Source organism: Microcoleus sp. AT3-D2 (assembly GCF_036705715.1).
Lineage (GTDB): Bacteria > Cyanobacteriota > Cyanobacteriia > Cyanobacteriales > Microcoleaceae > Microcoleus.
Genome location: NZ_JAUBVE010000053.1, coordinates 1 through 48,542 on the forward strand (window position 1 = coordinate 1; position 48,542 = coordinate 48,542).

Consider the following 48,542-nt stretch of genomic DNA (forward strand, 5'->3'; position numbering starts at 1 on the left):
ATGGCACAGGCACAACGGCTCGCGGGCTATGGTCTAGACGTTTTGAAGAAGCTGTTTAGAATGAAATAGCCCTGCTTGATAAGTAAAGCCTGCTACAAATACAATACCGTAGGAAATTAGCAGCGAAGCGGCGATAATTGCTAATTGCCTAGGTGGCGAAATACCTGCCGCTAGCATGGGAATCTCGTCAGTTGGGGCGATGTTGAAAGCAATGATCATTGCGCCGATTAAAGTAGCGCCGATATCTGCTAGAGTTGCATTAATGGTAGGTTCCTGTTCGCTGTCTGAACTTTGATAGCGATCGCCGCTCAAGAAACCGTTGGCCAGAGCTACTCCCAACGCAAACGGCAGGCCTTCAAAGATGATTTTCCCCAAAGTTTCTTGCAGCGGAGTCTGCGGGGTAATTTCCCTGAGCAAAAACAGGACAAAAGCGGCGCAGACAATGCCAATGGCGATCGCTTCTACGGTATCGATTGCAGCATCTAGCCAGCGGATCTCTTGAGTTTTGCGAAAACCTTCAGTGCGAGTCAGCAAGAAAACGACGATAAAAGTAGTTGCGATCGCGATCGACATTGCCGCTGGTGTAGTATACGAACCGATCCACCAAACCTCCATCGTATAAAGCAGCGGAATTCCGAACAAAAAGCCGCCAGATGCACCTCGAATGATGTCGTTGAGTTCCTTTGACCACTGATTTTTACGTCTTTTTGATTTTTTCATGTTTGATTGAAAACGCACCTCAAAAAAGGCAATCTCTAATTTTACCAAGAAACTGGGTCTAAAGCCCCGTCCTTATAGGACGGCTTTAATTTCCCTCCTAATTGTAAATGTTTGTTAAACAAACCTATCAAGAAGGATGATATTCATAAACGTGGTAAACTAATTGCATGATAGTTTTAGAGTTTAATTTAAAAGGCAAAGCGGAGCAATATCGAATCATTGACGACATGATTCGGACGGCTAAATTTGTCCGAAATAAAACTCTTAGACATTGGATAGACAATCAAGGAATTAAGTTAGTAGACCTGTACAAACAATGCGCCGTTATGGCGAAAGAGTTTGAATGGGCAGGCAAGCTTAACTCGACGGCACGTCAAGCTTCGGCGGAACGTACCATTTTTGCTATCCAGCGTTTCTTTGCTAATTGTAAAGCTAAGGAACCAGGAAAAAAGGGATTTCCACAGTTTAAAAAGCACACTCGTTCGGTTGAATACAAACAATCCGGTTGGTCACTTTCTACCGACAAAAGATGTTTGACACTTAAAGACGGATTTGCTGCTGGGAAATTCAAGTTAATTGGTAGTCGGGATTTGCATTTCTATGCACCCGACGAAATTAAAAGAATCAGAATTGTGCGTCGTGCCGATGGATACTATGCACAATTCTGCATTAATGTGGATCGAAAAGAGGAACTTGTTCCGACTGGTAAAGCTATTGGACTAGACGTTGGGCTAAACCACTTCTATACTGATAGTGACGGTGAAACAGTTTCCAATCCTCGGTATCTCCGCAAAAGCGAAAAAGATTTGAAGAGGTTACAGAAGCGAGTCTCTCGGAGAAAGAAAGGTTCTAAAAACCGGAAAAAAGCGCTCGACAAGTTGGGAAGAAAACACCTGAAGGTTAGTAGACAGCGTCAAGACTTCGCTATTAAGACAGCGTTGTGCGCGATAAAATCTAACGATTTTGTAGCCTACGAAGACCTTCAGGTGCGGAATATGGTTAAAAACCACAAGCTTGCTAAATCAATTAGCGATGCAGCGTGGTCACAATTTGCTCAGTGGTTGGAGTATTTTGGAAAAGTGTACGGCAAAACAGTTATTGCCGTTCCGCCACAATACACATCTCAAAATTGTTCAAATTGTGGCAGCATTGTTAAGAAAACCCTATCAACTCGAACCCATATTTGCGGTTGCGGAACGATATTAGATCGCGACCATAATGCCGCAAGAAATATTTTGGCAAAGGGTTTGAAGCAGGCAGGAATGGGTTTAAATACGGTGGGGCACACCGGAATTCACGCTGGAGGACAGACCGATCTCTACTCGCTGGTGGCGACATCAACGAGCAAATCGACTGGTCGATCCTAGAATCCCCTCGCCTTCAGGCAGGGGAGTGTCAAATATTTCAAGTGTTATCTTAGATAGCATCTGCACTCAACTTTGTGCATAAGCTATTAAAAATTCCTCTCTAGAAATTCCCGCCTGAGTACAAATTGCTCTCAGTGTCCCTGATTTTATTTGATCGTGGTTAGGCATTACTAACGGAGTCTCCGTGCCATCCTGATTCTCTGGCACCATGAAAATATGTTCGCGTTCTCTAATAATCATCCGAAAACCCAACAACTGAAATGTTCTGATGACTCATCTTTTAGAAGCATCGACAGGAAACTTTGACATTAAATAGCCACCTGGGCCTCTACTAAAAAAGTCTCGATCGCAGGTGATTCGTTTTCCATTGTTTCTTTGCCAAATACTTCGATGTAGCAGCGAATAGCTGACTTGACATCAGCTAAGGCTTCCTCATAGGTGTCACCTTCACCAACTACGGCACTTTTGATACCAAGGGGATAGGCTACATAACCGTCGGGATGTTTTTCAATGATGATTCTAAATTGTTTCATCTTCGCCTCTTTATTTTTAAACTAACTTAATTCACCAAAGCCGCGCGATCGCATAAGCATCAAAAATAGCATCAACGCTCAAAATCGGTATCTGTTGGGCAATAGATTGTGCAATTATCAGCCTGTCAAATGGATCGCGGTGATCCAAAGGCAGTGAAGCCACAACCTCAATGTGCTGGATATTAATCTCTAGTAGTCCGATATTGCTAACAGTGAGTTGCTGTCTGACAAACTCCATAAAAGGCAGACTAAAGTTTAGCCTGCCTATGCTGTGCTTAATCGCCATTTCCCAGATACTAGCTATACTGACTAGCTTCTCGTTATTTTCATCCTCAATTAGCAGTTTGACCTGGGCGCTAAGTCTAGGGTTGTCCGTGACATACCAAATGAAAGTATGAGTGTCCAACAACAACCTCATTCCATATACTCCTTAAACTCTTCTAGCGGTTCGTCAAAATCATCGGACATCCAAACCATTCCTTTAGCACTCCCAGCTTTGGATGGCCAGCGCTTCTTATTAACTGGCGGTATTCCTACCAATTTTACAACAGGCTGGTTATCTTGAGTTATCGCAATTTCTTCGCCTCTTATCGCCGCTTCGATTAATTCCAGAAGCTTTTATTTTGCCTCAAGGATGTCTACTTGATACATAACTCGTGCCTCCGCATACAGTTGGAAATTTGAGATTTGAGATTGGCCGTGACTAATGAAGCTTGCAATCCTGTATTTTCATCCAATGAAAGACCAGATTTGTTTGACTCTATCTCGCACTTTCACCAAATCATCAGGGGTTAATATTCCCAGTCTCCTTTCAACTAAACTTTTTTGTAATGTGTTCAGTTTATGTAAGCGAACCGCTGAAGGTCGCTTTAATCCTGCTTGTTGCCATTCCTGAATTTCGACATCAAAGGTTGTACGAGGGATTTGACTGGTTATCTTGGCAACAATCATATCTTCATCTCCTGTGTCCAACAGTACCAAACCAGGACGGCGTTTAGTTTCGGCTGTACCCGCAAACAAGAATGCGACTATAACTAATTCTCCAAACAGATAATTAGTCATTGCTCAATCCTCATCGTAAATTGCATCTTCTTCGCTGCAATCAGCAAAGAATTGTTCGGCGGCAAGACGATGCCAATCTCTTTTTTCCTCTACTTCATCGGCTTCTGAGTTTGTTTGTTCATTCACCAAAATTATCACTCTTACATCTTGGTTGACTGCCAAGTATTTTAAAATGTCATCGGTCAAGTTAATTTTTCCTTCAGATGTAACTTTTGCTGGAAATTCGTAGGCTTTCATCATGTGAATTTTAGATTTGTGTTTACCCAGTTATATCAATTCCGGTTACACCGTCAGGTGATGTTGACAGTGAACAGTGAACAGTGAACAGTGAACTCGAATTTACTATTCCGATGCTAACGGATTTGATATTATTGCTACTTTAACATAATCTCAATTAGACAAATCTTCCTCCAAATCAACAGACTGCAACTGAGCCGGTGTAGCCGGAATCGCCGCAATAATTGCATCGATTACCTTAGCCACCGGAATAATCTCCATTCCTAACTCTGGCACCGGTTGATTCTTAGGAATAATCGCCCTTTTGAAACCCAATTTCGCCGCCTCCCTTAGCCGCAATTCTAATTGGGAAACCGGCCGCACCTGTCCTCCCAAACCAACTTCTCCAAGCAAAACAGTGCGCGCATCAACCACCCGATCGCGAAAACTGGCCACAACGGCGATCGCAACTGCCAAATCCGCCGCCGGTTCATCCACTTTCAACCCGCCCACCGTCGCCAAAATCACATCTAATTTAGATAAAGGAATCCCCACCCTTTTCTCCAAAACAGCTAAAATTTGCTGCAATCTAGCATTGTCCACACCAGTAGTAGTACGGCGCGGCGAACCGAAACTTGCAGGGCTGACTAACGCCTGAATTTCCACTAAAATCGGTCGAGTTCCTTCGCAAGTAACAGTCGTCGAAGTACCGGGAGAAAATTCATCTCTATTTCCTAAAAACAACTCCGACGGATTATCTACTTCTCGCAAACCGTGGGCTACCATTTCAAAAACGCCGATTTCGTGAGTCGCGCCAAAACGGTTTTTCATCGATCGCAAAAGTCGATGAGAAGCAAAACGATCGCCCTCAAAATACAGTACAGTATCTACCAAATGTTCCAAAACCCTCGGCCCCGCCAAAGCTCCATCTTTCGTAACGTGACCGACAATAAATAAAGTAATATTTTCCCTTTTCGCAACCTGCATCAAAGCCGAAGTACATTCCCGCACCTGAGCCACCGAACCCGGAGCCGATGTTAAACTAGCAAAATAAATAGTTTGGATGCTGTCAATCACCGCCACATTCGGTTTCAGCGCTTCCAACTCCCGCAAAACAACTTCTAAATCCGTCTCTGGAAGCAAATAGAAATTCTCCGCTGAATTGTCCTCCGAATCTTTTTTAGCTTCCCCGTTGCTGCCAGATTTATGCCCGCCGTTGCTTGACAACTCAACCGGATTAGCCACGCCCAAACGCTGCGATCGCAACTTCACCTGCTGGCCGGACTCTTCCGCACTGACATACAGTATCCGATCCTTGCGGGCCAACATATTCGCCACCTGCAACAGCAGCGTCGATTTCCCGATTCCCGGTTCCCCCCCAATCAACACCAGCGAGCCCGGAACAATCCCGCCTCCCAAAACTCGATCGAGCTCCCCGTAACCAGAAGGCCAGCGAGACTGAGTTTGGTCAGCAATCTGCGATAATCTGAAAGATACCCTTGGTTGACCCTTCGACTTATCAGGGGGCGAACCGCCCACTGTCTTAGTTGTCACCCCAGTTAAACCAGCCCGCGGCACACCAGCAGTAGGTTGTTCTAACTGCTCGTCAAAAGAATCCCACTTCTGACAGCTAGGACACCTGCCAAAATATTGTGGTGAATCATACCCGCATTCCCGACAAATATATTGTATTCGAGGCTTAGGCATTGTTTACTATGATAAATAGTCACCCTAACATTTAGAAAAGTCTGAGTTAAAGCAATTATCAAGCTTTCAGACCGCTCCACACACATGATTCAATTTGTGTCTTCTATGATAGGGTACAAAAAATTAACATTATCTGAAATGTAACTTAAGGAGTGCTCGGTAACTTGGAAAACCATAAAGAAAAAATTCTGGTAGTCGATGACGAAGCCAGTATCCGCCGCATTCTGGAGACTCGCCTTTCCATGATTGGCTACGATGTCGTCACCGCTGCTGACGGCGAAGAAGCTCTCGAAACATTTCGCAACACCGAACCCGACTTAGTGGTTTTGGACGTGATGATGCCGAAGCTAGACGGTTACGGCGTCTGTCAGGAGTTGCGTAAAGAGTCAGACGTGCCTATCATCATGCTAACTGCTTTGGGAGACGTAGCCGATCGCATCACCGGTTTAGAATTGGGCGCCGACGATTACGTCGTCAAACCTTTCTCTCCCAAAGAACTCGAAGCCCGCATCCGTTCGGTACTGCGGAGGGTTGACAAAAACGGAGCATCGGGGATTCCCAGCTCCGGAGTCATCCACGTCACCAATATTAGGATTGACACCAACAAGCGCCAAGTTTACAAAGGCGACGAACGAATTCGCCTCACGGGCATGGAATTCAGCCTGTTAGAACTGCTTGTCAGCCGTTCTGGAGAGCCTTTTTCGCGATCGGAAATTTTGCAGGAAGTTTGGGGATACACGCCAGAACGCCACGTAGACACCCGCGTAGTTGACGTTCACATCTCCCGGCTTAGGGCAAAGTTGGAAGACGACCCCAGCAATCCCGAATTAATTCTCACCGCCCGCGGCACCGGCTATCTCTTCCAGCGAATTGTCGAAATTGGAGAAGTAGGATAAAGTCAGTTGGCAGTTGGCAGTTGGCAGTTGACGGTTGACGGTTGACAACCAACAGTCAACAGTGAACAGTCAACAGTGAACAGCCAACAGTGAACAGCCAACTGACAAATGACTAAATCTGATCCCAATAAAGTTTTGCGGCAATTGCCGTTAGTTGCAGGAGGGTTAGCAGGTACGCTGCTAATGGTCAACCGCTTGCTGACAGAGCAAATTACAGATTCTCAAGCTCGATCGGACGCTTTGGGAGTAATTATCAGCGCTTTGCTGATTTTAACAGGTTTGCTGTGGCAGCAGGTGCAAGCGCGATCGCCGGATTCCGTAAAACTTATCGGCGAAGAAGGTTTTGAATTTGCGCCGGATTTGCCGGAGGCTGTGAAAATAGAATTAGCCTGGGCGTCACGTTTGCTGTTGACAAATACCGCCACAAGGTCGATCGTAATTGTGTATCAGGGAAAAGTCCTATTGCGACGCGGTATTTTAGGCATCAATCCCGAAGTCAAACCAGGGCCGATTTTGCAGCGAGTGCTCGACAAAAACAAACCAATTTATTTAGTAAATCTCAATATTTATCCCGGCAAAATTGAATTTGACTATTTGCCAGAAAATACTCAAGGAGTCATCTGTCAGCCGATCGGCACCCAAGGTGTTTTAATCTTAGGTGCTAACGCGCCCCGCAGCTATACAAAACAAGATGAAAACTGGGTTGAAGGCATTGCCGACAAACTAGAAAATACCATCAATCAATTTTAGATTTTAGATTTTAGATTTTAGATCTAAGATTGCACAATGCCAGCCCTCTCAAGGTGCGATCGTCTTCGAGGGCTGCGCTAACGACGAATTTGTCTCATTCTAGGTGTTGGCTATCGGCAATAAACAAGATTTATTACCGATTTCTTTTGAAAAAAAAAAGAGCTAGCGCTCCCCCCAACAAAATTTGCAGGGTTTGAGGGTCTTCTTCACCACTCCTGAGCAGGCTGCGTGCACAGGGCGCATCTTAGTCCTCAACAACGCTCTCCGGGTGCGCTAGGCGCACCTTACTAGCTCAAAACTCAAAACTTACCGAGCCCAGTCAGTACCGCGCCACAGCGTAAAAAACAAAACACTAGAAATCAGCGCGCCCAGCAGCCACTTAATAGCATTTTTAAATAACCCCAAGCGCTGACTAGACTGAACCGCAGCGCTTTGCGTTTTCAACCGATCCTTAGCCGGAGTAATTCTCGAAAGAATTTGCTCTTTCAATTGCTGTGGGTTTTGCGTATCCGCTTGTACCCCCAAACGGGTAAGTTCCCCGGCCAAATTCCTTAAATCTTCAGGACTACCCTTATTCAGCCGTTCTTCCACCTGCTGCAACTGAGCTAATTGTTGGTTTGCTTGAGTAGTAATTTGCTGGTTGTTTTGGTTGTTGACGTAGATAGCGCCAAAAATTCCCAAAGGTAGCATCAACAGAAAAACCAGGGCTAGCAGCAGACAAACCCAAGACAAAACCTTTAAAAAAAGGTCTTCCAAACCTCTGCGATCGTACCCTTCTCCAAAAAATATCAGGGCCATTGCCAGTAAAGGAACTGGCACCCGTTCCACTACAGCCCCAATCGTTTGCAATTCCCAGAGGCGATTGCCAAAATTTGCTGGTATAAGAACTGCAATCGTATCTAATACAGACAAAATTAATAGACCGTAGCCAATCCAACGCAGTCTGTAGATAGAAAAACCTTGTTCGCCTTGTAAGTCATTCATAAAATAATCAGAGTTGTTGTTAAGAAAAATCTTTCTTGACCCGCCCAAGAACGGATACAAACCCCCGACAACAGTCGTGGAGAGTCAAACATTTTAGACTCTTGTTCCAGCTTCCAGATTCACCTGTGGAGTAAATATAAAAGCTAAAAGCTAAAAGCTAAAATCGACTGAATCGAGTCAAGGATCGGGGAATCGCGGCTGCCACCACTCATACCAAGAAATCCAAGCATTCTCTAGAATTTTTTTGGCATCTTCTGGAGTTGTTTGATCCAAAGGCACAGACATCTGAGTCCACAAACAGCGCCTGTCTTGAATATTTCCCCTACCCAACAACCAAAACAGAATACGGTCTGGCTGCCAATCGCGAGTATTTCGATTATATCTAAACTGTTGGGAAGTTACTGTAGCACTGCCACGAGGATTGATACACGAACTCAAATACAGTCGCTTTTTCTGTTGCAAAATTCCGTGAAACCCCACGCCTTGAGTGTTTGCCAATGCTAGTTTACCAGGAGACGACTTGAGAACTGTATGTCCCTTCATCATACCTTCCACATCTCCAATGGTGTTTACCGCATACCGCATCTCTATTTCTAGAGCCATGCTATTTTTTTGATATTCATATTTCCTGGCAGCTTTGAATTCTGAATTGTCGCTAAGTTCCAGAGGCGCGCTCTTGTTTAGTTTCCAATCGGCTAGAGGCACCGACTCGGGAAACTCAAACGGGGTTGCCACATTCTTGCCGTCCGATGGATAGAAAACCAATTTTCCGGCAACCAACAAAACGCCTCCAAAAGTAACAGCCAACAGGGAAAGCCTAAGTGGTTTCCAAGAGGTAATAGCCATTAGCAATTCTGTCCTTCCTGATTTGGGGGTTGGTCTTTCAAAATCGCAAACCAGCAGAATAACCCGAAAATAAATACAGCTATCATAGAAAATATTACCGAACCATTTCCTTCGTGCCAGTATTTAAATGCTTCGGGTTGAGATAGCGATACCAGCACGGCCAGGAGACCAACTCGCGTGGCATTCACTACAAATGCAGTAATTATTGCCACGAATGGCAATACCATTTTCTGACCCCTAGTGGTAGGAAACATCAGTAAGAAAACCAGAGCTAGTCCTAACAATTGTAGCATCGCATTTACCCCGGAACAGCCGTGATTCACTTCCACGCTTCCCTTTTCCAGGATTAGAAAAACCCCTTTCCGCGACACTTCAAATCCTACATAGTGCAGGATGAAAGCTGAAAATTTAGCTGTTAATTTGGGGACATCAACGAATACTCCGATCAATCCGGGAGGAATAGCTGTATACGCAAGAATTAGAAGTTCCTGCCAATATTGTTTCAGTCCTTTTGTGCCGGAAGCCAGCAATGCGAGACTGATTCCAGACAAAAAAGGCGTTGCTCTGATAAAAAAGTCGTATCCCGATATCGACGAACTTTTGAGCAATATTAAAGCAATTAACGATGTCCCAAAGAAGCTGGCGAAAACTCCGCTTTCAAAAGTTAAGGATTCGTGCCTTTCCCAAATGAGAAAGGCTACGACTCCCCAAAACAGTAACATTGTACCGAACAGGTCTGTGTCGTTTGTTCTGGAAGTTAGAGTTAGGTGTAGGGCAATCAAACCGGAGGCGATGCCTAACAGCCAGTATTTAGGTTCTTGGATGTGCTTGAGCCAGTTTATTTCGGTCATTGCTGCTTTTTGTTTTTCCTAAAAGCTCTAAAATGCTTAATGTTGTAACTCTATTAAAATTATCAGCTACAAACACTTAAATTTATGCGTTTGGGATGATTTTTCACTAAATCTTCACAAAGATTGACAAGAGCAAATATGTGTGATATCTACCTTCACCTAATTAAATCTGAAGTTAGGAGCAAAGACAAAAGAAAACAGCTTTTTTAACTCGGATCGATCGCACTCAACTAAAAATTTTCCTTTCTCTAACCGGGTTTTTGCGCCGGGAGTTTAAATGTAAAGCTTGAAGGCAAGACTGAAACCTTTCTGGACGCACTCTTGAGCTGGAAAACCAGTTTTTTACTGGTTCTGGTTTGTGGTAGCCCGTGCGTCCAGGAGTAGATTAGTTAGAGTAGACTTTCCGGTAGTAAGTTTGGTATTCCTCCGAAAGCAGGGGTTCCCACCACTCCCGATGGGCTAAGTACCATTCTACAGTCTGTCGCAAACCTTCTTCAACTGTTACTGAGGGAGTCCAACCTAACTCTGTTTTAATTTTGCTGGCATCAATAGCATAACGCCGATCGTGCCCGGCTCTGTCTTTGACAAATGCGATCAATTGTTCGCAAGGACGGGCGGGTAAATCCTCAGCTAATTCATCCATTAGCTGACACAGCATTTTTACTAAATCGAGATTTTTTACCTCATTGTTGCCGCCAACATTGTAGGTTTCCCCAGGCTGACCACGGTGAATAACGGCATCTAAAGCGCGGCAGTGGTCGAGAACGTACAGCCAATCTCGCACGTTTTGACCGTCGCCGTATACTGGCAGCGGTTTGCCCAATAACATATTGATGCACATTAATGGAATGAGCTTTTCTGGAAAGTGATAGGGGCCGTAATTGTTGGAACAGTTGGTGATAATTGTCGGGACGCCGTAGGTGTGGAAATAGGCGCGGGCGAGGTGGTCGCTGCCAGCTTTGGAGGCTGAGTAGGGACTGTTGGGCGAGTAGGCAGTTGTTTCTGTGAAGGCTGGGTCGTCGGGGCCGAGACTGCCGTAAACTTCGTCGGTAGAAACGTGGAGAAAGCGCATTTCTGCTTTGAGAGAGAGCTCATCAATTGCTTCTAAATGCTTGCGGAAGGCTTCTAACAGTGTGAAGGTTCCGACAACGTTTGTTTGAACAAAGGCGGCAGGCCCGATAATTGACCTGTCAACGTGGGATTCTGCGGCAAAGTGCGCGACTGTGGTGATGTTTTCTTCTTTGAGCAAGGTATCGACTAGGGTACGATCGCAAATATCCCCCTGCACAAACCGAAAATTTTCGCCTCCTTCCAAAGTTGCCAGGGTTTGTCGGTTTCCGGCGTAGGTTAAAGCGTCGAGTACCACTACTCGATCGCCCGGATAGCTGCTGCACCAGTGATGCACAAAATTCGAGCCGATAAATCCAGCCCCGCCCGTCACCAACAATCGGCGAGGGGCTCGCTCAATGCCTTGAGTCGCGTTGTCTGTCATAAAAATAAGAGTTATTCCAATAACTAAGCCTTTACAAAAGTAGCCTTAAAAGTAGTTTGTCACCAAGTGTTTGCGGCTCTGTAATTAAATTTTCTACTGTCTCACCTCAGATTTTCTAATTTGGGCGCGATCACAGTATTGGTTCACAAAACTTGAACTTCTACCGTTCTGTTAGCCCAAACGCTTACAGAGCAACCATTCTAGATATTTAGGCGGGCAATTTTAAATTTGAATTGGGTGAGGCTATAGCTGACTTTTGCGATCGCTCCGCGATATGGGCGGCGCGCAGAGTTGATACATTTGTAAAGAGCTGTTACCATTAATTTTTTAATTATCCTTTACAATCTCCAGAGCACCATGAAAAAGTTTCAAGTGTTAGCTGGCATTGCTTCCGTCGTCGCGATCGCAAGCAGCATAGCCATAGGTGACGCTGCATCTGCTTTCCCCTGTTCCTACAGCAAATCTGGGGCAGCGAAATCTGGTTCTGCAACAACCCTCCTAGGTTCTGGCGGCTCGGAGCGCATGAATCCGTGGAAATCCTACAAAACAGCAGCTCTCGGTTTCCTCGGTTTGGCTGGGCTTGGGGGTGCAGGTGCGGCCTACATGAGCTACCGCGCCGGCAAGCGCGCTTCTGCTGCTTGCGCTGCGATGACCGATAATTTTGAAGTTTTTGAAGAGTCGATCGATCTGATCGCAGATGCAGGTGTTTCTGGACACATGGAAGTTCCGGCCTTGCTCGATTTGGCGGCGGCGGGTGCTGTAGCTGAGTCAGCAGATGCGGTTGCAGCCGTTCGCGAACACCCAGAAGCTCCAGGCGGTGAGCTGGATTTGCCAGTTTCGCCAGTTGCCGAGTTGAGTTCTGAAATTGCGATCGAACAAGTCCAAAGCGCGATCGTCAAATAGTTATCTCAAACCAAAGTATTCGCTTAGCGCACCTCCAATCTTGCAAGATTGGAGGTTTTTTGAGTGGAAATTATCTATAGCAAAACCATTTGATTTGTAAACAATGGATTCAATCATCACAAACGTTTCAGGTGGTTCTACATTCACGACTCAAATAGACTTGCTATACCCTACAATTTCTTGTCATGGCGATCGCGAAGCACTGCAAACAATAGACCGATGAATCGATCGTACACAATATCATATTCCGGCTTAGCAAACGAGCGCTGAATTAATATCAATTAAAAAAACTCTTGCTACAATCATCAATCTCATACCAATTATTAAAAGTCGCTGCTCCAAGTCAGGAGAAGGCTGTGCGGTTTCCCTAGTGTATTTGAACTGTATTTTATCCGATTCAAAACTGCTATAAAATTAGATGAGTCAAAGCGAGACAGTAGGCTGCCGAGGCGCTCGCTAAAAATACTCTTCAGATCAATCTGAGGGTAGACGGCAAGAGTTCAAATCCCCTGCTATGGTGGGAAATATAGCCCTACAGATTACAACTATAGGTTATTATGAATGCTTGGCGCGATCGATTCAATCAATTTACAGGTCAAACTAGATTGGCAGTTTGCCGGGTGTTCGTTCACCTAACAGGCGAAGAAGTTGCACCGCTATTAGGAGTTCTCAACCGCACCGCCAGACAAGCAATTGATGCCGATGGCGACATAGTAGTTTTAGGAGAAGGTCTTGTAGAAATTTGCAATCACCTGTTGCAGTACGACAACTACTGGCAATCAGCCGCCAATGAAGGCGATGTTTTTTGGAATGAAGGCGAAGCGGGCGATTATGTGGATGAACTTTTCATTGATTCAGCCGATCGCTATCTCAGCGAGCCTCAATACAGCACATCTGTTTATGATAAAAATTCCCCCTTGTCTTTGCCGGTAACTAGAAATATCGTCGTGATGCTGACAGTTGCGTATGAAGGCGAAGTTCCTGCCCTAGAAACTGACCTTGCTGACATCAGCGCGCTGAAAGTCGGTTTAAAAGCACTGATTAATTTACATTACCAAGAAAGGCTCCGAGCTGTGCAAGTTCACTTTTCTCCCGCACAGTTGGGAGACGAACTTACCAACGACCAAGTGTTGGTCAATTTCCCAGAACTTATTCCCCTTTAAGGAAGGAGTAATTAGTTATTAGTTATTAGTTATTAGTTATTAGTTATTTGCGGTGCCCAGAGCGGAGTCGAAGGGTTATTTGCTACCAATGCGCGATGCCCGATGCCCAATGCCCAATTACCAATTACTATTTATGATGCTGCGAAAACTGACAATTTATTTAATGGCTTTAACTTTTTTGTGGACGGCAACCGGCTGCGGTTCACCTCGCACACAAACTTCTACAAATCCTGCTGGAAATCCAAATATTAACACAGTGCGTCCTGCACCAAATAATAACTTGAGTCAAGGTCAATATCCCGTACAGCAAGCTACCTACGACGATGCTGATGGCGAATACAGTTTAATGTTGCTGAATACTCCCCCCGGCAGTCCCCCAGTTTACCGCACTAGGGATTTGCAAATGGCTCGCTTAACAGATGAAGAAATATCGGCAGGCAAGAAAAGTTATCTCAATCTGGATAACAATCAAGCGGTTTTGCATTTGACAGAAGATTTTAAAATTGAGTACGTTCACAACGTTACCCAAACTGTTCCTAATCCTCAAACAGGTCAGCCACAAACCGTAGTAGTGCGGCAGCAATCTGGCTTCTGGGCACCGTTTGCTGGAGCTGTGGCCGGTCAGGCGATCGGCAGTTTGTTATTTAGACCGCGATATTATATGCCGCCAGTCTATCAGCCGGGGATTATGACAGGATATGGTGGCTATGGTAATACTTACAGCCAAGCTGTTCAGCAGTATCAAACTCGGTATCGAACTCCGCCTCCGGCTGTGAGAAACCGTCAAGTTTTAAGGACGACCGGCCGCTTGCGATCGCCCACATATAACCAGCCCGTAAGACCCTCAGCACGGCCAAATGGCAATCGATCAACCGGTTCGGGTTACGGTGGCAGCACTTTGAGGCGATCGCGGCAGCCTCGTCAAAATCAAAACAAGCGGCAGCCGAGTTTTGGTAGTGGCAGGAATTCTCGTCAACCGCGTCGGAGTCGCTCTTTCGGGGGCAGAAGGCGCTGAGTTGAAGAGTACAAAAATCAGCAACTGAGATCGGTAAAAGTTGATTTTATCTATCCTCCCGATGCCACGCCGCCGCAAGTATTGACAGTGAGAACTTTGGAATAGTTGATTTAGCCTTCTCTGTTTCCCCCAGACCCAAAAAATATGTGATTTAATTTCTACATTGGTATGTAGGTGACAATATGTCTTCTTCACAACCCCCGTCAGGGGAAAGAAACCCTCTAGGATTGGATGAATTGATTGCTATCTTGGTTGCCTTCGGCACGATGGGAGCAATTTTATTTTGGGTAACAGGTAAAAATCCCGATCGATTGAATGCCAGAAATTGGCAATTTCCAGCCGTTTTCTCTCAACCTGCGGTTACGCCCGCGAGTCCGGGAATATTAACACCCGAATCGCCAAGTTCGGATTTGCGATCGCCCGCTACAACCCCCGTTCCCTCAAAACCGGATGTCGCACCTGTGGCACCTTTAGGCCCGGTTTTACCGCAAACTCCTCCGGTGGGTGTAATCGTTGTTCCTGCCAAGCCAATTGCGCGATCGATTCCCAATCCAGCAATTACCAAACCGAAAGCGGATAAACCCAAAGCCGATAAACCCAAAGTTGGGCCCGTTATACTCTCGGATGTTCCAGACAAATATTGGGCGCGTCCGTTCATTGTAGCTTTAGTCGATCGCAAAATCTTTACTGATTTCACCGACAGCAAATTTCGTCCCGACGAACCGATGACGCGAGCCGAACTAGCGCGCTTGATTCAGCGAATGTCCGACGACAAAAAGCCGATCCGAAAATCGATTGATTTTAAAGACGTAAAAGAGAAGAGTCCTGTCGCTCCGGCGATCGACCACACCGTCAAAACTGGATATCTTAAAGGATACCCAAACAATGAGTTCCGTCCCGACAAAAATATTCCCCGCGTGGAAGTCATCGCAGCATTGGCGAGCGGTTTGAGCCTGAAACCATCAACAAAAACAACCAAAACTTTACAAGTTTATACAGACAGGGCAAAAGTGCCGAAATGGGCAGTTAACAAAGTAGCATCAGCCACGGAAGCTGGCATTGTTGTCAACCACCCGAAGCGCGCACTTTTGCAGCCTAATAGAACAGCAACTCGAGCTGAAGTAGCAGCCATGATTTACCAAGCTATGGCCAAAAAAGGTCAAGTGCCTGCTAAGTCTTCTGAGTATGTTGTGAAGCCTGTAAAGTTGTCCAAGTAATATTTTAGGGGCGATGCTCAAAGCAACGCCCCACAATAACATTTAATCGCTCTTGTTTGTAGTCAGGACTGAAGCCCTAACTACGAAGCAGCTAAATTAATCTTGAAACACCATAATACTGCCCGAATAGCAAGCTACCCAAACCTGATTTGTTTCCGAATCGTAAGTAATCCCGATCGGACTTGAATTAACCTTCACTGTTTGCAGCACTTTCATATCGCTCGTCCTAACTTTGCTAACAGTATTCGAGAAATAGTTGACCACATAAAGCAGTTTTCCCTGATCGGAAATTGTCATGCTGCGAGGTGCTTTTCCCGTCCTAACTTTGTCCACAACTTTACCAGTTTTTAGGTCAATTTTTGCCACATTTCCTTCACCATTTAGAGTGGCATAAAGATACTTTCCGTTGGGATCTATCGTCAAGTGACGCGGCGCATTGCCAATATTTCTCAGCCATTCTACCGAAAAGTCTATGAGATTGACTTTCGCAATATTGGAAGAACCCATGATGGCAACATAGGCATTTTTTGAGTCGGGAGTAACAACAATACCCCGAGGATATGCACCCAGTTTCACCCGCTCGACTTCGAGATTTTTATTGGTATCAACAACGCTCAAATCCCAACTACACCAATTGCTAGCGAGCGCGAAGCGATTGTCAGGCGACACAGCATTGAATTTCGGAACTGCACCTACAGGAATTACCTTTTCTATTTTCAAAGTTTGGGTATTGATGCGGTACAGAAAACTTTGGTCGTGTTTTGCCGCTGGAGAGCACCTGTCGGTTCCCGGATTGCTAAACCCCGATCCGTACATTTTGTAGTTGGAGACGTAGGCATATTTGCCATCGGTTGAAAAAGCCGCTTCTACGGGAGAACCTTTATAATTGCCTTTGAATTTAGAAAAGCCGAACTTCGACAAGTTTACTGTATCGGGAATAGTCTTGACTAAATTAAAGTTCCTGTCATAAACTGTGATTGTGTGGCGGTACATCATGTTTTGAGCAAAAAACAAGCCATCTCCCGAATAAACTATTGATTTGGGCGAGATGTTACCATAAATTGTTTTTTTCAAGGTCATTTTTCCTTGAGTGTTGTCGGGAGGATTTACTAGCCTTGTGGGTGGTGATTCACTTTCTTGATCCTCGGAATTTTCTGTTTTAAAAGGTGGCAAAGATGGTTCTTGAAATAGAGGTTCTTGGGCCTGAGTTTGAGTTTCCTCTTCGAGTTCGTTTGTGTTTTCTGTGGCGGTAGGAGATGGCGAAGATCGATCAACATTTGGCGCGATTTTTTCCGCAGCTTCAATACTCGCATCTTCCGGCGTACCTTTGAGCGCTGACAAGGTTTTAGGGCCGACAATTCCGTCAACTTTCAGATTGTTGTCTGCTTGAAACTTTTTCACTGCAGCCAGGGTGAGAGAACCGTAAAATCCTGTGGGCTGGCGGCGAAAATAGCCTGCGTTTTGTAGAGTTTTCTGAAGTTGGGCTACTTCCGGGCCTGAATCACCTTTTTTGATGGCGAGTGCGGGATTGACTAAATTGAAAATTGTGAGAGCGATCGTAAAGAAAAGTAAACGAGTCGAGGCTAAATTCAGGTGCATTTTTGAGTTTGTCGATCGAGTTTGACCCGCAGCCGCTTCCCAAGTTTCAGCTAAATGTAGGTAAGCCAGTCCGTCCATAGTTTTTACCGGGTATTTTTGGTGCTATGATACACCAGTTAATACCATTTGAGATTTGAGATTTGAGATTTGAGATTGGGAATGACTGATGCAATATGGGTTTGCAGCTTGCCTACAGTTGCATTCTTTTTTTAAACTTGTATAACTTTGATTAAAGGAAAAATCTTATTATAATCAAACTTAGGGTAAAATATCCGAGCAGTTTTGAGAGCAGTTTTTAATGGTGTAAGCAAGTAGGAGCGATCGACAATGTTGAGTTGGGAACAAACAGCCGCAGAATCACCGACAAAACAATCCCGCCAGACGTTGCTGTGGGACGGTGACGGGGGACTTTGCCAGCGGGCTTGGGTAGAAATCGATTTAGCAGCTTTAACTCACAATGTAAAACAGCTTAAAACGCTCTTATCTCCCCACACAGAACTGATGGCAGTTGTGAAAGCTGATGCTTACGGGCACGGTGCTGTTGCAGTCAGTCAAACAGCATTGCAAGCAGGTGCTAGTTGGCTGGGAGTGGCGACAATTCCCGAAGGAATAGAATTGCGAGAAGCTGGGATAGAAGCGCCGATTTTGCTGTTGGGTGCAACCCATACAGCGGCACAGGTAAAGGCGATCGCCCAATGGCACTTGCAGCCCACTATTTGTACTGCCAAACAAGCCCTAATTTTTTCGGAAGTTCTCGCCGATCTTAACCAATCTTTGCCAGTTCACGCTAAGTTAGATACGGGAATGTCTCGCTTGGGTACGCCCTGGCAGGAAGCAACAGAATTTGTACAATTAGTCAAGCGGTTGCCAAATTTAAAATTAGCCAGCATTTACTCTCACTTGGCGACAGCAGATAGTCCAGACCCCGCAGTTATGAGAGAGCAGCATCAGCGGTTTCAACGGGCGATCGAGCAAATTAAAATAGCAGGAATTAACCCCCCTCGCCTCCACTTGGCAAACTCTGCAGCAGCCCTCGCTGACCCGGCTTTGCACTACGATTTAGTGCGAGTAGGTTTAGCTACTTACGGTCTTTATCCAGCGCCTCACTTGGAGTCGAGATCCAATTTAAAGCCCGCAATGCAGGTAAAAGCTAGAGTAACGCAGGTGAAAACAATTGAAGCAGGAACCGGAGTCAGTTACGGCTATCAATTTATAGCTGGGCGCCCGACACTGATTGCCGTAATTGGTATCGGCTATGCAGATGGTATTCCCCGCAATCTTTCTAATAAAATGCAGGTTTTAGTTAGGGGTCAATTCGTGCAGCAAGTGGGAGCCGTGACGATGGATCAATTAATGCTGGATGTAACCGATATTCCCGATTTAGAAGTTGGTGAAGTGGTGACTCTGTTGGGTAAAGATGGGGAAAATCAAATTAGTGCTGACGATTGGGCCGCGACTTTAGGAACTATTTCCTGGGAGATTCTCTGCGGTTTTAAACACCGATTGCCCCGCGTAGCAGTACACTATTAACAATAGTCCGGCAGGGGTTTAAACCCCTGCCTCATAGCAAAAGTCGGTTTAAACCGACTCAAGAGTTTGAAGGATAAAATTATCGACTTTAGTCCTCTTTTAGAGGACTTCCGCTATGAGACAGGGGTTTTCAACCCCTGTCGGACTCTCGGAATAAGCGATAAGACTGAGACTGCAATTTTCAATTTTCCATTCCCAATTCCCAATTGATATGACAGTTATTCAGACGTTTTTACCAATAGCCCAAACTTTTTATTCCCAGCTAAATGCAGAAAGAACACAAGCCTTGGAAGTAGCCCAAGAATTCTCGAAAAGATTCGTGGAATTGGGGTTTAAAATTGTACCTCAACTGCTGTGGGCGATCGGCATTTTGTTAATTACGCGATTTGCGATCGACTTTGCCGGGCGCGTGACTCGCCGAGCACTGAGTCGCACCGAAGCCACGCTGCGGAAATTCTTAGTTCAAGCTGCTGAAATTACGATTTTGGTAGTGGGAGTAGTCGCCGCTTTGAGTCAGTTGGGAATTCAAACTACCAGTGTGGTGGCGGTGGTGGGTGCAGCGGGTTTGGCGATCGGTTTAGCGTGGCAAAATACTTTGTCGCACTTTGCTGCTGGGGTAATGTTGATTAGTTTGCGGCCCTTTGAAGTCGGAGATGGGATCGAAGCTGGCGATGTTAAGGGAGTGGTGGACAGCATCGGGATTTTTTCAACAACCGTGGTGACAGACGATCTCATAAAAATTATTGTCCCGAACAATCAGTTGTTTAACGGTACATTGAAAAATACAACGGCAATGGGAACGAGGCGAGTAGACTTGAAGATTGATATTGGCGATCGGCCGATCCGTCCAACTGTAGCTGAGTTATTAGAAATTGCCCACTCTCACCCGCTGGTGTTGGAGAATCCGCCCCCGACTTGTTTGGTGGCCGAGATTACTCCCGATACAACTATTTTATCTCTCCGGCCTTGGTGCGCGTCGGTGGCTTACGAACAAGTGCGATCGCAAGTTCAACAATATGTCAAAGAGGCAATGGATGCCGACAAAAATCAAGAACAATAGATATAAATCTCAAATCTAAAACCCAAAATTTATCCGAGGTATTTCCCATGAGCAAGTGGTATCCGCAGCAAATTTTGCAAGAACCCGGTGTCAGAATCACCGCAACCGAGAAACAAACAATTCTCAGCAAATTTCCGCCTCCAGACGAAAACGGTGAAATCTATGCCGACGGCGTTTTTGAAGGCGGCGGCGTGCGCGGAGTTGCGTTTTTAGGAGCACTCAGATGCTGTAGCGATTTGGGAATCCAGTGGCGAAAATTGGCCGGCACTTCGGCAGGTGCAATTACTGCCGCTGTATTGGCAACCGACTTGTCAATAGATGATTTAGAGGAAATTTTAGGACAGCTCGATTACAGCATATTTTTAACTCAAAAAAATAGTCCTCTAATTTTAAACGGCGACCCCGCCGACGACTTGCAATCTCCTGCTTGGACGCTGCTTTTCCTAACAGTTAGCCGTCAGATGGGAGAATATTCGGCGCAGCCGTTCCGGCAGTGGCTGGAAACAATGCTTGGTCGAGGTAAATTGCACACTTTTGCCGATGTCAAACAAATCGTAAAAGACCGGGAATTAAAAGTAGTAATATCCAACCTATCTCGCGGTGAAATGTTGGTGCTGCCCGACGACTTACACCGACGCGAATCAACGGATTCCGATCCTTTGTACGAGCAGTTGCGACTCCAAAGTGCTGAACATTTTAGCGTTGCTGAAGCCGTTCGGTTGTCGATGAGTATTCCCCTATTTTTTGAACCGGGAAAACTCGGCGATGACTTAATTGTAGATGGCGGAATTTTGAGCAATTTCCCCCTGTGGATTTATGACAAACAATCCGTCGGTTCGACTCCCGCTATGCCACGCTGGTTTACCTTTGGGTTTCGATTAGTCGATACCGGAATTGAGACTAAAGTTAATATTGATACTCCGCTGTCCATGCTGGCGGCGATGTTCAGAACGATGATGAAAGCAAGAGACCGCTATCACCAGCGAGAAATGGATAAGGGCAGGGTGATTAATATTGATGTGACTGAAGCTGGGGTGACGACGACGGACTTTAATCTCGATGGCGATCGCAAGGCTCACCTGTACCGCTTGGGGTATTTGTATACTAAGAGGTTCTTTTTGAGTTCCAATTTTAGTTGGGAAAAGCACTTGAAGGCTAGGGGCTTTGGGGAGTAGGTTTCGAGTCTGGAGTTGGGCCAGAGGCGGATATTAGGGAAAATCTGCCTTTTGCCTCCGGCGGAAAGTATACAGAGTAAGGGATTGAGGAATTTTTCAATTAGGGGTTGGCAAGAAGAAGATGTGTGTGCTATAGTTAGTTACTGTCATCCTGGAGAGGTGGCTGAGTGGTCGAAAGCGGCAGATTGCTAATCTGTTAAGGGTGTTAACATCCTTCGAGGGTTCAAATCCCTCCCTCTCCGTTCTATTTAATCATTAGCGTCATTATTAATTATCTGGGATAATATAAATATCCTCTTTTGCGATCTGGGTGTGCCGAATTGCATAAGAACGACTCTATAGCATCTAAGCCTGGAATGACTTGAGCAAGTCAAATACTTTCAAATCCTACCACCATTTGTCGAACGTTTTCTCGCAACGCTGGCACAAAATATCCCCCTTCCTGCGCGAATAAGGTGGGTAGTTTGAGAGATCGAATCATTCTTCCGATCGCATAGTAAGAACAGGACTCAAGCTCAAAACAACCCAGTGGATCGCTTTTAAACGTATCAAAGCCAGTCGCCACGATCAAGGCTTCTGCGCCAAACTCCAATACTTTATTTCCAGCGGTATTGAGGGCTTCTAGGTAAGCAATCTCATTCGTCCCAGCCGGCAATGGCAAGTTCACATTAGAACCTTCGCCTTGTTCAAAGCCGGTTTCTTGTGCAAAGCCTGAATAGAAAGGATAAAAGTTACTTGGATCGCCGTGAATTGAGACTGTCAACACATCATCACGGTGATAGAAAATCTGTTGTGCGCCGTTACCATGATGCATATCTATATCGAGAATAGCAACGCGGCTAAATTGCTTACGCAGAGCTTGAGCCGCGATCGCCACATTGTTCAAAAAGCACATTCCCATTGCCATATCTTGGCAAGCGTGATGACCACTGGGTCTACATAAAGCATATACAGCTAATTCTCCACTTTTTAATCGAGCTGCTGCTTCAATCACCGTAGACACACTTCCTAGGGCGTTGCGCCACGTATTTTCTCCAATTGGTGCTGCTGCATCACCGATATACCAACCGGCTAGAGCAACGGGGTGTTGATTAAATCGGGTGATATGTCGGTTTGGAGAGATATTAGGAAATATTTCAGCACTAGAACTCGGCATTTTTGACCACTTCGCCCAAGCACCTTGGAGATAGTCAATATACTTGCCATCATGGACAGACAAGATCAATTCATGCAAATTGGATTCGCCACATTCTGGTAATGACGCAACCTCTATAGAACATTCTGCCTCGATTAAACCCAAATGGATTTGTTGCCCTCTTTGTGCAACGTCGTAATGGCTCACAAAATGACCTCTATAGAGCATTTGCAAAGGTCCCTGAGCTTCAAAGTATGGGCTAATGATGGCTTTCATATTCCGCTTCCATAATTATTCCTCGTTGCAAAAGCGAAGCAATTTTTGTGTAACTCCTGCCTAGTCTAATTAAGTGCTTTCATCGCTTCGACAAATTGCCGCGAGATAAAAGGCAAAATCTCTTCATTCTTGCTATTCTCTTTCCCTTCTGTAAATACAACCAACAAATACGGCCGCAAGCCCGATATTTCAATATAAGCAGCATCGTGACGAACTTGAGTTGTCAGCCCCGCTTTTGACCACAATTTTGCTGATTCTGGCAATCCGCCGCCTAAAAAACCTGTAACTTGATTTTCGGGATCTGCCTCTAATTCTGCTGGGTCTAAACTGCGTTTCATTAAACCCATCATTTCTTGCGATGCTTGGGCAGAAACAGCTACGCCGCCGATTATAGTGTGCAGCAAACGCGCCGCTGCATTTGTGGTCAGCATATTTCTATTTTCCATTAATTCTCCCAGAACTGCTCGCTCGCGACCGTAGGGGCCGTCACACCAGGTTTTCTGATTGACGTTAATATTTTCTAATTCTGGCCAATCCAATGATTGAAAGTAACGGTTGACGAGGTTTCGCTGCTGTTTCCAAGTTTCAAAGGGGCCTGGTGATAATTCTGGGCCGCTGGTGGTGCCGGTGAGCGCGTCTACTACTAAACTGGTGGCGTCGTTGCTGGAATCAACTATCATATCTCGGACGGCGCGTTCTAATTCTGGCGATGTTTGAATCATGCCTTTTTGCGCCCATTCCCAGATGGCAACGAGGTAGAATAATTTGACGATGCTGGCGGGATAAATTCGTTCGGAAGCTCTAGCGCTAAAACCTCGCGGTTGATATTTCCAAAATTCTTCTGGACTCAGGGCGCCGCCTGTATTGACTCGCACCGGCGGATCGTAGACTATCCAGGTAATGGCTGTACGATCGCCACTTAATCCTGTAAATTCTGACAATGCGGAGTCTATAATGCTACTGCCGAGGTTTTCTAATTGTTCGTCTTTGTGAAAAAATGTCATGGTTAATGGCTGACGGTTAACGGTTAACGGCTAGCAGCTAATGGCAATCTATCGTTAAATGCGTACAATAAATGCGAACAATTAACAGCAAACAATGAGCAATTAGCAATGGCCAATTATCAATTATCTGATGTTGTGGAGTACCGGGCCCGATCGCACATAAATATTTACGATTCCCCAAAGTGCGATCGATTGGCAACTCAAGCAGCGCTGGGGCGACATTTGCGAGTAGTTGATCCCCCCCTTATGAAGGGAGGGAGAAATGGCATAGACTCGGTTGTTCAGGGGGATACAACGGCTGTGATGGTGCGGCTGTGCGAAGATGATTATCCGGGATGGCTGGATATTCGAGATGTTGAGTTGCTCGATTTGGCAGAAACAGTGTATCATCCTCTGGTGCTTTCTGAGGTGGAAGTTAGGGAAAAATTGCCCATTGCAATTACTTTTGCTCGCGAGGCTATGCACCAATCCAATTATTATCTTTGGGGCGGCACAGTGGGGCCAAATTATGATTGTTCGGGCTTGATGCAGGCGGCGTTTGTGGCTGCGGGCATCTGGTTGCCGAGGGATGCTTATCAGCAGGAAGCTTTTACTAAACCTGTTAGTATTAGTGCTTTAGAACCGGGGGATTTAGTATTTTTTGGTACGCCAGAAAAAGCAACTCATGTAGGATTGTATATCGGAGATAATCGCTACATTCATAGTTCGGGACAAGCACAAGGTCGCAACGGTATCGGTATCGATGTTTTGTCGGATGATGGCGATCGAGTCAGTCAAGCTTATTACCAGCAATTGCGGGGATATGGTAAAGTTGTGGCAAGTTATCAACCTAATTAGTGGTTGACGGTTGACTGTTGACTGTTGACTGTTAATATTATCGAATAAAAAAATGGACGCTGCATTATTTTTGGAAAAATTGGCTGCACAGCAGGCTGGCTCTGAGGTTGTTCTCGACGTTTCAGTGGTGGTGCCGGTGTATAATGAGGTGGAAAGTTTGCCTCATTTGATTGAGGCGATCGCCTCTTCTATCCAACCATCTGGACTCAGCTATCAAATTATTTGTGTAGATGACGGTTCTAAGGACGGTTCTGCTGAACTTCTCCAGCAGTTAGCCAGCACTCGCGATGACCTTTGTGCTGTAATTTTGCGCCGCAATTACGGGCAAACTGCTGCCATGTCTGCAGGTTTCGATCGCGCTCGCGGCCGTGCTATTGTTACCCTAGACGGCGATTTGCAAAATGACCCTGCTGATATTCCGCTATTGTTGGCAAAGTTAGATGAAGGCTACGATTTAGTTAGCGGCTGGCGCAAAAATAGGCAAGACAATACTATTAGCCGGTTGATTCCTTCTAAAATTGCGAACTGGTTAATTGGTCGCGTTACAGGCGTAACTTTGCACGACTACGGCTGTTCTTTGAAGGCTTATAAATCCGAGTTGGTAGCAGACTTGAATCTCTACGGGGAATTGCACCGCTTTTTGCCAGCGTTGGCATTTATTGAAGGGGCGAGAATTGCAGAACTGCCGGTGCGACATCACGCCCGCCGTTTCGGTCAAAGTAAGTACGGAATTTGGCGGACTTTTCGGGTGTTGATGGATTTGTTAACTATTTCTTTTATGAAAAAGTTCCTGACTCGACCGATGCACGTTTTTGGACTTTTGGGACTGAGTTCTATGACGTTGGGAACGGTTTTAGGGGTTTATTTGACAGTCTTAAAATTTGCTTTTGGTCAAAGTATTGGCAATCGTCCTTTGCTGATTTTGGCTGTGGTTTTACTGTTAACTGGCGTGCAGTTATTTTGTTTTGGTTTGCTGGCGGAAGTGATGATGCGGACTTATCACGAGTCGCAGGGAAAACCGATTTATCGGGTGCGCGAGGTGTTTGGTTCTAAATAAGGGGTTGATCCAAATTATACTCGATGACAAAAAGAGGAAAAGTTTTGAGTTTTAAGTTAAATCATTTAAAACTAAAAACTCAAAACTACTTCCTAATCTTCAATTCTCCCATCTAAAATCTAAAATCTAAAATCTAAAATTGATTGACTTTTTGAGCTTGTCGGAGAGATTGAATAGTTGCGATCGCGTGTTCGGCGACTGCATCTATTTCTGCTTCGGTATTGAATCGGCCAATGCCAAACCGAATTGAAGCATAAGCTAATTTGTCCGATCGCCCGATCGCTGCTAAAACATGAGATGGAGATATTTTCGCAGAAGTGCAAGCAGATCCCGAAGAAACTGCCGCCGCCGGTTGCAAACCCAACATCAATGCTTGACCGTCAACGCCACCTACACTAATATTGAGATTCCCCGGCAATCTCTTCGTAGCGTGACCGTTGAGAAAAACATCGCCCAATTCACTCAAATTTTCCCACAAACGCTGTCGCAAATTAACCACTCGTTCTGTTTCCGACGGCATTTCTGCAATTGCCAATTCTACTGCTTTGGCAAACCCAACTATTTGCGGTGGGTAGAGAGTTCCAGATCGCATTCCCCGTTCGTGCCCTCCTCCGTGCATTTGCGGCGCTAGCTGCACTCTCGGTTTGTTGCGGCGGACGTAGAGAGCACCGATCCCTTTTGGCCCGTAGATTTTGTGGGCTGTCAAGGACATTAGATCGATATTCATCTCCTCTACGTCGAGGGGAATTTTGCCGATCGCCTGTGCCGCATCTGTGTGAAAAATAATGTCATTTCCGCGACAAATTGCAGCAATTTCTGCGATCGGCTGGATAACGCCAATTTCGTTGTTAGCCGTCATCACTGAAACTAAAATTGTCTCGGCCCGAATCGCTTTGATCAAATCGCCTATATCAATCAGCCCGTCGCTTTTCACGGGTAAAACAGTAATGTCAAACCCCAATTTTTGTAAATAGGTACAGGGGTCAAGAATTGCATTGTGTTCGGTTTTTACTGTGATAATGTGCTTTCCTTTACTGAAATAAGCCTCGGCGATGCCTTTGATCGCTAAGTTATTTGCTTCGCTTGCACCGCTGGTAAAAACAATTTCTTCTGGGGAGGCGTTGATCGCTTCTGCTATGATTTGTCGTGACTGTTTTACCGCTGCTTCTGCTTCCCAGCCGTAGACGTGATTGATACTGGCTGCGTTGCCGAATTGTTCGGTGAAATACGGCAGCATCGCATCAAGTACCCGTTGATCTACGGGGGTTGTGGCGTGGTTGTCGAGGTATATAGGACGTGCGGACATAGTGCAGTTTTGGGTGAAAAAAGTGTTAGGTTTATTGTAGACGAGCCTCTTGTTCTACTACAAAACTTTATAATTAACAAATATTTGTAAAGATTTATGCGAGCTGACATTCAGGGATTAGAAATTACTCTCGGTGAGCTCAAGCACCTCACCGGCGCCGGGCCCGATCGCGTATATCGGCCGCCGACAGCGACTAAGTTTGCCCGCGAAGCTTTGAAAACTGTCGGTTTAATTGTTTTGGTTCTCATCAGTTGTTGGCTGCTGGTTGCGATATTTCCTAGAGCTTATTTGTTGTGGTTCGCCCTCCACTTGGTTGCGATAGTCGGTTTAATCCTTGAGGATGCGTGGAAAATTCGATGCAGTCGGCAAAACAAAGATTTAATCAATCTTTTTGATGATGTCGATCGCTATAATGGTATAATCGAAGCGATCGCCATTAATGATCAGATAGAAGATGCTGGAAATGCGGAAGTCAAAATCGGCGATCGAGCAAAAGTTATTGAAGCCTTGCAGCTAATCAGAGACGATTTAGTTCGAGCTTTGAAAACCGAAAGAATTCTCAGAGAAAACAAAAAATTTGTCGATACTAACTCCGAATTGTTTGCCAATAATTTGAGAACTTTGAATGCCCTGCAAATTAGCGATCGAGCCAGCGAACAAGGACGATTGCTCAACGAAGCTTTGCAGGTAGCCGTGGAAGTTCAAGCAGAAATGAAAAAGTTGCAAGATCGAAACGCTGCTAATTTTAAAAATGGCAAAACTTAGTAGCGAACACGGCTGCGTGCGCCTCTTCCCCCGTAGCAATATGCAGCTTACTTAACGGATGTAACTCAAACATATTCTCCAAATTATAAGTTATGAGAATTGTAAAAAAAATATCATAACTATTGTAAATTTTTTCCTGTTACGTAACAGGTAAGGATATCTTGGAAAGGTGACGTTAACAACCAGGTCATATCATTTCCGGTTACACCGGAATGATGTTGACTGTTGACGGTTGACTGTTGACGCCGTGAACAGTGAACAGTGAACAGTCAACAGTGAACTCGAATTTACTATTCCGATGCTAACGGATTTGATATCAGTATGTCTTCTGCCAAACCCAAGATTATAGTTCTCGACGACGATCCGACTGGTTCTCAAACCGTGCACAGTTGCTTGCTGCTGACACGTTGGGACGAAGACACCCTGCGTTTGGGGCTGCGTGACAAGTGCCCGATTTTCTTCATACTGACAAATACTCGATCGCTAACTCCCGAAAAAGCAGCCTCCGTCACCCGCGAAGTGTGCCAAAATCTAAAAAGGGCGATCGCCAGCGAAAAAATCGAAGACTTCCTAATAGTTAGCCGTTCCGATTCTACCCTGCGCGGTCACTATCCCATCGAAACCGACGCGATCGCCGAAGAACTTGGCCCCTTCGACGCCCATTTTCTAATTCCCGCCTTTTTTGAAGGAGGGAGAATTACCCGCAACAGCGTACACTACCTAATAGTTAACAGCGTCGAAATACCAGTACACCAAACCGAATTTGCCAAAGATTCAGTCTTCGGCTACAGTCACAGTTACCTGCCAGACTATGTAGAAGAAAAAACCAAAGGTCGCATCCCCGCTGATGCAGTCGATCGCATTTTACTCGCAGACATTCGCTACGGAAGTTTAGATCGACTGATGGAGATGAAAGACAACCAATGTGCAGTTGTTGACGGCGAAAGCCAAGGCGATTTAGACACATTTGCCAAACACATTCTCGCGGCAGCCAGTCAAGGCAAAAAGTTTTTATTCCGTAGCGCGGCGAGTATTTTAACATCCTTAGCTAACCTCGGCCCGCAGCCAGTAGCAGCCGACGAAATGGCAAAATATGTGAGGGATGGCAAACCCGGTGCAGTAATAGTTGGTTCCCACGTTAAGAAAACTACTGAACAATTGGAGCGCTTGTTAAAAGAACCCAATATAGTTAGCATTGAAATAGATGTATCTCACTTGCTAGAAGATTCACCAGAGTATCGCACCCAAATGCTCGATGAAATTCTAGAAAAAGCCAGCACTGCTCATGCCGATGGCAAAACGCCTGTAATTTATACCAGCCGCAAGGAACTCGAATTTGAAAATACCGAAGTCCGATTAAAATTTGGAGAGGCGGTTTCTGCTTTATTGATGGATATCGTGCGGGGACTGCCCACAGATATCGGGTTTTTGATTAGCAAGGGCGGCATTACTTCTAATGATGTCTTGAGTACAGGTTTGTCGCTAAAAAGTGTCAGGCAAATCGGTCAAATTATCGCAGGTTGTTCTGTGGTGAAAACCGAGGCTAATCATCCTCTGTTTCCCAATTTACCAGTTGTTTTGTTTCCGGGAAATGTGGGGGATAGCCATGCTTTGGCTACGGTTTACAAGCGGCTGAGTAAGTAGTATAGCTCGTTGAATCGCTGATTAACCCAGATGAATTTAGCTTCAAGTCAGGGAGGATAATGTTCATCTGCGGTTGGTCGATGGGTTTCAAAGCTCGATCGAACTTTAGGGCAACTGCCACTGCACGGTCACTTCAAAAAAAATCTCTAGCCTACTTTTTCTTTGCCAAATCCACCCAACTATGATACAATAGAGAGTCTGTCTGTAACTAAAGCCGATCGCCCCATCTCCAAATCCCCCCTCAGCATTCGCTGTCCAAAAAATCAAATTTAGGAAAAAAAATTAAGGCAGAACTCTACATATAGAGCCAACAGCGCAACAGTTACTGCTATCAGTAGCGTTTCCAGCTTGTACCCGCCTAAATTTTAAAATTAAGTAGAAATTTCCACATAGTAATTTTCAGCTCAAAGGATTAGCATATAAGGGTGACAGAACATTATCATCCCCTAAACTCATTAAAAGATGGCCATTGGTTCAAGCTGATCTGTGGGGCGAGCTTTCAACATCTGCCTGCTGTACGGAATCTCACCTTGGCTTACACCTTAGCAGGCGCTGACTGTATCGATGTCGCGGCAGATCCCGCCGCCGTCGCCGCAGCGAAAGAAGCCCTACAAGTTGCCAGCGAAATACAGGCAAGAACTCAAAACCGCAGGTTTGGCGGCAAAGGGTTGCCGTTGCTGATGGTGAGTTTAAACGATGGGGAAGACCCGCATTTTCGCAAAGCCGAATTCAACCCAGCCGATTGTCCCGTGGACTGCTGGCGGCCGTGCGAAAAAATATGTCCAGCCGAAGCAATAGTTTTTCAGAGTGCTGGCAGTGGTTTTTCCGGGGTGATAGACCAGCAATGCTATGGCTGCGGTCGCTGTCTGCCGATTTGTCCGAGCCAACTAATTTATACTCGTTCTTACGTGTCTGCTCCCGCCGCGATCGCACCTTTAATCTTGCAATCCGGTGCGGATGCCCTAGAAATCCACACACAAGTAGGCAGAGAGGCAGATTTTGCGCGACTTTGGTCGAGCATAGCTCCCTGGGTCGGTCAACTCAAGGTAATAGCAATTAGTTGCCCCGATGGAGACGGTTTGATTGATTATTTGCGGACACTCTATCAAATAATTTCCCCCCTTCCTTGTCCCCTAATTTGGCAAACCGACGGTAGGCCGATGAGCGGAGATATCGGAACAGGAACTACTAGAGCCGCAGTCAAACTCGGTCAAAAAGTTTTGGCTGCCCAGTTGCCGGGATACGTGCAACTTGCAGGCGGCACTAATGCTCACACTGTCAGCAAACTCAGAGCCGGCGGACTGCTTTTGGATGGCGGGAAAAATTTGTCAGTTCCCCCTGTCTCATACATAGCAGGTGTAGCTTACGGCAGCTATGCCAGGGTTTTGCTATCGCCAATTTTAGAACAGTTAGAAACAATGCAGACCGATCGAGCTTATGCCGTTCCGGTGGCACTCGCGCGGCCAGCAGCCGGAGTTCAAACATCTCGGCTACCTCAGCTCGAAGCCGTCCCAGAACTTCTCTCGGAGGCCGTGAGTTTAGCTCGTTCTCTAGTTTCCCAGCTCAAAAGTCAGTTGACAGTTGACAGTTGACAGTTGTCAGTTGTCAGTTGTTAGTTGATAGTTGTCAGTTGTTAGTTGACAGTTGTTAATCAAAAAAAAAACTGAAAACTGATAACTAACAACTGTAGTTCGCGATCGCACTTGCGCCCTCAGAAACCCGGTTTCTTAGTATATTTCTCGTTTTTCGACGCAAAACTCGTAGAAACCGGGTTTCCACGCACCGATGCGTAATCAATGAACAGACAACTGTCAAGCGGTCAACTGAAAACTGAAAACTGAAAACTGAAAACTGTCAAGCGGTCAACTGTCAACTGTCAACTGAAAACTGTCACCGAACACACCGAGGCGAATGCAGATTACAGACGACCTCAACAGATTATTAGAAATCGTGCCAGACGAGATCCGGCAGCCCCTAGAGCAGCACCCGCAGCGCAACAATCTCATTGAGATTGTCATGGATTTGGGCCGCCGACCAGAAGCTCGTTTTCCATCCTTGGCCGAACATCTTTCCCAAACACCGATTTCCAAGGCAGACCTCAGCTATTGCATCGAGCGAGTCGGCCACTTCGGCGGCGACAATCGAGCCGGTATCGAGCAAACCCTGCACCGAATTAGCGCCCTTCGCAACCGCAGCGGCGAGATTATCGGCTTGACATTGAGGGTGGGCCGCGCTGTGTTCGGGACGATCGGCATTATCCGCGATTTAGTGGAAACCGGTCAGTCAATTTTGATGCTCGGCCGCCCCGGTGTTGGCAAAACCACGGCCCTGCGAGAAATTGCCCGCGTGCTTGCCGATGACTTGGAAAAACGAGTGGTAATCATCGACACCTCCAACGAAATCGCCGGAGATGGAGATATTCCCCACCCAGCGATCGGCAGAGCTCGCAGAATGCAAGTTTCCCGTCCCGAACTCCAGCACCAAGTCATGATCGAAGCAGTGGAAAACCATATGCCCGAAGTGATCGTGATTGACGAAATCGGCACGGAGCTCGAAGCTTTGGCGGCTCGGACGATCGCGGAAAGGGGGGTGCAATTGGTCGGTACCGCCCACGGGAACCGCATCGAAAACTTGATGAAAAACCCGACTCTGGCAGACTTAATTGGGGGAATCCAAGCGGTGACGCTAGGAGATGACGAAGCAAGGCGACGCGGTTCTCAAAAGACAGTTTTGGAGCGCAAATCACCGCCTACTTTTGAAATTGCCGTCGAAATGCTCGAACGCCAGCGCTGGGTAATCCACGAGCGAGTGTCAGATTCGATCGACAGTTTGCTGCGGGGACGCGAACCGAACCAGCAAATCAGAAGCGTCAGCGACAGTGGAGAAGTAATTATCGAGCGCGAATCAGTATCTCCCCCCGCGCGGTTCCCAGGGATGCCAGCTTCGGGCGGCCCCGCTGCGGTATCAGCAATGCGGCCAGTCACACCGATTTCTGGGTGGCGGAGTGCCGGCAAAATGGTGCCGATGCCCCCTCAAGGCGAAAAATTCGCAGCAGCTAACAGCGCGCCGGTGGCTCCTGAGACTCGGTATTTCGAGCAACTCCTCGAAGAATCTCTGTCCGTGGAACCAGTACCGCAGCACCGGGGACGTTATTCCCAGAATGTCGGCCCTAACGGCGAAGATTTGCCCCTCCACGTTTATCCTTACGGCATAGCTCGCCACCAGCTCGAACAGGTGATTTCGACGCTGAACCTGCCGGTGCTGCTGACGAAGGATATTGAAAGTGCTGACGTGGTTTTGGCTTTGCGATCGAACGTTCGGAACCAGTCGAAATTGAGGCACTTGGCCAAAACTCGCCAAGTTCCCCTGCACACAATTAAGGCCGGCACTATTCCCCACGTAGCGAGAGCTTTGCGGCGCCTGTTGGACATGGATGACCCAGGTACCCCGGAAGTGGCAGACCTCGCCTTATTCGCCCGCAGCGGTTCTTCTGATGAGCTCGAAGCTCTCGAAGAAACGCGCTTAGCAGTCGAGCAAATTGTCATTCCGAAGGGACAGCCGGTGGAACTCCTGCCCCGTTCTCCCAACGTCCGCAAAATGCAGCACGAACTTGTGGAACACTATCACCTGAAATCCCATAGTTTTGGGGAAGAACCCAATCGCCGCCTGCGGATATATCCAGCTTAAAGTTGGAGATTGGTGTCTTTGAAGGCAGAAGGTGGAAGACAGAAGGGATAATTTTTTCCTGGCTTCTGTCTTTTACTTTTTGCCTTTTTCCTTTAAGTAGCTGGCAATTTTCTGATATGATGTGGTGTGACACTGTTCTTGTTCAGGCGATCGGCTAAATTATCAATTTCTAATTTCCAATTCCCCAATTTCCCATTACCAATACTTCGACTACACGAGCTTACAAGTTCCCCAATTCTTAATAGTTCAGCTACGCACTTCCCTTCTTCGGCTCCCTTCGGCTTCGCGAACGGACGAGCCGCAGGCTAGCAGCTATGCTCAGCACAAACTCAGCACCAGCTCACTAAAAGTTCCCACTTCCCAAATTATTCAATGAATCTAACAGAGTTGACATGAATGATTCCATAGTTCAGCTATTTATTAACTTAATTACTACTGAGATTGGAGTGCGAATTAGATCCCAAGATCGAGCTGGTTTGTCTCATAAAATCATGATTCGGATGAGAGAAAAACAAATTGCAGAACCCGAAAAATATTATAAACTTTTAACCGTCAAAACTTTTGAAAGTAAAAATGAATGGGCAAAATTAGTATTGCTATTAACAACAACTGAAAGTTATTTTATGCGAGACAAAGGACAGTTCGCTCTGTTAAACAGAGTGATTTTTCCTGAATTGATAAATCAGAAAAGAAACTTGCACAAGACCTTGGGAATGCAGCCGACGCTGCGAATCTGGAGTGCGGGCTGTTCCACTGGTGAAGAACCTTATTCTTTAGCTATTGTTTTAAAACAGTTGATTCCCGATTGGGAGCAATGGAAAATATTAATTTTAGGTACAGACATCAATGAAAAAGTAATCAAAAAAGCGCCCCAGGGAGTTTACAGTCATTGGTCGTTTCGCTTGGTTGAACCGCAAATACAGAAGCAGTATTTTCATCAGAGGCAAAATGATTGGGAAATTAATCTAGAATTGCGCGAAAGTGTCAACTTTAGTTGTGTAAATTTAATCACAGATGACTTTCCTAATATTTACCAAAATCTTTATAACATAGACTTAATTTTGTGTAGAAACGTTTTTGTGTATTTTGAACATAAGTATATTTCACTGGTACTGAAAAAATTTTCCAAGACCCTGAGACCTGAAGGATATTTAATGACCGGTCACGCTGAAGTTTACGGTCAAATTATGAACGAGTTTGAACCCAAGATTTTCCCGGAGTCGGTAGTGTATCAGCGTCGGGATGCAGTACCGAAGGAAGGCTGTCAAATAGAGTCTAGGGTTGCGACGCTAGAAGAAGCCAACTCGGCATTTCGGGAATTCCCGAAACCAGATACTATGGGCGATGATAGTAGTGAGTTGCTAACAGGGGAAACTATGCCACCTCGTTTTACTACTAACAGCAATTTTCCAGAGATAGAGATGCCTCCGGTATTAAAAATAAGTAATCCGCTGGGGAATATGCTGCCCTCTCGCTATCTGGAGGGCGCCTTGCCGAACAATGCCGTGTCAGTTACAGAAAAAATAATAGTAGAAAATACTCAAAATCAAACGCCTCAAATGCTAATTTTAGAGGCTAAAAAATTATTTAAAAATCAAGATTATGATCAGGCAATCAATAAGGCACAAGAGGCAATAAACTTGCAGGGGCATAATTTTGAAGCTTATTTTTTGATCGCTCAAATTCAGGCAAATGCCGGCAATTATTCTCAGGCAATAGAATACTGTAATCGAGCTAGAAAAGTAGAGCCTGGATCAGTATATACTGATTATTTACAAGCTCAAATTGCTGAAGAACAGGGGCAATTGGAAATAGCAAAAAAATTATTAAAGAGGACTATTTATATGTGTCCATCTTTTGTTTCATCTTATATAGAACTAGGAAATATATACAATAAAGAAGGTCAAGTAAAAAGAGCTATTAAAATGTACAATTCATCTTGTGAAATCCTGGAAGGACTACCGCCCAACACTCCCATTGATTCACAGGGAAAAATGACAGCTAGTCAAGTGCTGATGAATGTTAAAAAAAAATTGTTAAGATTATACAGTAAAGAAACTGTACACTAAAATATGGAAACTAAACCGTATCTTATCTTTGAACAGAACGGTTTTCTCTGCGGTATAGAAGCCTGCTTCGTTCGGGAAATTTTCTTTCTGCCGGAGTTGACAGCAATTGCAGAAGCACCTCAAGATATTGTTGGGGCGATCGACCTTCGGGGCGAAATTCTGCCGGTGATGGATCTGAATCTTCGTTTTGGATACGTTTGGCAAGAGTATGCTGTGACAGATAGTACGATCGTCATAGAGTGGCAAGAATCGAAAGTCGGTATAATTGTCAATCAAGTTCGCGAAGTTAAGGAACTCTCAGAAGATGCCATCACTCCGCAGCTATCTTACGGGCGAGAGAATTCAGAAGCCTCTCATCATTTTGTAGCTGGATTGGCCCGCTGCGAAGCCGATATTATCATGCTGCTGAATCTCGATCACTTAATTCGATATTCTCCCGAAAAGTCAGAGGAAAGCTGGCCTGTTTCTCCAAACAATGCAGGTAGTGAAGCAGCAGCCGGTGAGGCAGAGACGGAAAATTTACAGGGGCAAATAAGTGCAAAATTGTTAGGTAAAAATCCTAAAAGTTTGAGCAATCGTCACGTTTTTTGCCCGCAGGCTACCCCGGAAGAAAAAGCAATTTTTCAATCGCGCGCTAATCATTTGAGGCGGCGAAGCGAGGGGGAAAATGATGCTGCAATTAATATGCCCCTAGCGGTGTTTGTTTTGAATAATGAATACTTTGGTATTCATTTAGATCGAGTCCGCGAATTTACTGAGATTAACCAAGTAACTCCGGTTCCTTGCACTCCCGATCGCATAGTGGGAAATATAAATTTACGGGGAGAAATTGTGACGCTAATTGATATTCGCAGTGTTTTAAATATGTCTGTAAATATGTCGGAGACTGCAAATTATCTCTCTAAGGCGATCGTTGTTGAAGTGGCGGATTTAGTCGCTGGTATAGTTGTTGAAGAAATATTAGATATTATATACTTAAATGTGTCGGAAATTGCGGCTGTTCCGGCAGCACTGCATTCTGCCAACCGCGAATATCTAAGGGGGACAGCTATTTACGGGGAAAAAATGATGGCTATTCTGCACTTGCAAAAACTGCTGACAAAAGGAGGAGTAGTTGTTGATGAAGAGGTTTGAATCCAGAACAGGACTTAGGCAAAGCATATCTGTCATGAGTCCAGTGAAGCATCTGGCTTGATACTTCATTTCCTTCGCAATCCCGATCCAATGCAGAGATCAGAACTGGTAACGAGCGGGACTTAGCATGAGAGAATTATCTTGAAATGCCTCTAGGACTAAAGAAGTTAGTTATACCAAATCCGCTTTTCAAGCGATATTTGACAAAGGAATCTAATTCGTGTAGGCACTTGTTTAAATTAAGGAGAAAAATATGTTTGCTAAAATAAAAAACTTAAACATTAGAAACAAGATGCTGCTCGGATATCTAGCGCCAGCACTTATATACTTAGGGTTTCCCGTAGTAGTTATTGCTACTACAAATCAGGTGTTTAAAACTTTTCAAGAAACGGAAAGGGTAGATCAGGTAGTCGGAGAAACAACTAATATATCCCTAGGTGCAGAGCAAATGGTACGGGGACTGCGCGGGTATTTAATTAATAATAAAAATCAGCAGTTTTTAAAGGATTTTCAAGCAGGTGCAGAGTTGGCTCGCCAGTCTGCGAATAATGTACAGCAGACGGTTAAAGATCCCGAACAGAGAATCCGTTTGCAAAGGATGCGACAGCTAGTAAATCAATATTATGATGGTTGTAACGAAGAAATTGTTCGCTTATTGCAGGAAAATCAGACTGCGAAAGCTCTCGCTGTATTTAATACAGGCAAGTACACAAATTTTCTGAATGAATTTTTAAAAGTGAACGGGGAATTTCGGGAAACAGAATTAAATATAGTTAAGCAAAAAACGAAAATGACGAAGGAAGCTTTAAGCTTTTTGGTATCTACGCTGCTGGTTGGTTCGGTGCTGTTAGTGCTGTTTGGTGCGGGGCTAGCTTGGCTGATTTCGTCAGGAATTGCCCAAACTATCGATCGGGCAATTAGCTCGATCGCCACTTCTTCCACTGAGATTGCAGCCACCGTGGAAGAACAGGAACGGATGGCAAGTCAGCAGGCAGCTTCAGTAAATCAAACTACTACTACAATGGACGAATTGGGAGCATCTTCTAGGGCGACATCACAGCAGATCGAAACCGCCGTGGTTCAAGCAATGCAAGCCTTGAATTTAGCTGGAGGTGGCACAAAAGCTGTAAAACAAACTTTAGAAGCAATGGCAACTCTGAAAACTAAAGTTCAGGATATCCAAGGACAAATTATAGAGTTGAGCGAACAAACAGATCACATTGGTAATATCTCAACTTTAGTTAGCGATTTGGCCAATCAAACTAATATGTTAGCACTCAATGCTGCTGTTGAAGCAGTGCGGGCGGGAGAACATGGCAAGGGGTTTGGCGTGGTGGCGTCAGAAATTCGCAAACTTGCCGATCGCAGTAAAAAGTCAGGAGTGCAAATTAATCTATTAGTTGCTGATATTCAAAAGGCGATCAACTCAACAGTAATGGTGACAGACGAAGGAACTAAAACAGTGGAATCGGGCGTAAATATTGCCTCAGAAACCGCCGCGGCATTTGCAGGAGTTGCCAATGCCATTAATAATGTGGTTTTGAGTTCTCAGCAAATTTCGCTGAATGCCAAACAGCAATCGATCGCGATCGAACAGGTAGTACAAGCTATGAACTCTCTCAATCAAGCCGCAGCCCAAACCGCTTGCGGTATCAGCCAGACTAAAGTCGGTACTCAAAAATTGAATGAAGCAGCCTTAGATTTGAAAGCAATTTTGTAGGAGATAGATGAATTATGAGTAGTTCCCCAAAAATGCCACATATATATATCCTTAAAAATTAAATCAATTGCTTTGGCGATTGACCTCCCTACAAATTCCAGCCATATTAACCGGAGTAATAACTTGTTTATGTGCAAATTAGAACGTAATCTCAAATCAGCAGTATAGTTGTGAGTTGTGAGTTATTATTTGGGAGTTGTTATTTTTTCTTTACTACCAATTCCCAATTCCCTATACTTCGGCTACGCGGGAGCATCTCAATGAAAGCAGCCCAGCTATAATTTGGAGCCAGCAACCAGGAGCCAGGAGCCTGAAGGAAGAAGGAAGAAGGAAGGAGCCAGAAGAAGTGTTTTTACAAATATGAGATGCTCCCGGCTACGCAAGCGTACAATTTCCTAATTCCCTATACTTACGACTATGCGATCGTACAAGTTACCAGTAACCAATTCACCGTAACAAATGATGAACAAATTTTTCCAAAAAATGCAGCATCGCCTGCTCCTTCTCCTAATTTTAAGTACCTTGATTCCAGTATCTATTGTTGGTTGGTATGGAATTTCTTCTTCAACAGCAGCACTACAAAATTTAGCATTAATAACCCTTAGTGATAGTGTTAATTCCACCGCCAATCAAATGATTAACAAATTTGAAAATCTGAGAACGGATATTTTGTTTCTCCGTAAAACTCCCCCAGTCCAAGGAATGATTAGAGCTAGAGAAGGAAAGGGAGTAGACAGACAAACTAATTCAACTTATAAAGATTGGGTTTATCGAATGCAACTCACATTTTTATCCCTGATGGAAGCCAAGCCATATTATATGCAACTGCGTTATATAGATAACAGCGGTAAGGAGATCGTGCGCGTAGACTCTGACGGCACAAATATTAAAGTTGTTCCCGATTCTCAACTACAAAATAAAGCAGACACAGATTACTTCTCGGCAACTATGAAGCTAAAACCAGGAGAAGTATATGTGTCTTCCTTAAACCTGAATAAGGAAAGGGGGAAAATAGAAATTCCTTACAAGCCAACAATTCGCTACGCAACTCCAATTTTTGATACCAAAGGAGAAAGACAAGGCTTTCTCATTACGAATGCTCTGGGTAGCACTCTGCTCGATATGGTTGAAAATTTCAATCCTGAACTATCAGACCAATCTTTTATCTTAAATCAAGATGGGTATTATCTGGCTCATCCCAATCCTAAAAAAGCATGGGGATTTGAACTAAAAACTAAGGAAAATGTCAAAAATGATTATTCAGGAGACATTATTGCTAAAATACTCTCAGGTAACCAGGGAAATATTGATAATAGGGATCTAGTGATTAGCTATAATACAGTTTTCCCCAGCAAACAAAATCCAAATAAATTTTTAGTAATTGTGGATACTTCACCCAAAAAGTTGCTATTTTCTTCCATCGACTTTTTTCAAAAACTAGCAGCGTTGATTACTGTTATTTCCCTGGCTGTGGTGCTGGGATTTGGATGGTTTTTTATGCAAAAGATTGTTGCTCTCATTCGGGGGATGATTTACCAGATCTCGTTATTTTCCATGGAAATAGAATCTAATATGAACAGGCAAGAACAAATAGCAGATAGGCAATTTGTTTCTGTTAATCAAACAACTATAACTCTAGAAAATTTGGGCCAATCTTCTCAGCAAACAGCCGAGCAAGCTGAGTCTGTTGCCATTGCCGCTCGCCAAGCTTTAAATCTAGCTGAAGAAGGTGCTAAAAAGGTAGATAAAACTCTTAATCAAATGCTGAATCTTAGAGAAGCTGTGGTGGCAATTTCTAAGCAAAATCATCGACTCGACGACAGCACGAGTCAGATTGGCAATATATCGACTCTCGCAAGTTTGGTTAGCGATTTAGCCAGCCAAACTAATATGCTGGCTCTCAACGCTGCTGTTGAAGCAGTCAGAGCCGGTGAGTACGGTAAAGGTTTTGCGGTGGTAGCAAGCGAAATTCGTAAGTTAGCAGATGAAAGCCAACAAGCTGCACAAAAGATTAATGGTATTGTTCCAGAAATTAAGGGCGCGATCAACTCAACGGTGAAAGCCACTGAAGATAGTCGCAAAACGGTTGCAGAAGGGGTGAAAACAGCACAAGATACGGCAGAAGCTTTTACGGGCGTGAGGGAAGCTTGCAATCTGGTGTTTGCTAGCAACCAGCAAATTTCATTTAATGTTAAACAACAGGCAATCGCGATTCAGCAAGTAGGTGATGCCATGACTTCTATGAAGGAATCCGCCTCTCAAACAGTCAGCGGCATTACTCAAGTTAAAATCGGTACTCAACAACTCTCAGAAGCTGCCTTTAATCTTAAAGAAGTAGTGTAGTTATGAGTCATTAGTCATTAGCAATAGACTGATTATTCAACATAATTATCATTACCAATTACCCATGAACCATACTCAATTACCTATTACTTAACAACATATATGATGATTGAAGATCAAGAACTTCGAGATGTATTTAAAGTCGCTAGTGAAGAACACTTACAGAAACTAGATGACGGATTACTCTACTTAGAACAACATCCCAACGACTTAGCTAAGTTAGAACTATTGTTGCGGGAAACCCATTCTCTTAAAGGTGATGCTGGGATGCTGGGAGTAAAAAATGTAGCATCTTTAGCTCATCAAATGGAGCATATTTTGGGAGGTGTTAAGCGGGGAGAAACTCCACTAAATTCAGATATTAGCGATCGACTTTCGCAAGGTTTAGACGCCATGCGGAAACTCGTTGACGAAGCCGTTACCGGCGAAGATTCCGGCATTAATACATTTTATATCCTCGCTAGCATGATGGGGGCTTCTAGTCAGTTACAGCCACAGGCTGCTGACTCAATAGTAGAGCAATCATCTTCACAAGTACCAGAACAACCGTTGGTAGAACTGCAATTTACTGAGCCTGCTACCCAAGAACTAGAAACAAATGTTCAAACTTCTGAAGTCATTAACTTAGAGAAAAATTCCTCTTTTTTACCCTTACATTCCAAGCCAGAATTTCTACTACAAGCTCAAAACTTGCCTGCACCTTCTGGGCCCGCCACTGAGTCGGCTTCGCAGTCGGCAGTTACTGCATCCTCAACCTCATCTTACCGCATTGAAACCATTCGCGTTGCTACTCAAAATTTAGACGATTTAATGACTCAAGCAGGGGAACTTACTGTCACAAAAACTCGGCTAGGACACCGAGTTGCAGAGATAGAACAAATTACAACTTTGTGGGAAGAGTGGAGCCGAGAATATTTTGTAACGAGCTTGACTTTTGATCGGATGCAAATAGATGAAAACGGTATTAAAGCCAACGGTAAATTTAGCCAATTGCAGGATTACTATCAACGTACAGAAGAACGTTTAGAACGTCTCGGAACTTTAGTCAACTGCTTGAGAAATCGAGTTTATGAAGATACTGCCAGACTCGAATTAATCGCTGAGGCATTAGAATCAGGAATTCGCACTCTGAGACTGCTGCCTTTGTCTACTATTTTTAATTTATTTCCTCGAACTGTACGAGACTTAGCGAAACGGGAAGGTAAAGAAGTTGCATTAGTTATTGAAGGAGGCGAAACTACAGCCGATAAACGCATTTTAGAGGAAATGAAAGACCCTTTAATGCACATGATTAGAAATGCGATCGATCACGGTATTGAAACTGTTGAGGAGCGGAAAAAACTAGGTAAATCTCCTGTAGCCACTCTCCGAATTAAAGGCTATAACATTGCTAGCAATATTATTATTGAAGTTGCTGATGATGGCCGGGGACTAAATCTAGATAGCATAAAACAAACGGCTGTTAAACGTAATATTTGTACGCTTGAACAACTGGCAGAGATGACAGAAGCTCAAGTACACTCTTTAATTTTTACTCCTGGTTTTTCGACCAAAAAATTTGTTACCGAAGTATCGGGGCGCGGGGTTGGTTTAGATGTAGTTCGTACTAATGTTGAAGCCCTAAAAGGTAGTATTCAAGTAGAGTCTTTACCGGGTAAAGGATGCACTTTGAGGCTGCAAATCAGCACGTCTTTAGCTACAGCAAATGTATTAATTGTCGTAGTTGAAGACATTCCTTATGCTCTGCCAGTCGAGTTTGTAGACACTGCACAACAGGTGTCTCAGTCTGAGATATTTGCTATAGAAGGTAAGGAAACTATACTTTCAAATGGTCAGCCTTTGTCAGTTGCTCATCTGACAGATTTACTAGAATTAAACAATAGACAAGAGTGGCAAAAAAATCGGTATTTGAGACAGGAGAACGGGAGAGAAATTCTGAGAAAAAATTCCAAACAATTCCTAAATTCAACTTATTCAAAAATTCCTTGTATTGTTGTGAAAGTTGGAGAGGAAAGATTGGGATTATTTGTAGATGCTTTGATAGACGAACAGGATGTGGTGATGAAACCTCAAAGTCAATTGCTGAAACGGGTGCGAAATGTTGCTGGTGCCACAATTCTCGGTACAGGGGAAGTTTGTATGATACTCAATCCCCACGATTTGATAAAATCTGTACGCCAGCAAGTTTCGTCCCGTGGGGTTTCTGGTGCGCGATCGCAACTTGAGACGGCCAGCAGAAAACAAGTTATACTATTAGCAGAAGACTCGATCGCCACGCGCACTCAAGAAAAGCGCATCCTGGAAGGTGCGGGTTACGAAGTTGTGACTGCAGTAGACGGATTGGATGCTTTCCATAAATTGAAAACTCGCGATTTTGATGCTGTGATTTCTGACGTACAAATGCCAAATTTAGACGGCTTGGCACTGACTATTAAGATTCGGGAGCAAAAAGAATACAGTGAGTTGCCGATAATTTTAGTGACATCTTTGGCATCGGATGAAGATAAAAAAAGAGGGGCTGATGCGGGGGCAAATGCTTATATTCCTAAAGGTACTTTCAATCAAGATGTGCTGGTAGAGACACTAAAAAGGTTAGTTTAGTCATTAGTCATTACTCCTTGGTTATTAGGGATTTGTTATTTACTACCAATTAGCAAGGCCCAATATCCAGTACGCAGTGCACCATTACCAGTGCATCGATGCCCAATGCCCAATACTTTGACTAAGCGGTTACTGAGCGATTCGTGCTGGGATTAGCCACTCGCCCTGCGCGGTTTGCCCGCTCAGCTTCCCCGAAGGAAAGTAAGTCGAAGGGCAGTACAAGTGCCCTATTCCCCATTCCCCATTCCCCATTCCCGATTTTCCATTCCCGATTTTCCCATCCCCCATTTCCCAGCAAACTGATGTTATCGCCCATTAAACTATTGTTAGTTGAAGATTCTCCAGTAGTTACGCTCGTCCTCAAACGAATTTTTGATTCCTCGCCAGACATCCAAGTTGTAGGAACCGCTTGCAACGGATTAGAAGGACTAGAATTAATCCCCAAACTTCAGCCCCAAGTAATCTGTACGGATTTGAACATGGCACCTATGAACGGGTTAGAATTTACGGAAGAAGTAATGAAGAAATATCCGCTACCCATTTTAGTAATTAGTGCTTCAGTGCAAGCGAATGATACTCAGAATGTATTTCAAGTGTTAAGGGCTGGTGCATTGGATGTTTTTCCCAAACCGATTGGCGGGTTAGTATCTGATTACGCTCGCCTCGCCAATCAATTAATAGCTAAAGTCAAAATACTCTCAGGAGTGAAAGTATTTACACGGCATCAAAAAAAGATGCCAACCGAAGATAATAATCCACTTGTAAGAATCAACCAAGCACCAGTTCATAATTACAAATTTTCCAACGAAAATGTTAACTCTCCAACTATTAAAGTATTGGCTATAGGGGCTTCGACAGGGGGGCCGCAAGCACTATACGCAATTATTTCTAAACTTCCGGCTAGTTTTCCTGTGCCTATAATTTGTGTCCAGCACATCAGTGAAGGTTTTTTGCAAGGATTAGTTGATTGGCTGGGTTATGAATCAAAACTGCCTGTTAAGATAGCGGCTTTTGGAGAATTGCCACAAGCAGGAATTGTTTATTTTCCGCCAGAAAAACGTCATTTAGAGTTGGACTCTCAAGGGCGATTTGTTTATTCAGAAGATCTTCATGCTGCGGGACACTGCCCTTCTGTAACGGTGACATTTAAGTCGGTAGCTAATTTTTATAGTCGGGCAGCAGCGGGGGTTTTGCTGACAGGAATGGGTAGAGATGGTGCTGACGGAATGTTGGCTATCGCCAGAGAAGGGGGGTTAACAATCGCCCAAGACGAAGCTAGCTGCATTGTTTTCGGAATGCCCAAGGAGGCGATCGCCCTTGGTGCCGCCCAATATGTTCTACCTGTCAGTGCGATCGCTCCCTTACTCCTGGCAAAATTAAAAATTTAGGACTTACCTCGCAAATTGTGCAGAATACCCCGCCCCCCGACTTGTTAAAGAAGTCGAGGATCAGAGAGGGCGATCGCAACTTTTTAGTTCATTAATTACTCAAATTACTTCATTAATTACTCAAAACTGATTTTTTGTCGTCAGTCCAATTATTTGATTTTGATAAACTTACCAATGACCTCGCGCAACTTATCAGCATCAAACGGCTTAGTTAAATACTCTGTTGCTCCCGCCAAACGCCCCTGTACCTTATCAAAGGCTCCATCCCGCGCTGTCAGCATTACGATCGGCAAATTCTGAAACTGAGGCAAGCTCCGCACCGTGCGGCAGAGTTCCAATCCGTCAATACCAGGCATCGAAACATCGAGCAACAAAACCGAAATTTGTTCGTGATAAATCGTTGACAAAGCATCCACTGCATTGTCGGTTACGAGAACTCGAAACTCTTTGCTTAAGGCCTGTTTAACAAGTCCTTGCATCACGACGCTATCATCAACTGCCAAAATAGTTGGTACTTGACTGCTACTTGCAGACATATTCTTCTCCCTGTTTATTTATAGTTCTTGAAAATACAAAACATACTTCCTGCAGTTATTTTGTGAGAGTTGCCTCTACGTAATAATTGTCAACCCCGTTGGAGCGTTAGTTGAAAATTGACCCCTGTTTTTTTACCTCAAACTCGAAAAAAGGGATTGGGAGAGTGGTCGATCGGCAATTACAACAGTTGCAAAATGTGCATCCGGGCCCAGAAACCCTAAAAGGTCGAGTTTGAACAACTATTGTTACAAAGTTTAACATCTTACCAATCTTTTGTAATTCATCTCCTAACTGTAGTTGAACTCCCGGCTAAGGCACAGCTCGGTAAAGGACACTGGTATTGTGGCACAAACCCCTGATTTAAATCTACCAGCAAGCCAGCTACCCACGATTAGACAAGTCTGTTAAAATACAATTAAACTGATAAAAAAAATCTAGGTAAGCAATAGTCATATATTTGGGAAAGCTGCTTCATCCCAACAGAGGCTCTTAGATTTAGAGAGCCGGAGGTATTCAAAAGCATAGTCAACTGGAAGTATAATTTATATAGTCTTAGATCTGGGGTACTCTAACTGCGATAACTCAAAAGTTTCCAGATCAGTCAAGAGGTTAGTCTGAATTTGGCACAAGCAACCTGCGCCGAACTTGCGCCCCGAGTCTCCCAGCACAGAATTCATAGCTTGTTTTTCAAGGGAAGTATTGAGAAGGGCGGTTGCCAGCAACTAGACGGGCAGTTACACATGATGAAAGCACCCTTGCCTCTTGGTGAAAAAGTGTTCAAGCTCCATAACATTGACTTGTATCAGCTTCTTGGCTCTGCTCCAGAAGCTTGCTTGGACAATTTGGTCGGTTTGGCAGCTCAGATCAGCCGAACTCCTATTGCTTTCTTGAGCTTGATTGACGGTAACCGCCACTGGTTGAAGTCGCAGTTAGGTATTGATCAAACTTTGGTCGATCGTTACCTGAATTTTTGCGATCGCGCGATCAACCAAATTTCCGAAGAGTTCGCCCAGAGATCAAACTCAAACTCAGAATTTGACAGGGCAATTTCCCTGCAACAACCGCCCGTTGCTCCCCAATTTGCGATCGAACCCCCTGCAAATTCCTTTAAGGAACTGCCCCCCGCCCTTGTCCGAGACGCTTCCACAGATGTGAGATTTGGTGAACACCCGCTGATCGTTTTCTACCCCTTTGTGAAATTTTACGCCGGAATCCCAGTTGTCAGCTCTGATGGGCAGGTGCTGGGAGTGCTATCCGTCATGGACTCGGTGCCGCGAGACTTGACAAAAGAAACGATAGAAGGTGTGCAAGCTTTGAGTCGGCAAGTTGCTAGTTTGGTGGAGCTGCGCTGGCAATTAGTCCAAGCCCAGAAACAGTTGCCACAGGTAGAAGATATTACCTCGGACAGCCAGCAAATCTCCGAGTTAGTCAGTGGCTCGAACCCCTCCAGCTTGTGTGCCGTACAGACGCCACAGAGCGACAGGAGAATATACGGAACAAACAAGCTCCCTACGATCAAGGAAAAAGGAAAATCTCAATATTTGTGGGAAACTTCAGCGGGCATCGGGCGCGCGGACGATACCCAACAAATCCGAGAAATCGTTGCCGGAGCCCGGGACACCTCCGAGCGCCAACTAACGGCAGCGTCCCTACAAGAGCGATCGCGCTTGGGAGCTCTGCAAGCTAAAGTCGGTGCAGCCCTCGGACAAGGTGGGAAAATATCGCCCATCCTCAGCCGCTGCACCAAGGCAATGGTAGATTACCTCGACGCCCAAGAGGCGAGTATCTGGACATTCAACCCGCAGACAGAGCAGTTAGAATTGCAGGCCGATTCAGGACTCACCACCGAAGGGTGGGAACGAGAAATAGAAGATTGGGTGCGAGCAGAACCGGGAAAACTCCAAACGGCTCCTGTATGCCTACTGTCGAACCCGTCTCTTTGCGCCATTGCCTATCCGCTGATAGTGGAGGAGCGGCTGGTGGGAGTGATGGCTCTGTGCAGTAGCGCTTTGGTAAGCGAGGGAGCGCTAGAAGTTTTGGGCTGCATGGCTAACGCCATCGCCGTGGCGATTGATCGCATCACGGCCCGAGAAGAATTGTTGAGCCGCCGGGAAGGCCTGCTCTTCGGCCTCGCCAGCCAGATGCGGAATTCCCTCGACCTGGACAAAATTTTAGATACGGCTGTCAACGAAATTCGCAGCTTGTTGCAGGTTGACCAGTGCTACTTTTTGTGGTACTCCATCTCGCCAGACGGGCAGCCAAGCTTTGCAATCACCCACGAGGCGGCAAATCCCGAACTGAAAGAGCGGCTTACAGAATACCCGATCGAACAAGTAACGCTGCTGGGCGAGAAAATTTGCCACCGCCAAACGCTCCGGATCGGCGACGCGGCAACAGCACTGTGCATCGAACCGCCCACGCGAGCTTTTTTGAGCAGTCTCGGGATTGTTTCTAACCTGCTGCTGCCGCTCAAGACTCGCTCCGGTCAAATGGGTGCTGTAGTTTGCAACCATTACAGCAGCCACCGTTCCTGGGCCACGAGCGAAGTGGAATTGCTGCAAGCGGTGGTGGATCAACTGGCGATCGCGATCGACCAAGCCGAACTCTACGCCCAAACCCGGGCGGCAGCCTTAGCGGCTCAAACTCAAGCCCGCCAACTGACGGAAACTTTGCAGCAGTTGCAGCAGAAAGAAGCTCAGCTCATCCAAAACGAAAAAATGTCCTCTCTCGGTCAAATGGTCGCCGGCGTCGCCCATGAAATTAACAATCCGGTTAATTTTATTTACGGCAACTTGACTTATTGCAAGCAGTACATGAAAAATCTGCTGGATTTGCTGCACTTGTATCAAAAGCATTACCCGGAGCCTTGCCCCGAAATTCTCGACAAAAGCGAAGAAATCGATGTTGATTTCATAGTGCCGGATTTGCTGAAAATTCTGTCTTCAATAGAGATGGGAACTGAACGCATCCGCCAAATTGTCCTGTCTCTGCGGAACTTCGCGCGGCACGACGAAGCAGAGATGAAGCTGGTGGACATTCACGAAGGGATTGACAGCACGCTGCTGATTTTGCAGAGCCGCTTGAAGTCAAATGGGCTAATACCGGGAATTGAGGTAATTAAAGACTACGGCAACTTGCCCAAGGTAGAGTGCTATGCCGGGCAGCTCAACCAAGTATTTATGAATATTTTGGCGAATGCGATCGACTCTTTGGAAAATCAGCCTCCACCCAAGACGATCAAAATCTCGACGGCGGTGGTGGGCCCAGACTCGGAGCCTGATGAGTCAGGAAAGTCGAGGGGTCAAGTTGTGCTGATTCGGATTCAAGACAGCGGGCCCGGATTGCCCGAAAAAGCTAAATGCCACTTGTTTGACCCTTTCTTTACCACTAAACCTGTAGGCAAGGGTACGGGGCTCGGCTTGTCTATCAGCTATCAGATAGTGGTGGAAAAACACGGAGGAAGTTTGAAGTGTATCTCGGAACCGGGACAGGGAGCGGATTTTAGGATTGAAATCCCGGTAGCTCGCCCCCCTGCGATCAAAGAATAAACCTGCGGGCGATCGGTTCCAAAAACATTTTTTAAATTTTATTGTCAAAATGCTTGACAGATTGCTGTGTTTGAATGTTAAGATAGTGAAGGTTAAGACATTGGGGCGTCGCCAAGTGGTAAGGCAGCGGGTTTTGGTCCCGCCATTCAGAGGTTCGAATCCTTTCGCCCCAGTTAAATTGTGTCAGGTCAATCAATTGTTTAACTCATCGTTTAGAGTTAGCGATCGGCCGACGACAGACAAACAACTTCCTAACTACAAACCTAATTAGGACTTACTCACAGGATATAAGAAACCGGGTTTCTTGCTGCGGGTTTTACCTAAAATCCTAGGGCGTGTCATCAATTAGCAAGGTTGACAAAATGAACAAGGTGTGGAGCAAGATTCGGCTGACAGCCTAAGCCA

General features: G+C 45.1%; 42 protein-coding genes and 2 tRNA genes. 26 read left to right on the plus strand and 18 right to left on the minus strand.

The features are described from left to right. Window positions 1-33: 33 nt before the first annotated feature. Entirely contained in the window at window positions 34-720 is a 687-nt protein-coding gene (locus QUB44_RS20380; RefSeq protein WP_333370243.1) for a TIGR02587 family membrane protein, read from the minus strand. Between the two features lie 167 nt (window positions 721-887). Here QUB44_RS20380 and QUB44_RS20385 point away from each other — a divergent pair, with 167 nt between their 5' ends. Further along, window positions 888-2,087: a transposase gene (locus tag QUB44_RS20385; protein ID WP_333370245.1), complete on the plus strand. Its 1,200-nt coding sequence runs from the start codon at window positions 888-890 to the stop codon at window positions 2,085-2,087. 66 nt (window positions 2,088-2,153) lie between these two features. On the opposite strand, the gene QUB44_RS20390 is transcribed toward QUB44_RS20385, so the two are convergent. The 7 genes from QUB44_RS20390 to radA form a co-directional block, all read right to left on the minus strand. Continuing rightward, entirely contained in the window at window positions 2,154-2,357 is a 204-nt protein-coding gene (locus tag QUB44_RS20390; RefSeq protein WP_333370312.1) for a type II toxin-antitoxin system HicA family toxin, read from the minus strand. Window positions 2,358-2,395: 38 nt separating this feature from the next. Then, window positions 2,396-2,620 carry a hypothetical protein gene (locus QUB44_RS20395; RefSeq protein WP_333370247.1) on the minus strand — a complete coding sequence of 75 codons (225 nt, stop codon included), beginning with the start codon at window positions 2,618-2,620 and terminating at the stop codon, window positions 2,396-2,398. A 31-nt stretch (window positions 2,621-2,651) separates the two neighbouring features. Further along, window positions 2,652-3,038, minus strand: a complete 387-nt coding sequence (locus QUB44_RS20400; RefSeq protein WP_333370249.1) for a type II toxin-antitoxin system VapC family toxin — start codon at window positions 3,036-3,038, stop codon at window positions 2,652-2,654. Beyond that, window positions 3,035-3,160 carry a DUF2281 domain-containing protein gene (locus QUB44_RS20405; RefSeq protein WP_333370250.1) on the minus strand — a complete coding sequence of 42 codons (126 nt, stop codon included), beginning with the start codon at window positions 3,158-3,160 and terminating at the stop codon, window positions 3,035-3,037. The genes QUB44_RS20400 and QUB44_RS20405 overlap by 4 nt, the downstream gene beginning before the upstream one ends. A gap of 189 nt (window positions 3,161-3,349) precedes the next feature. Further along, window positions 3,350-3,682, minus strand: coding sequence for a type II toxin-antitoxin system PemK/MazF family toxin (locus QUB44_RS20410; RefSeq protein ID WP_333370252.1), 333 nt, complete (start codon window positions 3,680-3,682; stop codon window positions 3,350-3,352). A 3-nt stretch (window positions 3,683-3,685) separates the two neighbouring features. Beyond that, on the minus strand, window positions 3,686-3,922 hold the full coding sequence (locus QUB44_RS20415; RefSeq protein ID WP_333370255.1) for a hypothetical protein: 237 nt from the start codon (window positions 3,920-3,922) through the stop codon (window positions 3,686-3,688). Window positions 3,923-4,072: 150 nt separating this feature from the next. Then, complete coding sequence (gene radA, locus QUB44_RS20420) at window positions 4,073-5,605, minus strand: DNA repair protein RadA (RefSeq protein ID WP_333370257.1); 1,533 nt, start codon at window positions 5,603-5,605, stop codon at window positions 4,073-4,075. A gap of 164 nt (window positions 5,606-5,769) precedes the next feature. Between radA and rpaB the strand changes: the two genes are divergently transcribed. Both rpaB and QUB44_RS20430 read left to right on the plus strand, forming a co-directional pair. Continuing rightward, on the plus strand, window positions 5,770-6,501 hold the full coding sequence (gene rpaB / locus QUB44_RS20425; protein ID WP_071587789.1) for a response regulator transcription factor RpaB: 732 nt from the start codon (window positions 5,770-5,772) through the stop codon (window positions 6,499-6,501). A 108-nt stretch (window positions 6,502-6,609) separates the two neighbouring features. Continuing rightward, window positions 6,610-7,251, plus strand: a complete 642-nt coding sequence (locus tag QUB44_RS20430) for a cofactor assembly of complex C subunit B (protein WP_333085701.1) — start codon at window positions 6,610-6,612, stop codon at window positions 7,249-7,251. 306 nt (window positions 7,252-7,557) lie between these two features. Here QUB44_RS20430 and hpsJ-A read toward each other — a convergent pair whose 3' ends face one another. From hpsJ-A to rfbB, 4 genes are all read right to left on the minus strand, one after another. Beyond that, window positions 7,558-8,235: an HpsJ-like protein, cyanoexosortase A-associated gene (gene hpsJ-A / locus QUB44_RS20435; protein WP_333370259.1), complete on the minus strand. Its 678-nt coding sequence runs from the start codon at window positions 8,233-8,235 to the stop codon at window positions 7,558-7,560. A gap of 177 nt (window positions 8,236-8,412) precedes the next feature. Beyond that, window positions 8,413-9,081 carry a cyanoexosortase A system-associated protein gene (locus QUB44_RS20440; protein WP_333370261.1) on the minus strand — a complete coding sequence of 223 codons (669 nt, stop codon included), beginning with the start codon at window positions 9,079-9,081 and terminating at the stop codon, window positions 8,413-8,415. Next, the gene (crtA, locus tag QUB44_RS20445; protein WP_333370263.1) at window positions 9,081-9,932 is read right to left on the minus strand and encodes a cyanoexosortase A; all 852 of its coding nucleotides are present in this window, start codon (window positions 9,930-9,932) and stop codon (window positions 9,081-9,083) included. Before crtA ends, QUB44_RS20440 begins: the two co-directional genes overlap by 1 nt. Before the next feature lie 385 nt (window positions 9,933-10,317). Then, on the minus strand, window positions 10,318-11,424 hold the full coding sequence (gene rfbB / locus QUB44_RS20450; RefSeq protein ID WP_333370265.1) for a dTDP-glucose 4,6-dehydratase: 1,107 nt from the start codon (window positions 11,422-11,424) through the stop codon (window positions 10,318-10,320). Between the two features lie 357 nt (window positions 11,425-11,781). Between rfbB and QUB44_RS20455 the strand changes: the two genes are divergently transcribed. The 5 genes from QUB44_RS20455 (at window position 11,782) to QUB44_RS20475 (ending at window position 15,722) form a co-directional block, all read left to right on the plus strand. After that, the gene (locus QUB44_RS20455) at window positions 11,782-12,327 is read left to right on the plus strand and encodes a hypothetical protein (protein ID WP_333158615.1); all 546 of its coding nucleotides are present in this window, start codon (window positions 11,782-11,784) and stop codon (window positions 12,325-12,327) included. 557 nt (window positions 12,328-12,884) lie between these two features. Further along, window positions 12,885-13,490: a DUF1517 domain-containing protein gene (locus QUB44_RS20460; RefSeq protein ID WP_333370267.1), complete on the plus strand. Its 606-nt coding sequence runs from the start codon at window positions 12,885-12,887 to the stop codon at window positions 13,488-13,490. Window positions 13,491-13,623: 133 nt separating this feature from the next. After that, complete coding sequence (locus QUB44_RS20465; RefSeq protein WP_333370314.1) at window positions 13,624-14,505, plus strand: hypothetical protein; 882 nt, start codon at window positions 13,624-13,626, stop codon at window positions 14,503-14,505. A 24-nt stretch (window positions 14,506-14,529) separates the two neighbouring features. Next, a complete protein-coding gene (locus tag QUB44_RS20470; protein WP_445299912.1) occupies window positions 14,530-14,610 on the plus strand; it encodes a DUF3370 family protein in 81 nt (26 codons plus the stop codon). A gap of 77 nt (window positions 14,611-14,687) precedes the next feature. After that, entirely contained in the window at window positions 14,688-15,722 is a 1,035-nt protein-coding gene (locus QUB44_RS20475) for an S-layer homology domain-containing protein (RefSeq protein WP_333370269.1), read from the plus strand. Between the two features lie 96 nt (window positions 15,723-15,818). On the opposite strand, the gene QUB44_RS20480 is transcribed toward QUB44_RS20475, so the two are convergent. Next, window positions 15,819-17,399 (minus strand): peptidoglycan-binding protein, encoded by a 1,581-nt coding sequence (locus tag QUB44_RS20480; RefSeq protein ID WP_333370271.1) that lies wholly within the window; start codon window positions 17,397-17,399, stop codon window positions 15,819-15,821. A gap of 249 nt (window positions 17,400-17,648) precedes the next feature. Between QUB44_RS20480 and alr the strand changes: the two genes are divergently transcribed. The 4 genes from alr to QUB44_RS20500 all read left to right on the plus strand — a co-directional run bounded on the left by alr (window position 17,649) and on the right by QUB44_RS20500 (window position 21,328). Beyond that, complete coding sequence (gene alr / locus QUB44_RS20485; protein ID WP_333370273.1) at window positions 17,649-18,851, plus strand: alanine racemase; 1,203 nt, start codon at window positions 17,649-17,651, stop codon at window positions 18,849-18,851. A 211-nt stretch (window positions 18,852-19,062) separates the two neighbouring features. After that, window positions 19,063-19,911 carry a mechanosensitive ion channel family protein gene (locus tag QUB44_RS20490; RefSeq protein ID WP_333370275.1) on the plus strand — a complete coding sequence of 283 codons (849 nt, stop codon included), beginning with the start codon at window positions 19,063-19,065 and terminating at the stop codon, window positions 19,909-19,911. Window positions 19,912-19,958: 47 nt separating this feature from the next. Beyond that, the gene (locus tag QUB44_RS20495) at window positions 19,959-21,086 is read left to right on the plus strand and encodes a patatin-like phospholipase family protein (protein ID WP_333370277.1); all 1,128 of its coding nucleotides are present in this window, start codon (window positions 19,959-19,961) and stop codon (window positions 21,084-21,086) included. 153 nt (window positions 21,087-21,239) lie between these two features. Further along, window positions 21,240-21,328, plus strand: a tRNA-Ser gene (locus QUB44_RS20500). Between the two features lie 128 nt (window positions 21,329-21,456). Here the strand turns inward: QUB44_RS20500 and QUB44_RS20505 are convergent. Beyond that, window positions 21,457-22,497 (minus strand): histone deacetylase family protein, encoded by a 1,041-nt coding sequence (locus tag QUB44_RS20505; RefSeq protein WP_333370279.1) that lies wholly within the window; start codon window positions 22,495-22,497, stop codon window positions 21,457-21,459. A gap of 65 nt (window positions 22,498-22,562) precedes the next feature. Further along, window positions 22,563-23,501 carry a serine hydrolase gene (locus QUB44_RS20510; RefSeq protein WP_333370280.1) on the minus strand — a complete coding sequence of 313 codons (939 nt, stop codon included), beginning with the start codon at window positions 23,499-23,501 and terminating at the stop codon, window positions 22,563-22,565. A gap of 108 nt (window positions 23,502-23,609) precedes the next feature. On the opposite strand from QUB44_RS20510, the gene QUB44_RS20515 reads away from it, so the two are divergent. Next, the gene (locus QUB44_RS20515) at window positions 23,610-24,338 is read left to right on the plus strand and encodes a C40 family peptidase (protein WP_333370283.1); all 729 of its coding nucleotides are present in this window, start codon (window positions 23,610-23,612) and stop codon (window positions 24,336-24,338) included. 52 nt (window positions 24,339-24,390) lie between these two features. Beyond that, window positions 24,391-25,395 carry a glycosyltransferase family 2 protein gene (locus QUB44_RS20520; protein ID WP_333370286.1) on the plus strand — a complete coding sequence of 335 codons (1,005 nt, stop codon included), beginning with the start codon at window positions 24,391-24,393 and terminating at the stop codon, window positions 25,393-25,395. 133 nt (window positions 25,396-25,528) lie between these two features. On the opposite strand, the gene QUB44_RS20525 is transcribed toward QUB44_RS20520, so the two are convergent. Beyond that, window positions 25,529-26,701, minus strand: coding sequence for an IscS subfamily cysteine desulfurase (locus QUB44_RS20525; protein ID WP_333370288.1), 1,173 nt, complete (start codon window positions 26,699-26,701; stop codon window positions 25,529-25,531). A gap of 96 nt (window positions 26,702-26,797) precedes the next feature. Between QUB44_RS20525 and QUB44_RS20530 the strand changes: the two genes are divergently transcribed. The 9 genes from QUB44_RS20530 to QUB44_RS20570 all read left to right on the plus strand — a co-directional run bounded on the left by QUB44_RS20530 (window position 26,798) and on the right by QUB44_RS20570 (window position 42,664). Then, window positions 26,798-27,466: a hypothetical protein gene (locus QUB44_RS20530; RefSeq protein WP_333370290.1), complete on the plus strand. Its 669-nt coding sequence runs from the start codon at window positions 26,798-26,800 to the stop codon at window positions 27,464-27,466. Window positions 27,467-27,787: 321 nt separating this feature from the next. Continuing rightward, window positions 27,788-29,110 carry a four-carbon acid sugar kinase family protein gene (locus QUB44_RS20535; RefSeq protein ID WP_333370292.1) on the plus strand — a complete coding sequence of 441 codons (1,323 nt, stop codon included), beginning with the start codon at window positions 27,788-27,790 and terminating at the stop codon, window positions 29,108-29,110. A 425-nt stretch (window positions 29,111-29,535) separates the two neighbouring features. Further along, complete coding sequence (gene ldpA, locus QUB44_RS20540; protein WP_333370294.1) at window positions 29,536-30,702, plus strand: circadian clock protein LdpA; 1,167 nt, start codon at window positions 29,536-29,538, stop codon at window positions 30,700-30,702. Between the two features lie 319 nt (window positions 30,703-31,021). Then, the gene (locus tag QUB44_RS20545; protein WP_333370296.1) at window positions 31,022-32,797 is read left to right on the plus strand and encodes a R3H domain-containing nucleic acid-binding protein; all 1,776 of its coding nucleotides are present in this window, start codon (window positions 31,022-31,024) and stop codon (window positions 32,795-32,797) included. Window positions 32,798-33,189: 392 nt separating this feature from the next. Beyond that, window positions 33,190-34,866, plus strand: coding sequence for a CheR family methyltransferase (locus tag QUB44_RS20550; protein WP_333370298.1), 1,677 nt, complete (start codon window positions 33,190-33,192; stop codon window positions 34,864-34,866). Between the two features lie 3 nt (window positions 34,867-34,869). After that, entirely contained in the window at window positions 34,870-36,000 is a 1,131-nt protein-coding gene (locus QUB44_RS20555) for a chemotaxis protein CheW (RefSeq protein WP_333370300.1), read from the plus strand. A gap of 253 nt (window positions 36,001-36,253) precedes the next feature. Beyond that, window positions 36,254-37,720 (plus strand): methyl-accepting chemotaxis protein, encoded by a 1,467-nt coding sequence (locus tag QUB44_RS20560; protein WP_333370302.1) that lies wholly within the window; start codon window positions 36,254-36,256, stop codon window positions 37,718-37,720. A 633-nt stretch (window positions 37,721-38,353) separates the two neighbouring features. Further along, window positions 38,354-40,063 carry a methyl-accepting chemotaxis protein gene (locus tag QUB44_RS20565; RefSeq protein WP_333370304.1) on the plus strand — a complete coding sequence of 570 codons (1,710 nt, stop codon included), beginning with the start codon at window positions 38,354-38,356 and terminating at the stop codon, window positions 40,061-40,063. Window positions 40,064-40,168: 105 nt separating this feature from the next. Further along, entirely contained in the window at window positions 40,169-42,664 is a 2,496-nt protein-coding gene (locus tag QUB44_RS20570) for a hybrid sensor histidine kinase/response regulator (RefSeq protein ID WP_333370316.1), read from the plus strand. A gap of 121 nt (window positions 42,665-42,785) precedes the next feature. On the opposite strand, the gene QUB44_RS20575 is transcribed toward QUB44_RS20570, so the two are convergent. Further along, window positions 42,786-42,980: a hypothetical protein gene (locus tag QUB44_RS20575; protein WP_333370306.1), complete on the minus strand. Its 195-nt coding sequence runs from the start codon at window positions 42,978-42,980 to the stop codon at window positions 42,786-42,788. Here QUB44_RS20575 and cheB point away from each other — a divergent pair. Next, window positions 42,967-44,052 carry a chemotaxis-specific protein-glutamate methyltransferase CheB gene (gene cheB / locus QUB44_RS20580; protein ID WP_333370308.1) on the plus strand — a complete coding sequence of 362 codons (1,086 nt, stop codon included), beginning with the start codon at window positions 42,967-42,969 and terminating at the stop codon, window positions 44,050-44,052. The two genes, QUB44_RS20575 and cheB, sit on opposite strands and share 14 nt — an antisense overlap. A 149-nt stretch (window positions 44,053-44,201) precedes the next feature. On the opposite strand, the gene QUB44_RS20585 is transcribed toward cheB, so the two are convergent. Continuing rightward, window positions 44,202-44,588, minus strand: coding sequence for a response regulator (locus QUB44_RS20585; RefSeq protein WP_015175702.1), 387 nt, complete (start codon window positions 44,586-44,588; stop codon window positions 44,202-44,204). Window positions 44,589-45,329: 741 nt separating this feature from the next. Between QUB44_RS20585 and QUB44_RS20590 the strand changes: the two genes are divergently transcribed. Together QUB44_RS20590 and QUB44_RS20595 are read left to right on the plus strand one after the other, a co-directional pair. Then, entirely contained in the window at window positions 45,330-48,137 is a 2,808-nt protein-coding gene (locus QUB44_RS20590; protein WP_333370310.1) for a GAF domain-containing protein, read from the plus strand. A 101-nt stretch (window positions 48,138-48,238) separates the two neighbouring features. Beyond that, window positions 48,239-48,310, plus strand: a tRNA-Gln gene (locus QUB44_RS20595). Window positions 48,311-48,542: the final 232 nt, after the last annotated feature.

Excerpts from the sequence above, each read along its gene's own strand:
- QUB44_RS20455 (WP_333158615.1), top strand. The coding sequence starts at position 11,782 with ATGAAAAAGTTTCAAGTGTTAGCTGGCATTGCTTCCGTCGTCGCGATC.
- QUB44_RS20515 (WP_333370283.1), top strand. The coding sequence starts at position 23,610 with ATGGCCAATTATCAATTATCTGATGTTGTGGAGTACCGGGCCCGATCG.
- QUB44_RS20585 (WP_015175702.1), bottom strand. The coding sequence starts at position 44,588 with ATGTCTGCAAGTAGCAGTCAAGTACCAACTATTTTGGCAGTTGATGAT.
- QUB44_RS20535 (WP_333370292.1), top strand. The coding sequence starts at position 27,788 with ATGTCTTCTGCCAAACCCAAGATTATAGTTCTCGACGACGATCCGACT.
- QUB44_RS20550 (WP_333370298.1), top strand. The coding sequence starts at position 33,190 with ATGAATGATTCCATAGTTCAGCTATTTATTAACTTAATTACTACTGAG.
- QUB44_RS20545 (WP_333370296.1), top strand. The coding sequence starts at position 31,022 with ATGCAGATTACAGACGACCTCAACAGATTATTAGAAATCGTGCCAGAC.
- QUB44_RS20565 (WP_333370304.1), top strand. The coding sequence starts at position 38,354 with ATGATTAACAAATTTGAAAATCTGAGAACGGATATTTTGTTTCTCCGT.
- QUB44_RS20590 (WP_333370310.1), top strand. The coding sequence starts at position 45,330 with ATGATGAAAGCACCCTTGCCTCTTGGTGAAAAAGTGTTCAAGCTCCAT.
- QUB44_RS20480 (WP_333370271.1), bottom strand. The coding sequence starts at position 17,399 with ATGGACGGACTGGCTTACCTACATTTAGCTGAAACTTGGGAAGCGGCT.
- cheB (WP_333370308.1), top strand. The coding sequence starts at position 42,967 with ATGTTATCGCCCATTAAACTATTGTTAGTTGAAGATTCTCCAGTAGTT.
- QUB44_RS20380 (WP_333370243.1), bottom strand. The coding sequence starts at position 720 with ATGAAAAAATCAAAAAGACGTAAAAATCAGTGGTCAAAGGAACTCAAC.
- QUB44_RS20560 (WP_333370302.1), top strand. The coding sequence starts at position 36,254 with ATGTTTGCTAAAATAAAAAACTTAAACATTAGAAACAAGATGCTGCTC.
- QUB44_RS20430 (WP_333085701.1), top strand. The coding sequence starts at position 6,610 with ATGACTAAATCTGATCCCAATAAAGTTTTGCGGCAATTGCCGTTAGTT.
- alr (WP_333370273.1), top strand. The coding sequence starts at position 17,649 with ATGTTGAGTTGGGAACAAACAGCCGCAGAATCACCGACAAAACAATCC.
- QUB44_RS20400 (WP_333370249.1), bottom strand. The coding sequence starts at position 3,038 with ATGAGGTTGTTGTTGGACACTCATACTTTCATTTGGTATGTCACGGAC.
- QUB44_RS20415 (WP_333370255.1), bottom strand. The coding sequence starts at position 3,922 with ATGATGAAAGCCTACGAATTTCCAGCAAAAGTTACATCTGAAGGAAAA.
- rfbB (WP_333370265.1), bottom strand. The coding sequence starts at position 11,424 with ATGACAGACAACGCGACTCAAGGCATTGAGCGAGCCCCTCGCCGATTG.
- QUB44_RS20525 (WP_333370288.1), bottom strand. The coding sequence starts at position 26,701 with ATGTCCGCACGTCCTATATACCTCGACAACCACGCCACAACCCCCGTA.
- QUB44_RS20395 (WP_333370247.1), bottom strand. The coding sequence starts at position 2,620 with ATGAAACAATTTAGAATCATCATTGAAAAACATCCCGACGGTTATGTA.
- QUB44_RS20495 (WP_333370277.1), top strand. The coding sequence starts at position 19,959 with ATGAGCAAGTGGTATCCGCAGCAAATTTTGCAAGAACCCGGTGTCAGA.
- QUB44_RS20510 (WP_333370280.1), bottom strand. The coding sequence starts at position 23,501 with ATGACATTTTTTCACAAAGACGAACAATTAGAAAACCTCGGCAGTAGC.
- QUB44_RS20530 (WP_333370290.1), top strand. The coding sequence starts at position 26,798 with ATGCGAGCTGACATTCAGGGATTAGAAATTACTCTCGGTGAGCTCAAG.
- QUB44_RS20475 (WP_333370269.1), top strand. The coding sequence starts at position 14,688 with ATGTCTTCTTCACAACCCCCGTCAGGGGAAAGAAACCCTCTAGGATTG.
- hpsJ-A (WP_333370259.1), bottom strand. The coding sequence starts at position 8,235 with ATGAATGACTTACAAGGCGAACAAGGTTTTTCTATCTACAGACTGCGT.
- QUB44_RS20460 (WP_333370267.1), top strand. The coding sequence starts at position 12,885 with ATGAATGCTTGGCGCGATCGATTCAATCAATTTACAGGTCAAACTAGA.
- QUB44_RS20440 (WP_333370261.1), bottom strand. The coding sequence starts at position 9,081 with ATGGCTATTACCTCTTGGAAACCACTTAGGCTTTCCCTGTTGGCTGTT.
- radA (WP_333370257.1), bottom strand. The coding sequence starts at position 5,605 with ATGCCTAAGCCTCGAATACAATATATTTGTCGGGAATGCGGGTATGAT.
- QUB44_RS20575 (WP_333370306.1), bottom strand. The coding sequence starts at position 42,980 with ATGGGCGATAACATCAGTTTGCTGGGAAATGGGGGATGGGAAAATCGG.
- QUB44_RS20555 (WP_333370300.1), top strand. The coding sequence starts at position 34,870 with ATGGAAACTAAACCGTATCTTATCTTTGAACAGAACGGTTTTCTCTGC.
- QUB44_RS20490 (WP_333370275.1), top strand. The coding sequence starts at position 19,063 with ATGACAGTTATTCAGACGTTTTTACCAATAGCCCAAACTTTTTATTCC.
- QUB44_RS20465 (WP_333370314.1), top strand. The coding sequence starts at position 13,624 with ATGATGCTGCGAAAACTGACAATTTATTTAATGGCTTTAACTTTTTTG.
- QUB44_RS20520 (WP_333370286.1), top strand. The coding sequence starts at position 24,391 with ATGGACGCTGCATTATTTTTGGAAAAATTGGCTGCACAGCAGGCTGGC.
- QUB44_RS20570 (WP_333370316.1), top strand. The coding sequence starts at position 40,169 with ATGATTGAAGATCAAGAACTTCGAGATGTATTTAAAGTCGCTAGTGAA.
- crtA (WP_333370263.1), bottom strand. The coding sequence starts at position 9,932 with ATGACCGAAATAAACTGGCTCAAGCACATCCAAGAACCTAAATACTGG.
- QUB44_RS20385 (WP_333370245.1), top strand. The coding sequence starts at position 888 with ATGATAGTTTTAGAGTTTAATTTAAAAGGCAAAGCGGAGCAATATCGA.
- QUB44_RS20410 (WP_333370252.1), bottom strand. The coding sequence starts at position 3,682 with ATGACTAATTATCTGTTTGGAGAATTAGTTATAGTCGCATTCTTGTTT.
- QUB44_RS20505 (WP_333370279.1), bottom strand. The coding sequence starts at position 22,497 with ATGAAAGCCATCATTAGCCCATACTTTGAAGCTCAGGGACCTTTGCAA.